The organism is Campylobacter sp. RM16190, from assembly GCF_012978835.1.
Lineage (GTDB): Bacteria > Campylobacterota > Campylobacteria > Campylobacterales > Campylobacteraceae > Campylobacter_A.
Map to the genome: position 1 here is coordinate 112,668 of NZ_LIWS01000002.1, position 55,771 is coordinate 168,438.

The 55,771-nt window shown below is 36.3% G+C and carries 60 protein-coding genes, 6 tRNA genes and 1 pseudogene (2 of these 67 only partly in view); 33 read left to right on the forward strand and 34 right to left on the reverse strand.

Annotated elements, in window-relative coordinates; genetic code table 11:
• The 3 genes from CDOM16190_RS02595 to CDOM16190_RS02605 form a co-directional block, all read left to right on the forward strand.
• Positions 1–798, forward strand: the 3' portion of a protein-coding gene (locus CDOM16190_RS02595; RefSeq protein WP_170018770.1) for a D-2-hydroxyacid dehydrogenase. It extends 135 nt beyond the left edge of the window; 798 of the gene's 933 nt are visible here — the last part of the coding sequence; its start codon lies beyond the left edge, outside the window; it ends in the stop codon at positions 796–798.
• Positions 799–1,296 carry a YajQ family cyclic di-GMP-binding protein gene (locus CDOM16190_RS02600; RefSeq protein ID WP_170018771.1) on the forward strand — a complete coding sequence of 166 codons (498 nt, stop codon included), beginning with the start codon at positions 799–801 and terminating at the stop codon, positions 1,294–1,296.
• Between the two features lie 69 nt (positions 1,297–1,365).
• A complete protein-coding gene (locus CDOM16190_RS02605) occupies positions 1,366–2,721 on the forward strand; it encodes a coproporphyrinogen III oxidase family protein (RefSeq protein WP_170018772.1) in 1,356 nt (451 codons plus the stop codon).
• Positions 2,722–2,779: 58 nt separating this feature from the next.
• On the opposite strand, the gene CDOM16190_RS02610 is transcribed toward CDOM16190_RS02605, so the two are convergent.
• Genes CDOM16190_RS02610 through CDOM16190_RS02630 form a run of 5 tightly spaced genes read right to left on the reverse strand, consistent with a single transcriptional unit; the run spans position 2,780 to position 8,631 of the window.
• Positions 2,780–4,504, reverse strand: a complete 1,725-nt coding sequence (locus tag CDOM16190_RS02610) for an ATP-binding protein (protein ID WP_170018773.1) — start codon at positions 4,502–4,504, stop codon at positions 2,780–2,782.
• Positions 4,488–6,050: a fatty acid--CoA ligase gene (locus CDOM16190_RS02615; protein WP_170018774.1), complete on the reverse strand. Its 1,563-nt coding sequence runs from the start codon at positions 6,048–6,050 to the stop codon at positions 4,488–4,490. Before CDOM16190_RS02615 ends, CDOM16190_RS02610 begins: the two co-directional genes overlap by 17 nt.
• Positions 6,051–6,058: 8 nt before the next feature.
• On the reverse strand, positions 6,059–7,309 hold the full coding sequence (locus CDOM16190_RS02620; protein WP_170018775.1) for an OmpP1/FadL family transporter: 1,251 nt from the start codon (positions 7,307–7,309) through the stop codon (positions 6,059–6,061).
• A 9-nt stretch (positions 7,310–7,318) separates the two neighbouring features.
• On the reverse strand, positions 7,319–8,155 hold the full coding sequence (gene nfo / locus CDOM16190_RS02625) for a deoxyribonuclease IV (protein WP_170018776.1): 837 nt from the start codon (positions 8,153–8,155) through the stop codon (positions 7,319–7,321).
• The gene (locus CDOM16190_RS02630; RefSeq protein WP_170018777.1) at positions 8,152–8,631 is read right to left on the reverse strand and encodes a hypothetical protein; all 480 of its coding nucleotides are present in this window, start codon (positions 8,629–8,631) and stop codon (positions 8,152–8,154) included. The genes nfo and CDOM16190_RS02630 overlap by 4 nt, the downstream gene beginning before the upstream one ends.
• A 67-nt stretch (positions 8,632–8,698) precedes the next feature.
• Between CDOM16190_RS02630 and CDOM16190_RS02635 the strand changes: the two genes are divergently transcribed.
• From CDOM16190_RS02635 to CDOM16190_RS02645, 3 genes are all read left to right on the forward strand, one after another.
• Positions 8,699–8,773, forward strand: a tRNA-Glu gene (locus tag CDOM16190_RS02635).
• Between the two features lie 157 nt (positions 8,774–8,930).
• Positions 8,931–9,965, forward strand: a complete 1,035-nt coding sequence (locus CDOM16190_RS02640; RefSeq protein WP_170018778.1) for a threonine aldolase family protein — start codon at positions 8,931–8,933, stop codon at positions 9,963–9,965.
• A 66-nt stretch (positions 9,966–10,031) separates the two neighbouring features.
• Positions 10,032–10,757: a TerC family protein gene (locus tag CDOM16190_RS02645; RefSeq protein WP_169976362.1), complete on the forward strand. Its 726-nt coding sequence runs from the start codon at positions 10,032–10,034 to the stop codon at positions 10,755–10,757.
• An 80-nt stretch (positions 10,758–10,837) separates the two neighbouring features.
• Here CDOM16190_RS02645 and CDOM16190_RS10815 read toward each other — a convergent pair whose 3' ends face one another.
• Positions 10,838–10,969, reverse strand: a complete 132-nt coding sequence (locus CDOM16190_RS10815) for a hypothetical protein (protein WP_283956936.1) — start codon at positions 10,967–10,969, stop codon at positions 10,838–10,840.
• Between CDOM16190_RS10815 and CDOM16190_RS02650 the strand changes: the two genes are divergently transcribed.
• The 7 genes from CDOM16190_RS02650 (at position 10,968) to CDOM16190_RS02680 (ending at position 13,534) form a co-directional block, all read left to right on the forward strand.
• A complete protein-coding gene (locus CDOM16190_RS02650) occupies positions 10,968–12,242 on the forward strand; it encodes an MATE family efflux transporter (protein ID WP_249934096.1) in 1,275 nt (424 codons plus the stop codon). The genes CDOM16190_RS10815 and CDOM16190_RS02650 overlap by 2 nt on opposite strands.
• Positions 12,232–12,900, forward strand: a complete 669-nt coding sequence (locus tag CDOM16190_RS02655) for a DNA alkylation repair protein (RefSeq protein WP_170018780.1) — start codon at positions 12,232–12,234, stop codon at positions 12,898–12,900. The genes CDOM16190_RS02650 and CDOM16190_RS02655 overlap by 11 nt, the downstream gene beginning before the upstream one ends.
• 166 nt (positions 12,901–13,066) lie before the next feature.
• Positions 13,067–13,144: transfer RNA gene (locus tag CDOM16190_RS02660), tRNA-Pro, on the forward strand.
• Positions 13,145–13,152: 8 nt separating this feature from the next.
• A tRNA-His gene (locus CDOM16190_RS02665) sits at positions 13,153–13,229 on the forward strand.
• Between the two features lie 5 nt (positions 13,230–13,234).
• Positions 13,235–13,311 (forward strand) — tRNA-Arg (locus CDOM16190_RS02670).
• Positions 13,312–13,323: 12 nt separating this feature from the next.
• Positions 13,324–13,400: transfer RNA gene (locus CDOM16190_RS02675), tRNA-Arg, on the forward strand.
• A 49-nt stretch (positions 13,401–13,449) separates the two neighbouring features.
• A tRNA-Leu gene (locus tag CDOM16190_RS02680) sits at positions 13,450–13,534 on the forward strand.
• Between the two features lie 977 nt (positions 13,535–14,511).
• On the opposite strand, the gene CDOM16190_RS02685 is transcribed toward CDOM16190_RS02680, so the two are convergent.
• Genes CDOM16190_RS02685 through CDOM16190_RS02700 form a run of 4 tightly spaced genes read right to left on the reverse strand, consistent with a single transcriptional unit; the run spans position 14,512 to position 16,418 of the window.
• Positions 14,512–15,477 carry a hypothetical protein gene (locus tag CDOM16190_RS02685; RefSeq protein WP_170018781.1) on the reverse strand — a complete coding sequence of 322 codons (966 nt, stop codon included), beginning with the start codon at positions 15,475–15,477 and terminating at the stop codon, positions 14,512–14,514.
• Between the two features lie 20 nt (positions 15,478–15,497).
• The gene (locus CDOM16190_RS02690) at positions 15,498–15,731 is read right to left on the reverse strand and encodes a hypothetical protein (RefSeq protein ID WP_170018782.1); all 234 of its coding nucleotides are present in this window, start codon (positions 15,729–15,731) and stop codon (positions 15,498–15,500) included.
• Positions 15,721–15,924 (reverse strand): hypothetical protein, encoded by a 204-nt coding sequence (locus CDOM16190_RS02695; RefSeq protein ID WP_170018783.1) that lies wholly within the window; start codon positions 15,922–15,924, stop codon positions 15,721–15,723. The genes CDOM16190_RS02690 and CDOM16190_RS02695 overlap by 11 nt, the downstream gene beginning before the upstream one ends.
• A gap of 2 nt (positions 15,925–15,926) precedes the next feature.
• Positions 15,927–16,418 (reverse strand): S24 family peptidase, encoded by a 492-nt coding sequence (locus tag CDOM16190_RS02700; protein WP_170018784.1) that lies wholly within the window; start codon positions 16,416–16,418, stop codon positions 15,927–15,929.
• Between the two features lie 141 nt (positions 16,419–16,559).
• Between CDOM16190_RS02700 and CDOM16190_RS02705 the strand changes: the two genes are divergently transcribed.
• Positions 16,560–16,787 carry a hypothetical protein gene (locus CDOM16190_RS02705; RefSeq protein ID WP_170018785.1) on the forward strand — a complete coding sequence of 76 codons (228 nt, stop codon included), beginning with the start codon at positions 16,560–16,562 and terminating at the stop codon, positions 16,785–16,787.
• Positions 16,788–16,808: 21 nt separating this feature from the next.
• Here CDOM16190_RS02705 and CDOM16190_RS02710 read toward each other — a convergent pair whose 3' ends face one another.
• The 3 genes from CDOM16190_RS02710 to CDOM16190_RS02720 are packed head-to-tail and all read right to left on the reverse strand — an operon-like array spanning position 16,809 to position 18,111.
• Positions 16,809–17,354: a hypothetical protein gene (locus CDOM16190_RS02710; RefSeq protein WP_170018786.1), complete on the reverse strand. Its 546-nt coding sequence runs from the start codon at positions 17,352–17,354 to the stop codon at positions 16,809–16,811.
• The gene (locus CDOM16190_RS02715) at positions 17,344–17,853 is read right to left on the reverse strand and encodes a nucleoside triphosphate pyrophosphohydrolase family protein (protein ID WP_170018787.1); all 510 of its coding nucleotides are present in this window, start codon (positions 17,851–17,853) and stop codon (positions 17,344–17,346) included. The genes CDOM16190_RS02710 and CDOM16190_RS02715 overlap by 11 nt, the downstream gene beginning before the upstream one ends.
• Positions 17,854–17,862: 9 nt before the next feature.
• A complete protein-coding gene (locus CDOM16190_RS02720; RefSeq protein ID WP_170018788.1) occupies positions 17,863–18,111 on the reverse strand; it encodes a hypothetical protein in 249 nt (82 codons plus the stop codon).
• A 180-nt stretch (positions 18,112–18,291) separates the two neighbouring features.
• Between CDOM16190_RS02720 and CDOM16190_RS02725 the strand changes: the two genes are divergently transcribed.
• Positions 18,292–19,059 carry a helix-turn-helix domain-containing protein gene (locus tag CDOM16190_RS02725; RefSeq protein WP_170018789.1) on the forward strand — a complete coding sequence of 256 codons (768 nt, stop codon included), beginning with the start codon at positions 18,292–18,294 and terminating at the stop codon, positions 19,057–19,059.
• 749 nt (positions 19,060–19,808) lie between these two features.
• Here the strand turns inward: CDOM16190_RS02725 and CDOM16190_RS02730 are convergent.
• The 3 genes from CDOM16190_RS02730 to CDOM16190_RS02740 all read right to left on the reverse strand — a co-directional run bounded on the left by CDOM16190_RS02730 (position 19,809) and on the right by CDOM16190_RS02740 (position 22,306).
• Positions 19,809–20,015, reverse strand: coding sequence for a hypothetical protein (locus tag CDOM16190_RS02730; protein ID WP_170018790.1), 207 nt, complete (start codon positions 20,013–20,015; stop codon positions 19,809–19,811).
• Between the two features lie 621 nt (positions 20,016–20,636).
• On the reverse strand, positions 20,637–21,173 hold the full coding sequence (locus CDOM16190_RS02735) for an ATPase (protein ID WP_170018791.1): 537 nt from the start codon (positions 21,171–21,173) through the stop codon (positions 20,637–20,639).
• Between the two features lie 2 nt (positions 21,174–21,175).
• Positions 21,176–22,306 (reverse strand): tyrosine-type recombinase/integrase, encoded by a 1,131-nt coding sequence (locus tag CDOM16190_RS02740; RefSeq protein ID WP_170018792.1) that lies wholly within the window; start codon positions 22,304–22,306, stop codon positions 21,176–21,178.
• Positions 22,307–22,708: 402 nt separating this feature from the next.
• Here CDOM16190_RS02740 and CDOM16190_RS02745 point away from each other — a divergent pair, with 402 nt between their 5' ends.
• The 7 genes from CDOM16190_RS02745 to CDOM16190_RS02775 all read left to right on the forward strand — a co-directional run bounded on the left by CDOM16190_RS02745 (position 22,709) and on the right by CDOM16190_RS02775 (position 27,826).
• Complete coding sequence (locus tag CDOM16190_RS02745) at positions 22,709–23,881, forward strand: HlyD family type I secretion periplasmic adaptor subunit (protein WP_170018952.1); 1,173 nt, start codon at positions 22,709–22,711, stop codon at positions 23,879–23,881.
• A gap of 148 nt (positions 23,882–24,029) precedes the next feature.
• A complete protein-coding gene (locus tag CDOM16190_RS02750) occupies positions 24,030–24,554 on the forward strand; it encodes a hypothetical protein (RefSeq protein WP_170018793.1) in 525 nt (174 codons plus the stop codon).
• Positions 24,555–24,767: 213 nt separating this feature from the next.
• Positions 24,768–25,814, forward strand: a complete 1,047-nt coding sequence (locus CDOM16190_RS02755; protein WP_170018794.1) for an SEL1-like repeat protein — start codon at positions 24,768–24,770, stop codon at positions 25,812–25,814.
• Between the two features lie 251 nt (positions 25,815–26,065).
• The gene (locus CDOM16190_RS02760; protein WP_170018795.1) at positions 26,066–26,323 is read left to right on the forward strand and encodes a hypothetical protein; all 258 of its coding nucleotides are present in this window, start codon (positions 26,066–26,068) and stop codon (positions 26,321–26,323) included.
• Positions 26,324–26,340: 17 nt separating this feature from the next.
• Positions 26,341–27,081: a Calx-beta domain-containing protein gene (locus CDOM16190_RS02765; RefSeq protein WP_170018796.1), complete on the forward strand. Its 741-nt coding sequence runs from the start codon at positions 26,341–26,343 to the stop codon at positions 27,079–27,081.
• A gap of 89 nt (positions 27,082–27,170) precedes the next feature.
• The gene (locus CDOM16190_RS02770) at positions 27,171–27,629 is read left to right on the forward strand and encodes a hypothetical protein (RefSeq protein ID WP_170018797.1); all 459 of its coding nucleotides are present in this window, start codon (positions 27,171–27,173) and stop codon (positions 27,627–27,629) included.
• 11 nt (positions 27,630–27,640) lie between these two features.
• The gene (locus CDOM16190_RS02775; RefSeq protein WP_170018798.1) at positions 27,641–27,826 is read left to right on the forward strand and encodes a hypothetical protein; all 186 of its coding nucleotides are present in this window, start codon (positions 27,641–27,643) and stop codon (positions 27,824–27,826) included.
• Between the two features lie 231 nt (positions 27,827–28,057).
• Here CDOM16190_RS02775 and CDOM16190_RS02780 read toward each other — a convergent pair whose 3' ends face one another.
• The 9 genes from CDOM16190_RS02780 to CDOM16190_RS02820 all read right to left on the reverse strand — a co-directional run bounded on the left by CDOM16190_RS02780 (position 28,058) and on the right by CDOM16190_RS02820 (position 35,412).
• Positions 28,058–28,213 (reverse strand): site-specific integrase, encoded by a 156-nt coding sequence (locus CDOM16190_RS02780; protein ID WP_170018799.1) that lies wholly within the window; start codon positions 28,211–28,213, stop codon positions 28,058–28,060.
• A 55-nt stretch (positions 28,214–28,268) separates the two neighbouring features.
• Positions 28,269–29,474, reverse strand: coding sequence for a [FeFe] hydrogenase H-cluster maturation GTPase HydF (hydF, locus tag CDOM16190_RS02785; RefSeq protein ID WP_170018800.1), 1,206 nt, complete (start codon positions 29,472–29,474; stop codon positions 28,269–28,271).
• Complete coding sequence (gene hydE / locus CDOM16190_RS02790) at positions 29,471–30,523, reverse strand: [FeFe] hydrogenase H-cluster radical SAM maturase HydE (protein ID WP_170018801.1); 1,053 nt, start codon at positions 30,521–30,523, stop codon at positions 29,471–29,473. The genes hydF and hydE overlap by 4 nt, the downstream gene beginning before the upstream one ends.
• The gene (gene hydG, locus CDOM16190_RS02795) at positions 30,511–31,980 is read right to left on the reverse strand and encodes a [FeFe] hydrogenase H-cluster radical SAM maturase HydG (RefSeq protein ID WP_170018802.1); all 1,470 of its coding nucleotides are present in this window, start codon (positions 31,978–31,980) and stop codon (positions 30,511–30,513) included. The genes hydE and hydG overlap by 13 nt, the downstream gene beginning before the upstream one ends.
• Before the next feature lie 9 nt (positions 31,981–31,989).
• The gene (locus CDOM16190_RS02800; RefSeq protein WP_169976350.1) at positions 31,990–32,667 is read right to left on the reverse strand and encodes a cytochrome b/b6 domain-containing protein; all 678 of its coding nucleotides are present in this window, start codon (positions 32,665–32,667) and stop codon (positions 31,990–31,992) included.
• Entirely contained in the window at positions 32,660–33,007 is a 348-nt protein-coding gene (locus CDOM16190_RS02805; RefSeq protein WP_169976347.1) for an iron hydrogenase small subunit, read from the reverse strand. Before CDOM16190_RS02805 ends, CDOM16190_RS02800 begins: the two co-directional genes overlap by 8 nt.
• A gap of 16 nt (positions 33,008–33,023) precedes the next feature.
• Complete coding sequence (locus tag CDOM16190_RS02810) at positions 33,024–34,376, reverse strand: [Fe-Fe] hydrogenase large subunit C-terminal domain-containing protein (RefSeq protein ID WP_169976345.1); 1,353 nt, start codon at positions 34,374–34,376, stop codon at positions 33,024–33,026.
• Between the two features lie 308 nt (positions 34,377–34,684).
• Positions 34,685–35,215, reverse strand: coding sequence for a thioredoxin-dependent thiol peroxidase (gene bcp, locus CDOM16190_RS02815; protein WP_170018803.1), 531 nt, complete (start codon positions 35,213–35,215; stop codon positions 34,685–34,687).
• Positions 35,212–35,412 (reverse strand): tautomerase family protein, encoded by a 201-nt coding sequence (locus CDOM16190_RS02820; protein WP_169976341.1) that lies wholly within the window; start codon positions 35,410–35,412, stop codon positions 35,212–35,214. The genes bcp and CDOM16190_RS02820 overlap by 4 nt, the downstream gene beginning before the upstream one ends.
• Positions 35,413–35,665: 253 nt before the next feature.
• On the opposite strand from CDOM16190_RS02820, the gene CDOM16190_RS02825 reads away from it, so the two are divergent.
• The 4 genes from CDOM16190_RS02825 (at position 35,666) to CDOM16190_RS02840 (ending at position 39,719) form a co-directional block, all read left to right on the forward strand.
• On the forward strand, positions 35,666–37,444 hold the full coding sequence (locus CDOM16190_RS02825) for an aryl-sulfate sulfotransferase (protein WP_170018804.1): 1,779 nt from the start codon (positions 35,666–35,668) through the stop codon (positions 37,442–37,444).
• Between the two features lie 85 nt (positions 37,445–37,529).
• The gene (locus CDOM16190_RS02830) at positions 37,530–38,468 is read left to right on the forward strand and encodes a DUF3137 domain-containing protein (RefSeq protein ID WP_170018805.1); all 939 of its coding nucleotides are present in this window, start codon (positions 37,530–37,532) and stop codon (positions 38,466–38,468) included.
• 102 nt (positions 38,469–38,570) lie between these two features.
• Complete coding sequence (locus CDOM16190_RS02835) at positions 38,571–39,215, forward strand: thioredoxin domain-containing protein (RefSeq protein WP_170018806.1); 645 nt, start codon at positions 38,571–38,573, stop codon at positions 39,213–39,215.
• Positions 39,216–39,218: 3 nt separating this feature from the next.
• Positions 39,219–39,719: a disulfide oxidoreductase gene (locus CDOM16190_RS02840; RefSeq protein WP_170000965.1), complete on the forward strand. Its 501-nt coding sequence runs from the start codon at positions 39,219–39,221 to the stop codon at positions 39,717–39,719.
• A gap of 116 nt (positions 39,720–39,835) precedes the next feature.
• On the opposite strand, the gene CDOM16190_RS02845 is transcribed toward CDOM16190_RS02840, so the two are convergent.
• The 4 genes from CDOM16190_RS02845 to CDOM16190_RS02860 all read right to left on the reverse strand — a co-directional run bounded on the left by CDOM16190_RS02845 (position 39,836) and on the right by CDOM16190_RS02860 (position 43,546).
• Positions 39,836–40,525 carry a response regulator transcription factor gene (locus CDOM16190_RS02845; protein WP_169943037.1) on the reverse strand — a complete coding sequence of 230 codons (690 nt, stop codon included), beginning with the start codon at positions 40,523–40,525 and terminating at the stop codon, positions 39,836–39,838.
• Positions 40,522–42,180: a sensor histidine kinase gene (locus CDOM16190_RS02850; RefSeq protein WP_170018807.1), complete on the reverse strand. Its 1,659-nt coding sequence runs from the start codon at positions 42,178–42,180 to the stop codon at positions 40,522–40,524. The genes CDOM16190_RS02845 and CDOM16190_RS02850 overlap by 4 nt, the downstream gene beginning before the upstream one ends.
• Before the next feature lie 67 nt (positions 42,181–42,247).
• Positions 42,248–42,877 carry a protein-disulfide oxidoreductase DsbI gene (gene dsbI, locus CDOM16190_RS02855; protein WP_170018808.1) on the reverse strand — a complete coding sequence of 210 codons (630 nt, stop codon included), beginning with the start codon at positions 42,875–42,877 and terminating at the stop codon, positions 42,248–42,250.
• A 9-nt stretch (positions 42,878–42,886) separates the two neighbouring features.
• Positions 42,887–43,546, reverse strand: coding sequence for a thiol:disulfide interchange protein DsbA/DsbL (locus tag CDOM16190_RS02860; RefSeq protein ID WP_170018809.1), 660 nt, complete (start codon positions 43,544–43,546; stop codon positions 42,887–42,889).
• Between the two features lie 803 nt (positions 43,547–44,349).
• Between CDOM16190_RS02860 and CDOM16190_RS02865 the strand changes: the two genes are divergently transcribed.
• From CDOM16190_RS02865 to CDOM16190_RS02895, 7 genes and pseudogenes are all read left to right on the forward strand, one after another.
• On the forward strand, positions 44,350–46,227 hold the full coding sequence (locus CDOM16190_RS02865; RefSeq protein ID WP_170018810.1) for an aryl-sulfate sulfotransferase: 1,878 nt from the start codon (positions 44,350–44,352) through the stop codon (positions 46,225–46,227).
• Between the two features lie 70 nt (positions 46,228–46,297).
• Positions 46,298–47,743, forward strand: a pseudogene (locus tag CDOM16190_RS02870) (aryl-sulfate sulfotransferase); the annotation flags it as partial.
• Positions 47,744–48,015: 272 nt separating this feature from the next.
• On the forward strand, positions 48,016–48,930 hold the full coding sequence (locus CDOM16190_RS02875) for a branched-chain amino acid transaminase (protein WP_170018811.1): 915 nt from the start codon (positions 48,016–48,018) through the stop codon (positions 48,928–48,930).
• 20 nt (positions 48,931–48,950) lie between these two features.
• Complete coding sequence (locus CDOM16190_RS02880; RefSeq protein WP_170018812.1) at positions 48,951–50,039, forward strand: prohibitin family protein; 1,089 nt, start codon at positions 48,951–48,953, stop codon at positions 50,037–50,039.
• 22 nt (positions 50,040–50,061) lie between these two features.
• A complete protein-coding gene (hisIE, locus tag CDOM16190_RS02885; RefSeq protein WP_170018813.1) occupies positions 50,062–50,775 on the forward strand; it encodes a bifunctional phosphoribosyl-AMP cyclohydrolase/phosphoribosyl-ATP diphosphatase HisIE in 714 nt (237 codons plus the stop codon).
• Entirely contained in the window at positions 50,765–51,292 is a 528-nt protein-coding gene (locus CDOM16190_RS02890) for a DUF2393 family protein (protein ID WP_170018814.1), read from the forward strand. The genes hisIE and CDOM16190_RS02890 overlap by 11 nt, the downstream gene beginning before the upstream one ends.
• Positions 51,292–51,840 (forward strand): DUF2393 family protein, encoded by a 549-nt coding sequence (locus CDOM16190_RS02895; RefSeq protein ID WP_170018815.1) that lies wholly within the window; start codon positions 51,292–51,294, stop codon positions 51,838–51,840. The genes CDOM16190_RS02890 and CDOM16190_RS02895 overlap by 1 nt, the downstream gene beginning before the upstream one ends.
• On the opposite strand, the gene purF is transcribed toward CDOM16190_RS02895, so the two are convergent.
• The 5 genes from purF to trxA all read right to left on the reverse strand — a co-directional run.
• Positions 51,841–53,178, reverse strand: a complete 1,338-nt coding sequence (gene purF, locus CDOM16190_RS02900) for an amidophosphoribosyltransferase (protein WP_169976313.1) — start codon at positions 53,176–53,178, stop codon at positions 51,841–51,843.
• Positions 53,179–53,284: 106 nt separating this feature from the next.
• Complete coding sequence (gene dapB / locus CDOM16190_RS02905) at positions 53,285–54,046, reverse strand: 4-hydroxy-tetrahydrodipicolinate reductase (RefSeq protein ID WP_170018816.1); 762 nt, start codon at positions 54,044–54,046, stop codon at positions 53,285–53,287.
• Positions 54,047–54,187: 141 nt separating this feature from the next.
• Positions 54,188–55,126: a thioredoxin-disulfide reductase gene (trxB, locus tag CDOM16190_RS02910; protein WP_170018817.1), complete on the reverse strand. Its 939-nt coding sequence runs from the start codon at positions 55,124–55,126 to the stop codon at positions 54,188–54,190.
• A gap of 12 nt (positions 55,127–55,138) precedes the next feature.
• The gene (locus CDOM16190_RS02915; RefSeq protein ID WP_170018818.1) at positions 55,139–55,588 is read right to left on the reverse strand and encodes a hypothetical protein; all 450 of its coding nucleotides are present in this window, start codon (positions 55,586–55,588) and stop codon (positions 55,139–55,141) included.
• On the reverse strand, positions 55,588–55,771 hold the 3' portion of the coding sequence (trxA, locus tag CDOM16190_RS02920) for a thioredoxin (RefSeq protein ID WP_169976305.1). It continues 131 nt past the right edge of the window; 184 of the gene's 315 nt are visible here — the last part of the coding sequence; its start codon lies off the right edge, out of view; it ends in the stop codon at positions 55,588–55,590. Before trxA ends, CDOM16190_RS02915 begins: the two co-directional genes overlap by 1 nt.

Sequence of the window (55,771 nt, forward strand, 5' to 3'; positions counted from 1 at the left end):
GTCGTGATAACTAACAAGGTTATTATTGACCGTGATGTTATGGACGCGACAAATTTAAAGCTGATTTGCATAAGCGCAACAGGTATGAACAATGTCGATCTAGACTATGCAAAAGCTAAAAATATAGCCGTTAAAAATGTCGCAGGCTACTCGACTAACAGCGTTGCACAGCATACTTTTGCATGTTTGTTAGCGTTAGTAAATCGCATTAAATTTTATGATGATTATGTGCAAAGCGGCGAGTGGGTCAAGAGCGAAATTTTTACGAATTTAGATAGATCTATTGGCGAGATAAGCGGTAAGAATTTCGGCATCATCGGACTTGGCGAGATAGGAAGAAGTGTGGCTAGGATAGCTATGGCTTTTGGCGCAAACGTGAGCTACTACTCAACAAGTGGAGCAAATGATAATGGCGAGTTTAAAAGGCAAAATTTAGATGAGCTTTTAAAGAGCTGCGATATCGTAAGCATACACGCTCCTCTTAATGAAAAAACACGAAATTTAATCTCTTCTAAAGAGCTAAATTTGATGAAAGAGGGCGCAGTGCTTATGAATTTCGGACGTGGCGGGATAGTCGATGAAAGCGCACTTGCTAAGGCGATAGACGAGCGAAATTTAAAAGCCTGCATAGATGTTCTTGAAAGCGAGCCGATGAGAAAAAATCATCCGCTTTTAAGTATCAAAAACAAAGAAAACTTAATAATCACACCACATGTCGCCTGGGCGAGCAAAGAGGCTCGCCAGAAACTCATAAATTTGATAGTAAAAAATATAGAAAATTTTATAAAGGAGAGTTAAATGGCTAGCGAACATAGCTTTGATATAAGTGCGCAAGTTGATCTGATGGAGGTTAAAAACGCTCTTGAAACAGCGAAAAAAGAGGTTGCCGCGAGGTATGACTTCAAGGGTATCGCTGCTGAAATAGAGCTAAACGAAAAGGATAAATTTATCACTCTTCTTAGCACAAGCGATAATAAAATCGACGCTTTAAAAGATATCGTTATCTCAAAGCTTATCAAGCGAAATATCCCGCCTGTAGCGGTTAGTGAAAGCAAGCGAGAAAGCGCAAGCGGAGGCAATATAAAAGCCACTCTTAAGCTAAACGATACGCTTGATAGTGAAAATTCAAAAAAGATCACAAAAGCTATAAAAGACGCAAAACTAAAGGTAAATGCAACAATTAGAGGCGAAGAGGTGAGGGTCGCAGGCAAATCGATCGATGATCTGCAAGAGTGCATAAGGATCGTTAAAGCTTTAAATCTTGAATTACCGCTTAGTTTTAGAAATTTAAAATAATTATAATACTTTTTTTGGTAAATTTACGACTATTATATATAAAGATTGTTTTATAAAAAGGAATTAATTATGGGTTTTAAGAATATTATAGAAAAATTTGCAGTTAATTACGCTCATAATTCTATGCAAAAGTCCCTTTATGATGGGCTAAATATAAATATTTTAGATAATAAATTTAACAAAATTCCAAAGCCTGACACCGAGTATATGCTGTATGCGCACGTGCCGTTTTGTCACACGTTTTGTCCTTATTGCTCATTTCACAAGTATCATTACGAACAAGAGCTTGCGGTGCATTATTTTGCGAATTTGCGCGAAGAGATGAGGCAGGTTAAGGAGGCCGGATTTAACTTCACGTCGATGTATGTCGGTGGCGGAACCACGCTTATAAACGAGCCTGAGCTTGAAAAGACGCTTGTGCTTGCAAAAGAGCTTTTTGATATCAAAGATATATCGTGTGAGAGCGATCCAAATCATATTGAACCTGAAAATTTAAAGAGATTTCAAGGGCTCATCGACCGCTTAAGCGTCGGTGTGCAAAGCTTTAGCGATGACATCTTAAAAAAAGTTGCCAGATATGATCGCTTCGGTTCAAGCCAGCAGCTTCAAGAAAAGCTAAGAAAAGCTATGGGCGTGCTGCCTACGATAAGTCTTGATCTTATTTTTAACCTGCCAAATCAGACTAGAGAGCAGCTTTTGCATGATGTAAAAATCGCAAAATCAATCGCTCCTGAGCAGATAACTTTCTATCCGCTTATGAAGTCTCCGCTTACGCGTGACGCGATAGCTCGCTCACTTGGGGTGGATGATAGTGATAACGAGCGCGAGTTTTATGAGCTCATTTGCGAAAATTTCAGCGACTATCACCAAAGTAATGCCTGGGCGTTTGGTCGCGATAACGCAAATTTGCGTGATGAATACGTAGGAAGCCACCACGAGTATCTTGGAATCGGAAGCGGTGCATTTAGCTTCTTAAACGGAGAGCTTCTCATAAACGCATTTAATTTGCTTGATTACGGAAGAATGGTGAAAAGTCACGAGAGCCCGGTCATCGCAAAATGCAGCTTTACTAAAAAAGATCGCCTGAAATACATCTTCTTAACCGAGCTTTTTGACGGCGGAGTTGATATAGCCAAATACAACGAATTTAACCGTGCAAACATCCACAAAGAGCTATTTGTCGAGCTAAATTTGCTTAAGCTTGTAAATGCGATCTACGAAGAAAACGGCATGATAAAGCCGACATTTTTTGGTAAATATATCTGCCTTGTTTTGATGCGTGATTTTTATGCAGGCATGGATAAGGTAAGGGCGATTTTTAAAGATGATGCAAAGATAAAACGAAGCAAAAAACTACGCATAATGGAAGAAAACACCGAGCCAAATTTCGATAATTCAGTCATCTCGCCAAAAGCTGCGGTTTGATAAAACTACATAAATTCAAGCGAGCTTGCTTGAATTTATCTTCTTGCTTACATTGCGATTAAAAGCCTACTTTTTTCTCTTCGTCAAAGGCGCTTGAAATTTCGCGTTTGATCTCATTTTCAAAGTCCTTGAGAGTAAAAATTCCATCGTCTCTAATGGCGACTTTAAGGGCTGTGTTTTTAAGCACGAGCATGATTTGCGCACCGCTTAGATCAAATTTCGCAAGCTCTTTGATGTCAAATCCATCTTCAAAACTCGCATTTTCAGGCATAACTTTACGCCAAATCGCAAGGCGTGCTGCAAAATCTGGCTTTTTAAATTCGATTTTATAATCAAATCTTCTTGAAAACGCACTATCAAGGCTTTGCAAGAAATTTGTCGTGGCTATCAAAACGCCTTCAAATTTCTCAATCTGCTCTAAGAAGATATTTTGCATTTGATTGTGCATCTTATCAGCCCCGCTTGAGCTCTCTGTCCTTGTGCTTAGGAACTGATCGGCCTCATTTAGCAGCAGCACGGGTTCACTTTTGCTTTTAGCGCAAATTTCTTTATACGTATCAAAAATTTTGCGCACGTTTTGTTCGCTTTCACCAACATATTTGCTTAAAATTTTAGAGCAGTCAAAGCTCAAAACCATCTTTTTAAGGCTCTTTGCAAGCCCTATGGCGCTCATTGTTTTGCCCGTTCCAGCAGCTCCGTAAAAGATGATCTTAACGTCTATAGCTCGGCGCGACTTGATACCCCAGCTTGAAAGGCGAGCTAAGACCTTTTTATCAACTTGCTTTAAGATGGCGTCTAAAAGCTCTTTTGTCTTATCGTTTAGCACCACATCATCGATACTTGTCGCAGGCTCGATCAGCTCGAAAATTTCTTGCTCTTTAACTATGCTTGCGAGCTCAAGCTTCTTGCTCTTTTTCTCGTTTTTTGGATGCATTATGCGCTGCAAAATGTCATCGTTTATAAAAAAGCTTCGTGTTATGTTGCCTAGCGTGCTTAGCACTTCATCGTAATCAATCAGTCCGCTTTCAATAAGCCTTGAGCCGTCATCTAAAAGCGAGCGGTTTTTGGCTCTTTGAAACTCATCGCCGCCCAAAATGCTAGTAAGCGCATTTAGATCGCGGGAGCTATCAAATTCGCCAGCGTACTCCTCTTTTAAAAGCGCTAAAAATATAATTTGCTCCTTTTCATCAAGCGAATTTTCTTTAAAAATTTGCTCAACCACAAGGATGATTTTAGTTAAATTCAGGCGTTTTTTTATAGTTTCGTTAAGAGTTTGTATCTCTTTTTCAAGTCTATTTTTAGCCTCATTTGAGCTGTTTGGATCAAAAAGAGCAAATCTAGCATAAAGTTCAATACGCAAAAACTGATCTTTAAGATACTCCAAATGATCCTCATACGCCGTAATCTCAGGCATTTTGATACTAACATCGCCGTTTTCTAAAATTTTTAAAAACGCCGCAGAGAGTGAAATTTCCGTGTGAAGTAAAGTAAGCAAATTTGATTGATTTGGCTTGGTTTCGGTAGTTTTAAATATGCTAAAACTTTGATTTATCCAACCGTTATCGATCAAAGATCTAATGTCGCTTAAGTGATCTAAAAATTTATACTCTTCATCGCCAAATATCGCTTTAAGCACGTCATAAACGCTACTTTGAGCATTGCCGTCTATGTAGGCTCTGCTTAGAAATTGAAGAATTTTAGCTTCATTTTCGTTGCAGTTTATGAGCACGCTTAAATTTGAGTCTTTAGCGCTTGAGCCTATAAATTCAAGAAGATATTGCACTTAATTCGCCCTTTGCGATCTGATCTTTTAGCACGCGTTTTAGCACCTTGCCTGTCGCGTTTTTAGGCAGCTCTTTAACCACATGGATATGTTTTGGAATTTTAAAATTCGCTAGATGCTTTTTAAGATGAGCTCTGATACTCTTTTCGTCTATACTCATTTCATCTTTAAACTGAATAAACGCGATAACCTCTTCATCAGCGTGTGCGTCGCGTATGCCCACAACTGCCGCAGCTTCGATAGCTTCGAGTTTAAAGAGCACCTCTTCGATCTCTCTAGGATAGATGTTTATGCCTTTTGAGATGATTAGATCTTTTTTGCGATCAACGATAAATAGATATCCTTCCTCATCAACCTTGCCAAGATCGCCCGTCCTTAGCCAGCCGTTCATTATCGTTTCGTCCGTTGCGTCAGGCATATTTAAGTATCCTTGCATGACACAATCGCCCTTTACGATGATCTCGCCAACTTCACCGGTAGCAACTTCCATCATCTCGTCATTTACGATCTTTATCTCATATCCCGGTAGAGGAAGCCCCACGCTTGCTATCTTTTGCTTGTTGCTTGGATTTATCGCGACTGCTGGCGAACACTCGCTAAGACCATATCCTTCAAGCAGCTTAGCGCGCGGAAATTTCTTTTTAAAGTCGATTATGGTTTGCTCTGCAAGTGGAGCTGCACCGCTGATAAAGAGCCTTACGCAGTTAAACCACTTGAAATACCATGGAATTTTTGCCTTACCTATAGCTGTATATATCGCAGGAACCCCTAAAAATACTGTAACTCTTTTTAAAAGAGCTTGTTTTAAAACATTCGAGAATGGAAAAACAGACTTTATGAGTACAAGCGAACTTGCCGTAAATACAGGTAAAAGAACCATAACGGTGAGAGTAAAACTATGAAACATAGGTAAAAAGACTATAAATCTATCTTTTTTGTTGATATCAAAGCACTTTGTAGCGCCGATTATATTTGAAAATACGTTTTTATAGCTTAGCATCGCACCTTTTGGCTTGCCCGTTGTGCCTGAAGTGTAGATGATATGCGCTAGATCGGTTAATACCGGTTGTTTTATCAGATCTAGCTCTATTTTGCAGCTAAGGGCTGCTATAAAGCTTATGTTTGATTCGTTGTATTTACCAAATTCACCTATCCATATGATTTTTTCTAAATTTGTCCTGCTTTCAAGCCCCTTAATCTCTTTTGATAAATTTGAGGAGGCGAATAAAATTTTCGCCCCGCAATCGTTTAAGATATACTCAAATTCCTCATGTTTTAAGAATGTATTTATTGGTACTGCGACAGCACCTATGGCAGATATTGCAAAGTAGCTTATTAGAAATTCTTCCGAATTTGAGACTATCATCGCTACCTTATCGCCAAATTTTACTCCGATACTTTGTAGATATGCTGCGACTCTGTCGATGCTAAATTTAAGCTGGCTATAGGTAGTTTTATACCCCTCGCCATAAATTATTACACCTTTTGGATTTTTCTTGCAAGATTCATTAAGCATCTCGTAAAAATTTTGATAAACATAACTCATTTTATACCTTAAAATTTATATTTTATACCTAAATTTATAGCTTGAGCATTTCCTCTTTCAAAGGTTCCGTTTGGATAGTTAGGATTGCCGCTATAGTATTTCACATCTCGTTTTTTTCTATCTTGATAGAAGTAGCTCATGCCAAGCTCTAAATCCTCGCTAAATTTGTAGTTAAAGCCTGTTCCATATGCAACGGCCTTTGTATCAGGTAAATCAAAGCTGGTTGTGCTACTTAAAGAGGCCGCCTCATCAAAGATGATAGAGCCCATGATTCTTAGTTTTTGGGTTGCATTATGAGCTATACCAAAGCGATATGTATTTGTATCTTTCCAATTTCTAGCTTTTGGCTCATCAAAGGCTTTAAAAAATGGATTTGAGTAATTTGATGCACCAGCATCAGGATAGTCGAAATTTAGCTCTTTCCAAGCTGACCAATAAGTTTTCTCATAAGCAAACATAAGTGTTGTATCTTTTATCTCATATGAGATTGCCAAATTTAAAGATGCCGGAAGAGGAACGTTTAGTTTAGCCTTGCCGCTATAAGAGCCGTTAGGAAATGCTCCTAGAGGATGAGCAGGCGCTTTGATATCGGTATCTCCCTTTAGTTTCATATCAACCTTTGAGCGATATGTGGCTGCTAGGCTTAAATTTTCGATAGGTTTATATGTCAAAGCTATGTTGTATCCGAAATTTACGCCATCACCTTTGATATCTTGGTCTGCTTTAAGAGGAGAGTTTATATCTTGAATGGCCTCTCCTTTTGTATATACCGCTCTTAATCCAAAACCTATAGCCAGATTATCTGTAATTCTATAAGCGGCGCTAGGATTTAGCTCCATTACCTTTAGATCAAATTTCTTTGAAGTTGCCTTAGGTAGATCCTCGTCCCATCTCATCGACATTCCTGCAGGTACAACTAAAGATATACCAAATTTCCAGTTCGCAATATATTCAGGCGATACGAAATGAAATGTCGGAAGAAGGGCTTTTGATTTTCTTGATTTGTATTTTTTGCCGTCGTAGTGAGTGTATTTGACGTTATCTAGCTGCAAATATGAAAACGAGCTTTCAAATTGATGTCTAGGATCATCTAAAAACAACATGTTCGCAGGGTTAAAATAGGCCGCATCAGGACCAAAGCTCGTCGCAATGTTCGAGTTTAAAAGTGCTACACTATCGCTACTTTGCTCAGGTAGTTTAAACCCGGCACCGTTTAAAAGGCTACAAGCCGCCAAAGAAAACAATAAATATTTTTTCATATAGCTCTCCTATTCTATAAAATTTCTTAAAATTTTTATCTCATCCGCCCAGATACTCTCGTCAATCGTCTCAAGTATGAGCGGGATATTGTCTGTACGTTTGTCTTTTATAATGTTTTCAAATGTTTTTAGCTCCAAAAAACCTTTTCCAAGACTCTCGTGCCTATCTTTTTTGGATGCTAGCCCAAATTTTGTGTCATTTAAATGCATAGCGCTTAGATATTTTACGCCTATTATTTGGTCAAATTCATTCATAACCTTTTCGTAGCTATCTTTTATATCATAACCAGCAGAAAAGGTATGGCAGGTATCAAGGCAGACCCCGATCCTATTCTTATCGAAGCATTTTTTAATTAGATATGCGATGTGTTCAAATTTAAAGCCCAGATTACTTCCTTGTCCTGCAGTATTTTCTATCACAAGCTTTACATTTTGGCTATTTTCAAGCAAAAAATTTATAGATTCGGCTATGTTGTCTAGACACTGTTCGGTTGAAATCTCTTTTAGATGTGAGCCAGGGTGAAAATTTATCATTTTTAGACCAAGTTCTTCTACTCTTGAAATTTCGTCTAAAAACGCATCTATTGAAATTTGACGTTTTTCATTATCAAAATGACCTAAATTTATCAAATAACTATTGTGAGGTAAGACATGATCTGGCGAGATTTGAGCTGATTTGAGATTTTCTTTAAATTTTGAGATATTTTCATCCGTCAAAGGCTTCGCACTCCATTGACGTTGATTTTTGACAAATAATGCAAAGGCGTTTGCACCTATTTGCATCGCATTTAACGGAGCATTCTCTACTCCACCACTCGCACTTACATGTGCACCGATATATTTCATTCAAGCTCTTTTATTATTATTTTTATTCTATTTTTTGCATCGTTAAAACTAATATTATTATTGCAAACTTCATATTGTATTGAATATTTACTTAGATTTTGGCTAAATCCGCACTCATTTGTTACTAAATTTTGCCCATTATATATAGGTTGTCTCTCTAAAATCTCTCTAAAAAACTCATCGTAATGCTCATTTAGGAAAAATATTTTATTAAAATCTTTTTTTTCATAGCAGACGGCGCTTATGCAAATTTGCTCGGAAATTTTTATATTTGCTAAATTTACTGCAGAGCTGTAAATTTGTAAATTTAGAGAATTTGAGCTTTTATGAAGAAAGCCTACGTCGTTGATTTTTATAATCGGAGATAGAATTGTAATAGCAAACGTGTTTGAAACCTTGCTGATTTGAAGGTTAGCGCAGCCTGAAAATATAAATAATATTAAAAATATATATGTGATTTTTAAAAATTTGTTCATCAAGTACTTTCTATTAAGCTAATTTTAAATATTTCTTAGATAAAATTGCACTTCCGCTTAATTTAGTGGCCCATTCGTCTAGCGGTTAGGACATCGCCCTTTCACGGCGGTAACACGAGTTCGAGTCTCGTATGGGTCACCACTTCTAATCTCTATCTTTAGAAAAACAAAATTGTATCTTTAAACTGCTTAATAGATAATTATTTCTATAAGCTGGATTGATAGTAATATTTATTATACAAATTTTAATTTAATTTTATTGTATAATCTTGTTTTTAAAAAATTATCAAAGAGAGTAAATGACATATTTTCAATGCGATTATGCAAGCGGGGCTCATCCTAAAATCATCCAAAATTTAGTTGATACAAATGATGATCAATGCCTTGGATACGGTAGTGATAAGTATTGCGAAAGTGCAATAAAAAAGATCAAAGACGCTTGTAAAAAACCTGATGCAGATGTACATTTTTTGGTTGGAGGTACTCAGACAAACTCTATAGTTATAGCCTCTATTTTACGTCCTCATCAGGGCGTAATTTCTGCAGATAGTGGTCATATAGCCGTCCATGAAGCTGGAGCCATAGAAGCTGGCGGACATAAGGTCTTGATTTTACCTTCAATTGATGGAAAAATAACGGCCGAGCAGGTTAAAGAGTGCTGTGAACTACATCAAAAAGATCCTGTAAGACATCATACGGTTCAGCCTGGAATGGTATATATCTCATTTCCTACCGAGATTGGCACGCTTTATTCAAAGCAAGAGCTTAAAGATCTTAGTAGCGTTTGCAAAAGCTTAAACTTACCACTTTTTATAGATGGCGCCAGGCTTGGATATGGGATAATGAGCGAATTTTGTGATCTAAATTTAGCGGATATTGCTGAGTTTTGCGACATTTTTTATATCGGAGGCACCAAGTGCGGAACTCTTTTTGGAGAAGCTGTGGTAATTACAAACAACACTCTTAAAAAAGATTTTAGGTATATAATGAAGCAGCGTGGTGCGCTTTTGGCCAAAGGTAGGATGCTTGGAATCCAGTTTGATACGCTATTTACGGATAATCTTTACTTTGAAATTTGTAAAAATGCCGTTTCTTACGCGCTTAAAATTAGAAAAGCCTTTGAGGATAAGGGCGTAGAGGTTATGTCAAATTCTCAAACTAATCAGCAGTTTTTCGCGCTTAGTGATGAATGGCTTGAAAAACTAAGCCAAAAGTATGTATTTCAGTTTATTTATAAAATGACTGACGGGCGAAATTTTATCAGGGTTTGTACTAGCTGGTCTAGCCAAGAGAGTGATATTAATAGCTTGATAGAAGATATTTCTGCTTTATGAAGCTAGAAATTTTATAAATTTTTATATAATCTTGTTTTTAAAATTTTATACAAAGGACTTAAAAATATGTTTGAATGGATGAGCTCTCCTGAGGCGTGGCTATCGCTTATTACCCTTACGTCACTTGAGATAGTCTTGGGAATTGACAACATCATTTTTATAGCGATTTTGGTCGGCAAGCTTCCACCTCATCAGCGAGACAAAGCCCGTATAATGGGACTTGCGTTTGCGATGATCACACGTATATTGCTGCTGCTTTCGCTATTTTGGATTATGAAGCTTACAAAGCCGCTATTTACCGTGTTTGATTTTACGATTACGGGGCGGGATTTGGTGCTAATTTTAGGAGGACTTTTCCTCATTGCAAAATCCACTCTTGAGATCCACTCAAACGTAACCGGCGAGCATCACGAGCAAAAGACGCCTAAAGCGGCGGGATTTTGGATCATCATCACCGAAATCGCCATCCTTGACATCGTATTTTCGCTTGATAGCGTTATCACAGCGGTTGGCATGGCCGATCACATCGAGATCATGATACTTGCGGTTATGATCGCAGTTGGCGTGATGATGTTTGCTTCCAAGGCGATATCAAATTTCGTGGACAACAACCCTACGATCAAAATTCTCGCCCTTGCCTTCCTTATCCTTATCGGATTTGCGCTTGTTGGCGAAGGTCTTGGCTTGCACGTGCCTAAGGCTTACATCTACTTTGCGATGGGCTTTTCTCTCTCTGTCGAGCTTCTTAATATCTACGCAAGAAAGAAAGCTCGCCAGATAGAAAATCACTGATAATCTTACTCTTTTGGCTGCTTTGCGGTCAAAAGAGTTTCTTAAATTTAAGCTAGTTTAGCACAAATTTTACTTTCTTTTTACGGAAGCGCCAAATTTATCGCTCGCTCAAATTTAAAGCCAAATTTGTGATAGAATTCAGCCATGAATTTAACCAAAGACCCCATTAGACCGCTTATCATCACCATAGCTACGCCTGCCGGGCTTGCCATGATGTTTAACACTCTTTATAACGTTACGGGAACTTACTTTGCTTCTACGATCTCAACGACTGCGGTTGCGGGCATGTCGATGAGCTTTTTGCTTTATCTTAGCGTCGTCGGTATCGGGCTTGGATTTGGCTCGGCTCTTACTGCGCTGATTGGGAATTCGCTTGGGCAAAGAAGGGAATTTTTAGCTAAAATTTACGCTCAAAAGGGCGTTGTTTTCGTGCTTCTTTTTGCTATTTCAATGGGAATTTTAGGCTATCTTATCACGCCTAGATTGCTTGTTTTGTTGGGTGCAAACGATGAGTTTTTAAGCGAAGCGCTTGAGTATATAAGAGTGATTTTTCTAGCTTCGCCGTTTTTCTTAGCTATTAAGGGATTAAACGGCGTTTTAGTCGCGCTTGGGGATACAAAAACGCTTAGAAATTGGCTGTTTATGGGGCTTTTTATCAACGCTCTTTTTTGCTATGTCTATGTATATATTTTTGATTTTGGGGTAGGCGGGATAGCCTTTGCGACGGCAAGCGTACAGTTTTTAGGCACTCTTTATCTGTCTAAAAAAGTTCGCGAAACGGGTATGATTGATTTTCAAAATCCGGCTATGTTTTTGCCCGACTGGCGAATTTACTCTAAGATTTTAAGGCAAGCCGTGCCCGCATGCTTAAACTATCTTTCTATGTCGCTTGGCGGACTGATACTGCTAAAATTTATAAGCCATTACGGCACAAACGCGGTTGCAGGATACGGTATCGCACTTAGGATCGAGCAGATCGTCGCCTTGCCTACTATCGGCATAGCCGCCGCCGTTCTTAGCATCATATCTCGAAATTTCGGCGCTAAAGAGTATGAGCGTGTGATAGAGTGCTATAAATGCGCGCTTAAAATTTTACTTTATTTTTGTTTGTTCGCCTGTGCTTTTTGTGTGTTTTGCGGCACTTATATCATCTCGCTTTTTGATACAAATGCCGAGGTTTTAAGTGCGGGACAAAGCTACCTTCTTATAAATTCTTTCGCATTTTTCGGATACGGAGTCATAAATATCTCAGGCAGCGCCCTGCAAGCGATAAAAAAACCTACAATGGCGTTTGTGCTAAACGCTATGCGACTGATCGTGCTTCAAATTTGTATATTTTCATTTGTGGTTTACGTGCTACAAGGGGTGCTTATAGATATTTGGGTCGGCATGTTTTTCAACGTCTATTTTACGGCGGGATGTTTTTTGATTTATATGTATTTTAAGCTTAAAAAATTACTCAAAAAGGATAGTAGTGGAGTTTAAAGATAGCTTGTTTGAAATTTTACAAACTCATAAGGAAGAAAAATTTAGGATTTTTTCACAAAAATTAATATCTCAGCCTGAAATTTTGGGTGTGAGAACGCCTATGCTTAAAAAGATAGCCAAAGATTTTTCGCTCAAGTTAGATGTAAAAGAAATTCGTCTTTTTAAGCCTGCTTTTCATGAGGAATTTGCGATAAAAGCGTTTTTAATCATCAATCTAAAAGATGACGAGAGTAAATTTGCTCTTGCAAGCGAATTTGTAAAAACTATGCCAAATTGGGCGATCTGCGATCAGTTTGACGCGATAAAATTTAAGGATAGTAGATTTGTAAATTTGCTTCTTTCGCAGTGTCTTAGCTCAAATTTGGAGTATGAAAAGCGCTTTTTCTATGTTTATTATATGAGAAATTTGGCGGCATTTGAGCTTAATAAATTTTTTGAAATTTGCATAAACGAAAAAGACGAGAGATACTATGTCAAAATGGCTATGGCATGGGCTATGGCTGAAATTTTTATCAAATTTAAAGAGCCTGTTTTAAATTTGCTTGAGAGTAAAAGGCTTAATAAATTTGTGCAAAACAAAACTATTTCAAAGATAAGAGATAGTTTTCGGGTGCAAAAGAGCGTCAAAGATGAGCTCGTAAAACTTAGAATTTGATATGTAAATTTTTAGATAAATTTTGCTAATTTAGTTAAATTTGGTTGTTTTTAAGTTTTAAATGAAGATATCTAGCTAAAAAATAAATTTTAATCTAAAATTTATTGACATTGAGCCGAATTTTGGTTAAAATGCGCTTTTTCAATGAAGTAGGGCACACATACTTCGGGGTGTAGCGCAGGCTGGTTAGCGCACTTGGTTTGGGACCAAGGGGCCGAAGGTTCGAATCCTTTCACCCCGACCATCTATGTGGTGAGTGTAGCTCAGTCGGTTAGAGCATCAGATTGTGGTCCTGAGGGTCGTGGGTTCAATTCCCATCACTCACCCCACTTTGGCGCTCGTAGCTCAATTGGATAGAGCGACAGACTTCGGATCTGTAGGTTATGGGTTCGACTCCTATCGGGCGCGCCACTTTGTTGTTATGCGCTCATAGCTCAGCTGGATAGAGCAACGGCCTTCTAAGCCGTAGGTCAGAGGTTCGAATCCTCTTGGGCGTACCATTTGGTTTATTTAATATTTTTTAGATAAACTTCCATTCTTTATACACGTGCGGATGTGGTGAAATTGGCAGACACGCCAGACTTAGGATCTGGTGCCTCACGGCGTGAAGGTTCAAGTCCTTTCATCCGCACCATTTTTAACTTTTTTCCCCTTTAAAATCCCCTAAAATACGAGCTTTCGACAACCAATTAAGGTTAGAAAAATATCAAAAGTGTAAGCTATGTGTAACAAAGTGCTTAAAAGTGCCTATTTTAGGGCATTTATGAGATACTATACGGACTAATTCATCTAACCCATTTTATAAAAAATCCCTAGAATACGGCATTTAATAAGCTAAAAGTGTAAAAAGTAAGTGTAACAAAAAAAGCCCTATATTTTTAAAGCTTACTTATAGCTATTTGGTATAAAAAATAATAATTAAACATTTTTTAAGCTTAGAAATTGATATAATAAATCGTTGATATTTAGTCCTACAAAATATTAATTAAAAAGTTTAAGAATACACCAAAAAACAAAAATAGTTATGAAAATTGCAGTTTTCAATACAACTTTTTTACAAAATATCGTTTTTGCGGGTTTTTGCGTGGTTTTCGCTCTTTGTGCTTTTCACTTTTCAAGCTTTTTAAGCTGTTTAAGGTTTGTGAAACTTAAAGCACGTTTCACAACTTCAAAAAATGCCAAATTTTTATAATTTTTCTTAAGGTTTCAATCAAAAAATGATTAATTTTTTAGTTTTCTTAATTTAAGGTTTAAAATGCTTTTGAGCTGAAAATATATTTTACTTTTTGATTGCTTTTCTGTTTTGTGTATAAAATTTGCTCTTTTTTGATACACAAATATTTTGAATATTAAAATTTATATACTATGAATTGAGTTAAATTTCTTTACTTTCCTGCTATCTGCCGGATTGTGTTAAATTTGCTTAATTTTATTCACCCCTGCACTGAATAAAATTTTATATATTTATATCTCGTTGAGGTTTTTAAAAATAGTTTAAAGCCCGTTTAAAGCGTGTTTAAAAGATATATTTTGAAATGATTTTTTTCAATTCCGACATTTTTTAAACCCTCTTTTAAATCTCAATTCCGACATTTTTAAATAGGGTTGCAGTTAAAATTTATCCGTTTTTTGGGTTCGTTTCTTTCGGCTTGTGTTGATAAAATTGTCTAATGCTTGTTTTGAGTTAAAGCGGTCTTGTAGCCCCTTGCGATTTAGTGTCCTGCCGTCTGTAAAGGCTTTGATTTGATATATCAGGTAGTTATCATTGGTAAGCCCTCTAGCGTGTAATCTGTGCGCTATTTTGTCGGCTGTTTCTATGCTCTGCGGTAGCTCATTTTTGATAAAGCTTATAAAGTCCGTTCTGCCTTTTGGCTTTATTGTGATTTCTAATCGCTTCCAAGCCGTAAGGCTGTGATTTAAGCTTTGTTTTTGGTGTATGGTCTGCTTTTTGTATTTGTCGTATAGTAGTATTTTATCGATATTGTTAAGCGTTGTTTTGTTGCAATATAAGCTATTATGCTTTACTATGTAGCTATCGTTATTTACGCCCTCTAATGAGCTTTTAAACTCGTCTTTACGCCTATAATCAATATCCCGATTGTCTTTAAAATCACTTGCTACATCACAATTTAAAAGTATAAAAGTTTTGCGCCTTAAAAGCTTTGAAATAAATTTTATAGCCTCGTTGTTTATCTGCTTTGTTGGCTGATGTAGTCCCGTGTATATGAGTAAGCAAAATGTATCTTTCGCTTTCTTGTGGGCTAATGCGTGTTCGAATAGTAAAGGTATGTTTTTAACTATGATTATATAATTGCTTAGCCCGTTACCTTGTGAGATTTTGGCGTATTCGATAACGGGCTTAAAAGCTTCTTTCTTGTATCTGTTTTTAGGGTCGTTTTTAAGGCTTTGATATATTTGCGCTATGTATGGGTTAATGGGTAAATTTTTAATATCTGTTTGCACTTCAAAGCCGTTTTTAACGATAATGTTTTTAAAAGTATTATAGTGTGCGATTTGTCTTATCGTATCGATACCACGCTCGCCAAAAATAATATTTTTATCGTTAAAAACTTGCATTTTATCCCTAATATCTGCGCTTATAAGCTACTCGCCTCGTATTCTTTAAGCTCTGTTTTAAAGGCTTCCCTTAGCTTATGTATGCTTGTAAAAACTGCGTTATCAAGTAAAAATATGCTATTTGAAATCTCGCTATCAAGCTCACGTGAAAATTTGCCGAGTGCCATTAATAACTTTTGCGCTCCGTCTAAGACTTCCAAAGACTGATTAAGCGTTTCTATCTGTAAAGCTTTGTTTTGTCTACTATCGCTCATTATTTAGCCCCTTGTATGATGTTTTTGCGGTTATCCTAGCTCTTATATTTGCTATGTGGTTTAAAGCTCCTATTCGCTCCTGCTCCTGCCTCTCTCGCTTCATTTCCTGCCTGCTGTCGTGTAGCTCTTTTTGATATTCTTGCTCGTCTTTGTCAAGCCTATAATAAAAAAAGCTTTTGTTAAAATTTGCCATTTTTAGCCCCTTTGCTGATTTGCTTCAAGCATAAATCCGTGATGTAATTCTTTGATTTTGCCTGCTACTATGCCTATCACTTCCACTTCATCGGCGTTATAAATTTCCTCGTGCGGTAGCCCTACGGCTCTATAGGCTTTATAATCTCTGCCTATTTTTGGCAAAATTTGTAACTCTCTTACTAAGATATTGCCCTTATAAACAAATGCAAATATACATCCCTCTAATACTCTGTTTTGGTTTGGATTGATGACTAATACATCGCCTTTTTGTAAATACTTTACCTTACTTTCATCGCTATAAACCGCATATAATAAGCCCTCTTTGATTGATTGCTTAAAGGGCTGTAAATCTATGTTTTTAAAGCGGTCGTAAGGCTCATTATTTAGCCTTTTGGCTTTCTCTTTTGGCTCTGGATTGCCTCTGTATTCTCTGTTTTGCTGTAGGCTTGTATGGCTTAATTCTATTGCCTGCGCCTTGCTAATTACTTGCATATTTTACTCCTTATTATTTACTTTTTTGATGAAAATTAAGCAGAATTATATACCCTTTTGATAATCTTGTCAATAGTTTATTTACTTCTTTGATGAAAAATAGTATAATATTTATATCAAAAGAATAAAAAAAGGTATAAAATGTTAAAAAAAGATTTTGATAAAAAGCTTGACGATTTAGGCTTAAGCCGTAAAGATTTTGCCGATTTAACGGGTCTTGCTTATAGCTCTGTTTCAAATTGGCACGATGAAAAAAAGCCCGTTCCGTCTTGGGTTGGCTCGTGGCTTGAAAATTATTCAAAAGCCCGTGATTTAGATAGCGCAGTCGCAATTTTTGAGCCTTATATAAATAAAAAATCACTAAGCTAAGCGGTGTTTTATCCGCTCTTTTTACCCGTGCCACGATATTAAATCCCTTGCCATTTCTCTTAATAAACTTGCCGTTATTCTGCTAAGTTGTGATTTATCATCACATCCGCTAAAGTCCTTTATCTCGTCATCTACAAAGCTTTCTAAATCCTTGCTTTTGCACTCTATGCCTATTAAATATCTGTTCTTTTTGCGTTCTGATTTTTGTATGAGGTAAAACATTTTCAATACTTCAAAATCTACGCAAAATAAAACGCTTTTAACCCTTGATAGAGCCGATTTGAAATCAGTCGTTAATTCATCCTCGCCTTGCACTTTAGGACAAATCAAAAAGACAAATTTATTCTGTAGCCTGCTAATCTGCTTTGCCATTTGCTGGCTTTTAAGCGTTTCAATGCCTTTTAAAACTATGTAATTAAGCCTGAGTGTGTGAATAAAGCCCACACACTCAAAACCTATAAAGATAAAAATATGGCTTGACTTATCGTAGAAATGTGTTATAATTTGGTCGCAATTCGCTTTGTTAAGCGTTTTGCCCCTCATTATTTTTTCATCCCTAAAACTCATTTAAAATCGCCTCTATTTTTTCGTTAGGCTCTTTAAAATTTGTCCTATCTTTGATAATTTTGCCCTCTTTGTCGGTCGCTTTGCCTTTTTGGTCGTTTGCGTCTAGCACCGCTTCAAAACATCGCTTAACCTTGTCGGGGTCTTTTAAAATCTTGCTTAATGCACCTATTTGAAACACGATACTATCGATATAAGCGTCTATATCCTCGCTTAATTTCTCGCTCTCTAAAAGCTTGTTTAATTCCTCTGATATAAATGAGGCTTCACGGCTCTTGTTGTAGCCCTTATTGATTAATCCTCGCTCTTTATTCCAAGAGTAAATACGCCCTACAATGTCAATATCCGATACAAGCTCGATAGCTTCTAAACCTACGTAAAAATCTCTATCGCCTAAGCTGTCGTATAGTCTTGCTTCCCCGTTTGCTATATCAAGACAAAGCACATCATAAATAAGCCCGTCCTCTTTAAAAACGGCGATTAAATTTATACCTTTTGACATATCAAGCCCTTATAAGACTTGCTCTGTGTTAGCTAGAAATTTCGCTACATCGTGAAGTGCGAAAATAACCTTTTTTCGCTTCTCGCCACTGCCTAAAATCTTATAATTCGGCATATTTTTACCCATTTTTAAACTTAAGCGCAACGTATGAACACTTACGCCCAGCTCGTCCGCAAGTTCGCACATATTTAAAGCCTGTTTTTTGTATTTGGCTCTAAGATTTTTTACAATCTCGTTGTAGGTGTCATTTTGTAGCATATTAGCTCCTTTAATGTGATTTAGTCGTATTTAGTTGTAATTTAGCTATAATGTAAGTATCTAAATACATTTTGTATTTATTTGTAAGCAATGTATCTAAAGACTTACGTAACGTAAGTAGAATTATAAAAAATTAAAAATAAATTTTTGCTTACGTAGCGTATATTAAAAAGGACTGTTATGAAAGTATTACCAAATGCAAAGTTAGAACAGATAAGGCGAAAAAATAAGATAACTCGCAAAGGTTTAGAGAATATAAGCGGTTTTAAAGAGCGGACAATAGGAAGTTATGAACGTGCTGAAAATTTTCCGTCTGATGAGTATTTGGATTTTATTAGCCTATATTTTGGCTATACAAAAGATTATATTATAAAGGACACTTACGAATATGAATTAAATAAATTTGTGCGTGTTGTGCTTATGTATCAAAGCATTTTTAATTATACAGATGAAAAAATGGCAGAAATTTTAAAAATTGCACCTAATGAATATAAAAAAATTTATAATTTTAATAACTACTCTAAAGGGCTAATTTATAAATATAATGATTTATCTTTATTAGGTATAAAGCCGTCTTGTGTCGGCTTGGATGTTGAGGGTATTTCTATTGATAGGCTAATGCTGTATTATTATTCTACTTCGCACAGTATAGATGAAGTGAGAAAGGCAGAGTTGATTAAAAAAGAGGAAAACAGAATAAAAGAGGCTGAAAAAGAAAAAAAGATATTATCTGACCTTGAAAAAAACGGTTTAAATTTAACCCCTGAATACTACGCAAGCATTATTAAAAAGCGCAATACGCCCGAAAAAATCACGCCGTTAAATACCCTTAGCGATATACCGCCAAAACATCAGGAATTATTAGAGCTTTTAAAATTTGCCCCTGATAGCTTTACGGATGAAATCATCAAAAAGCTAAAAGAGATAAAAAAATTGCAAGAATTTTAAAGTTTTTGCACTTTTTCCATTTTGGCAAAATTGCCATTTTTAGCCCTCTTGCTCCTTTGGTTTTTTCAATTCCGACATTTTTAAAACTTACCAATTCCGACATTTTTTAACCCTCTTAAAAATCTCAATTCCGACATTTTTAACATTTTATTTTCTAACTTTTTATCATCTGTTTTTAGCCCGTCTTTTATCTCGTTTATTCTAAAAGCCCTAAAATAGGCTACTTGTTACGATTACGAATTATCGCTCATATCAATTCCGACATTTTTAACGCTTATTTTTGCCCTTGCACCAGCTTAAAATTTAGCCCTCGATTTACTCGTTTTATTCCAAGCTTTAAACCTCATCGCCCTAATAGTAACTATTTTTATATCTTTATTCTGTGAAAATTTATACAAGATGAGTTTTTAAAATTTATATGAGATGAAGTAAAAATTTATATTTTGATGAATAAAAAAAGATAAGTTAAAAAATATATAAAAGTGTAAAGTTTTGTAAAGTCTTTTTTGAAACTAAACTTAAAAGCAAATATTGTTTAAAAGGCTATTTGAGTTAAAATTTAAAAGCTTTTGAACTGTCAAAATTTCTTTTACACTTGTTTACATTTTTTTTACAAAATTTTACAGATTGCTTTACACTTTTTAGCTTTTTGTAAATCTTATGCCCTTTTGGCTCGTTTCCTTGCTCGCTGTGAGCCGTTTAGCTTCTCGCCTGATGTGTCTATATCCTTTTGAGCCTTTGAGCCAAAATTAAGCTTCTTTTTGGTTTTTGCTGTCTTTTAAAATTTGCTTTAGCACTACTTTTTGATATTCGATAAGCTCCCTATCTACTTTTATAATTTCGCACGTTTGAAAATTATGTTTACAGGCTTTACACTTTTTGTAACGCTCTACCCATAAGCCATTAATGCTTGCGACTGTTGCTATCTGCTCGCTCCCACATTTAGGGCATATCATTTTAAGCCTTTTTTTGTTTTGGATTATATCTAAGCTCTTTAAAGCTTAGTTGTGTTTTTGTGCTGTCTTTAACTCTCTTTTTGCCTGATGTGTTAAAGTTTTGCCGTATTTTTAACGTATAAGCTGGATTGAGTTAAATTTCTTTGATTTCCTGCTATCTGCTTGCTTTTCCTGCTGATGTCCTGATTTGCTTCTGTTGAGCTTATTTCTTGTTATCTGCTTGATTGTGTTGTGCTTGTCCGGGCTGGTTTAAAGCTTCTTGAGTAGGTTAAATTTGCTTGATTTCTTACTCGAGCTTGAGCTATGTTATCCCGGCTTGATTTCTTGCTGTTGAGCTTATCTCTTGCTATTTCTCGAGCTGGATTAAAGCTTATGAATTGACATCTAAAAGCCCGTTTTGCTATAATTCGCTTACATTCGAGAGGCTCCTAGTGCCTCATTTCACGGCGGTGCTTTACCGCCTCTTTAGCTCCCCTTTTTTGGCTCTTAGATTTGCACTTTTTTAAAGCTTGTGAGCTGTTTATATATCTCTAATAATCACCATTATTCACTAATTGACACTTATTAAATTATTTGATATAATGAGCTTGTTTTCACGGCGGTGCTTTACCGCCACCACTCTTATAAATATCCTCTCACATCATCGCCAAAACAAGCTAACAAATCATTAATAAAAGTTTCTATCATATTTGGATTTATGCCTATAATAACTCTAGTTTTTCCAAATTCTTTACACGCTGATACTCTAGGCGTTCCACTATCATTTAGCTTATATAAATTTTCAAAGTGAAACGCCCGATTTCTGATAAGCCTTAGCAGTATATAAGCAACTGATACCTTTTGATAGTTTCTTAGCTTTGTATTGATATTAAACTCTGAATACCGCCTAAAATCAATATCATTTAAGTCCATAATTTGATTATGTATTCTCGCCTCGTCCATTGTCTTAACCCAATATCCTAAGCTTTGTTTTGAGATAAAATCATCATCTTTAATATTTAAAATTTTTGCTATTTTGTTGCGTGTGATAATCTCTAAAATGCCAAGCTTTGGCGATAATATCTGCATAAGTATAAAATTATCCCTATGCTCTCCCTCGCTCTTGTAACTGCTTAATCTTTTGGCTGAAAATAGCTCTATTAGTCTTTCCTGCTCCATTTTTACCCTTTTAAAATTTGCTTATCAAATAGCCTTTTAACCTCATCTGCTCCACTCTTTGGCGATAGCTTAGCGTAGCGTGTAGTTTGCTTAATGTCCTTATGGTTTAGTAGTCTTTGTATGGTATAAATCGGCGTGCCTTGTATGGCTAAAAGGCTTGCGAATGTATGGCGTAAAGTATGAATTACTACCCGATTACCCCTATCACTTCGCACTAATCCGCTATTAAAAAGCTTGTCTAATATAGGCTTTAATCTGCGTTGTATTCGCTTTTTTTCGGTTTTTTCGCCGTTTTCGTAACTGATGATATAATCATTTTCTTTTAGCTTGTCTTTGCTCTCTAAAATGCTTCTAACCTCATCCGTCAAAAAGCCCGCGTATCTATCCCCACTCTTAAAGTCGTAAATGTTGATAATTCCTGCATTAAAATCAATATCTTTTAACCTGATATTTAATACTCCCTCTAGCCTTGCGCCTGTCGTGATTGAAATCAATACAAAAAGATATAAAATTTCATCATTTTTAACGCTGTCTTTGAGCTTTTGCACCTCATCAAGACTTAAATATCTTATACGGGCATTTGGCGTTTTTTTATGCTCTACGCTTATAAACGGGTTTGCGAAATTATATAGCCCCTGCTTGATAGCGTAATAAAATATCGTTGCGCCAAGCTGTAATATATTGCCGATAGTTGCGTTTGCATATCCTGCGCTTATAAGCTCCTTTTGTAGCCCTATAACATCATCTTTTTTAATCGATACTAAAGGCTTATAGCCTATTGTGTCCCTTAGATGTCTGTTAAATTTACTCCTGCGCTCTTTTAGGCTTATTGTTTCGCCTGCTATTGCTCTACTATCAAAATACTTATCGGCAATATCGTTTAGCGTTGTCTTGTGCTGTTTTTTAGCGACAATAGGTATTTTTAAATCATCGCCTAGCCTAAGTTTGGCTAGTATTTCGGCTCGCTTGTTGTAGCAATATACTTCGTTAAATCCGTCCTTGTCGCTTCCTATTTTAAGCCGTATATTTTTATTTTCTGTTGGATGTCGATAAATGATGTAGTATGTTTTGCTTCCATTATCTAAAATGCGGTAATAAACTCCCGTGTAACGTTTCGATTTAACATCTGCCATTTTTAACCCTCTTAAGCTTGCGATTTTCAAAAGTGTAACAAAAGTGTAAATCAAATTTACTATTATTTGTTTTAAAAAACTATTATTTGTTATTAGGGCTAAAAAATCTCGCTATAAGATAAGCTCGTATTTAACGCTATTATAAAGCTATTTGTAATTAATTATTTTTAATTTAAGAAAATGGCATTAAATGGCTTTTTCAAGTCCTTTCATCCGCACCATCTAAAATACCCTAAAATACGATGTTTTAAGACTTAAGATTTTAAAAGGTAACCTTTTAGGTAACCTCAAACTACTTATTATTTTATTAGCGATTAAAAATATCAACTTGACATTATTTAAGTTTTTGTTTGTAGTATGTCTAAAATAAATTTAAATACTCTGTTAAAGTAAAGTTTTAATATTTTAACACTTGCTAAGGTAGATGTAGTAGTAAGCGCGCAAGGTAAAGTCATACCAAGCGGAGAGATAAAGATACTAAAGCCTCTTGAAAGCGGAGTGGTCTCAAAGATATTCGTTAAAGACGGAAACAAAGTTAAAAAAGGCGATATCCTTATACAGATAGACCCAACCGTAACGGATGCCTCACTAAGCAATAAACAAGATGATCTAAAAGTAATTAATTCGGACATCTTGCTATTTAACGCCTTAATAAACGAACAAGAGTTAAGCAAAGAAGAGCTTGCCAACTTAAACATATCTCAACTGAAATTATACACCAGTCAAAAAGAGATACTTAAAAATACTTATGAGAGTAATGAAGCCAAGATTGAAGCTGCAAATTTGGATATAAAAACTCAAAAAGCAGAACTAAGCAGAGTAAAACTTCTACTTAGCAAAGAAGAGGCTACAAAGAAAAGACTTCAAAGCGTTTTAGACATAATAGCTAAAAAAGAGTATGACGAAGTAAATAAAAATATCATAAATTTAACCGAACAAAACAGCATGGCTAAATTTAAACTAGATGAAGCGGATAAAAAGCTAAAAGAGATAAAAGAGCAGAGTAAAACCCTTATAAAAGAGCTAAAGTCCAAATGGATAGAAACATCATTATTAAAAGAGAGAGAAAGAAGAGAGCTAAGCGCTCAAATAGATGCAATACTATTTTCAAACAAAACTCAACAGATCAAATCTCCAACCGACGGCTACGTAGGAAAGCTGCTTATCCATACCGAAGGAGGAGTAGTAAATCCAAACGATAATCTTATATCTATAATACCTTCCGATGTCCCATTAGTTATCAAATCAAGCGTCTTAAATAAAGACATAGGCTTTTTAAAAGTAGGTCAAGAAGTGGCTATCAAGATAGATACCTTTAGCTTTCAAAAGTATGGTCTACTTCAAGGAGTGATAACCCATGTAAGCAATGACGCCATAGAAGATGAAAAGCTAGGGCTTATATACGAGATACAAGTAAAGCCAAAAAGCTTAGAGATAAAAGTAGACGGAGAGATGAAAAAACTAGACATTGGAATGAGTGTAATAACAGAGGTAAAAGTAGGCAAAAGAAGAGTGATAGAACTATTCATCTACCCTATCATCAAATACCTAGATGAAGGGCTTAGCCTAAGGTGAGAGAGTGTATAAAATATTATAAAATAATATGATAATAGTTTCCAAATTTTATATAGATGCTTAAAGTTAGAGTAGGTAAAATTAATAATTCTAAAAATTTTAATATGTAGTATAATTTACAAAATAAATTTATCAACAAGCGACATAAATGGAAAATTTCAAAGATAAAATTTCTTATGTGCTTAATAGAATGTTTTTTAAAAGACAGAAAGTGCCGACTTTAGGTATGATTTTACTGCAGTCTTTGTTTTGGTTTTCATTTGCTTTTTTTGCTACTTTTTTAATTCAATATGTTGAAGCAACAAGCAGAACAGATATAATAAAAGGTCAATTATTTGATTATGAGGAATATAGAGGCTATAGGTATTCTTATTGCAAATTAAAATTAAAAATGAGAGATAATTCTTTTAAGCAAATTGAATCTAGCGTATGTACATGGTCGATGTATGAGAATAAATCAGCCGATGTAACTATATGGAGTAAGCCTGATTTAATGCGGATCGGCAAAGTTGCAATATATAAAATGATAAGAGATGATGGTTTTGAAATATATAAGTTTGACGATGAGAATATCTTACGATATAAAAAATTGATATTATACTCTTTGATAGTATCAATTATGTTTTTGATTTTATTTTATAAATTTAATACCAGTGAAGATGTAAAAAAATAAGGAGCCAAACGTGACATGTGATGTAGAAAGAATGGTGAATGTGTCGTTCTTATCATCAAATACCTAGATGAAGGAGTGAAAGTAAGGTAAGGCGGGATGGTATGTAAAATGTCATAAAGAGTAATATGATAATATATCGCAAATTTTATGATAGATGTTTAAGGTTAGAGTATATAAAATAAAAAATATAATATTTTTTGCAAGGATTGGATATTGAAAAGAATATTGTTTATTGTGTTGCTTATAGTGTTTGCTAGCACAGTGGTTTTTATTAATACAAAAAATATTATTGACTCAAGCCCTAGATATTTTGCCAGATGCCTATTGAATTATAGTGACGATTGCCTAAAATTAGGTATTTTTTACTTAGAAAAAGCAAAATTTAAAAGAGCATACAGATCGTTTGATAAAGCTTGCAAACTAGGCAATATGCAAGGATGTTATAATCTCGGACTTATGCATTCCAGAGATGATATGGGACTAAATGCAAACTATTTGACGGCAATTAAATTTTACGATATAGCTTGTAAACAAAACTACAGTAACGCTTGCATAAATTTAAGTTCTATCTATACTACACACTTTCCTACATTAGAAAACAATAAAACAGCATTTGAAATAACCAACATATCTTGCAATAATGGTAGTGAGGTTGCTTGTTTTAACGCTGGTATTTTTTATGAGCATGGTATTGGAGTGCAAGCGAATTTCGAACAGGCATCTAATTTTTATAAACTTGCTTGTGAGAAAAAACACGATGAGGCTTGTATAAATTTAAGTTCTATCTATACTACACACTTTCCTACATTTGAAAACAATAAAACAGCATTTAATCTTCTACGTGATGTTTGCAATAATGGTAATGTAATGTCTTGTTATAATGCTGGAATTTTTTATACAAATGGTGTTGGCACAAAGCCAAATCTCGATGAGGCTGTCAAAGCTTTTTTATATGCATGCGACAGGAACTATCCGGACGCTTGTAGGAAGTTAGCGAATTTTTACTACGGTGGTATTTATTTTGAAGAGGATTATACTAAAGCTTATGAGCTATATAAAAAATCTTGCGATATGGGTGATAATCAAAGCTGTAGCTTTGTTGGAGTTATGCTTTTTTATGGATATGGAGTGGATAAGAATGAAATTTTGGGATTAGAGATACTAAAAGATAGTTGTAGTAAAAATGAATTATTAAGCTGTCAAATTCTTCAAAATATTGATAAATATGATGTTAATGCAACTATTAAATCCATAATGTAGAAAATGTTACATAATAAAGAAAGAGAGTAAAATGACAAGAGACGATCTTAGTAAAGTTATCAATGCTCACTTTTGGCTATGATATTGCATTTTATATTAACAGTTTTTTAAAAATATACAGCAAAATTAAGGAGTGGCAATGAGTAGTGTAGATAAAGATGATAACAATATTAATAAGATTTCAGCTTTTATATCAAAGATTATTCGATAAGAAATACTTATGGTAAATAAATTTTTGAAAGAGGTTCAAAATGCTTGAATTTTTAGCTAAACATTGGTTTTGGTTTTTGTTTTTTGGTGCCACTCTTCTTATTATGTCGCATTATAGACAAAATTTTATTAGGCACTATTTTAGTTTTGATGAATTTTTTAGCTTACTAAAAGAGACAAGATCTGGCTCAGGTTTTGTTCATAAATTTGTTGGATATTCTCTTTGTTTTGCTTCTTTATTTATGCGCATTTGTGTTTGTCTTGGAATAATCGGTTTTATATTAAATTTATTCATATAATTAATGAAAGGTACAAAATGAGTAAAGCAGAAAATGTTGAATTTATAACAAATCTTATTCAGCTTGGTGCAATTGCTCCAGGTCCACAAAAACCGTATATGCAAATTCTACTAGGGCAAGCCGGTGCGGTCGGAAGCTTGGCTGATTTAGTTGAGAAAGTAAAAAATAAAAAAGCTACAAAAAATGACTATATTGATGTTTTAGCTGATTTTATGAGTATAGCCACAGGTATAGCTGTTGGTCTTGGCTTGGCACATCCTATTAACCTTGCTGCTGGTGGCATCATAGGGCTCATAAACTTTCTAGATAGAAATGATTGGGATTTGGATAAAGCTTTGGAATCAATCCCTAAAATATCTAACTTTTTTAATAATTCAAATTTTCCTCTTATATCCATCTCAAATCCTACTGTAAACGAGTCTGATCAAGAAGTAGTATTTGATATAACTCTGTCTAAACCTCTTAAAGAGGATCTTGAGCTAAGTTTGCATACATCAAACGGTACTGCCGTAGCAAGCGAAGACTATACCCCAAACAATACTACTATAACTATAAAAGCAGGAGAGACATCTTATAAACATACTGTAGCTATAACGGACGATATGCAAAAAGAAGGTAGCGAGTATTTTACTCTTACGGCCCAAAGTATAAACATAACCGACCCAAATGATTTTGGGTATTATGTTATAAGTAGTGCTATTATTAACAATAAACAGGGTATAAACTCTAATATTAATTTTTATTGCAAAGTAAGTTAAATGCAAAAACTTTATCTCATGCTGATTTGGCAACCTATTTTCGGAAAGACGAAGAGAAGCCAATGGAGTAAAGCATTTTATATATATATATGATCATAGCTCTTATTGTTTCATTTAACCTTTATCTTTCGTCGTTAAATTCTGTTTTGGAAATTCAAGACATGACGGTTAGAAGCGGAGAAATTAGTGGTATTAATAAGCGTCTATTTAATAGCTCTACTATGCTTACTCTCAAATCAAATAATGAATATTTTCGATATGTAGTTCATTCTATAGACCTTAAAAATATAAAACTAGGAAATACGGTTAAAATTTATAGCGTTAATAAAAATAGTACTATTTTTGGCATCAAAGAGAATTATATTGAAGAGATAAGAGATTTAAACGGAACATTGTTAAGCACAAAATATAATATGAATAATTCAAAAAAAGCCAATAATATAGCTTATATGTGGTCTAAACTATCCTGCAAATTATCTTTTATATTTTTTATATTAATAGTTTTAATAAATTTAAGAAATAATGAAAAACCAAATAACATTGTGTAAAAGGATTGAATATGGGTATTAAAGTCGATTCTAATTTTTGTACAAACTTGTCCCTTGCCACACATCCAGAAAAAGTATTTGGAGTTGGTAAATCTATGATAGAAGGTGATTATGCTACAGCAGCAGCGGGAGCTTTGGGGTTGTTGGATATGTTTTTGAGTATTGCAAATAAAGTAAATCAAATAATTACTGGTTAGGCTTTTGCGGCATCGCTTATGGTTCTCATTGATCAGTAGTGGTAAAGACAGCTTAGAACTTAAGAGTATCGATAAATACGAAGTTAAATTTATAAAAAAAGTAGCTTTTTAAAAGTTTTTATGAATGATAACAATCATATAACATTGCCTCAAGATACTTCGTTTTCATATATCAAAGCACTACTAAAAGCCATATCAAAAAACTACTCATAAAATTACTTCTAAAACTAATTATAGTAACTTATTGTTGATAATTCCTGCATTAAAATCAATGTCTTTTAACCTGATATTTAATACTCCCTCTAGCCTTGCGCCTGTCGTGATTGAAATCAATACAAAAAGATATAAAATTTCATCATTTTTAACGCTGTCTTTGAGCTTTTGCACCTCATCAAGGCTTAAATATCTTATACGGGCATTTGGTACTTTTTATGCTCTACGCTTATAAACGGGTTTGCTGTAGATTGTTCTGAAATATTTTAGTCACTCTATCAAGCACACCCTGGCAAAGCGAGATGATAATGCCGTAGTTTGTTATAGGCACTATGGCGTGTGAAGCTTTTTGCATGCGGTTTTTCATCATGGTTTTGTTTATCATGCAGCCTCCGCAGTGGATAATGAGTGCAAATTCGTCTAAATTCGCAGGACAGTCCTTGCCGTTTGTGTAGCTAAACTCAAGCTTTTTACCGCTAAATTTGCTAAGCATTTTTGGGATCTTAACCCTTGCTATGTCACCGTCTTTTGCGTTGTGAGTGCAGGCTTCGGCTATTAAAATTTTATCGTTATCCTTTAGGCTTTTGGCTCTCTCAGAGCCTTTTATGAATTCGCTCAAATCACCCTTTAGTCTTGACATCAAGATAGAAAAAGTAGTGATTTTTGCCTCTTTTGGAGCCGTTTTTACGACTTCTAAGACGCATTGTGAGTCGCACACTATCAAATTTGGCTTAAACATCTGCGCGGTTTTTGATACGTCCGGACTGCTTGAGACGCAAACGTAAGCCTTGCCGTCTAAAATTTGCCTTATGGCTTGCACTTGAGGCAGTATGAGCCTGCCTTTAGGAGCTTCATCGTCAATCGGCGTTATAAGTAAGACTATGTCGTCAGGATTTAAAATTCCGCTAAAAAGATCGTCAGTATCTTTTGAAATTTGCTTTGAAATTTCGGCTAAATTTTCATAAATTAGCTCTAAATTCAGACTCGTTTTGGCAGAAGTTTTGACAAATTTAAATGGCTTTATCAAATTTAAAAACTCGTCCTTTGACTCTTTGAGATCGCACTTATTTACAAGCACTAAAAAAGGCTTGCTTAGGCTTTTAAATTTAGCAATAAGCTCACTTTCAAATTTGCCAAATTCGTTATTTTCCACGACCAAAACGGCTATATCGATATTTTCTATCGTCTCGTTTGTCTTTAAAACTCTTTGCTTGCCAAGCTCACCCACATCATCAACGCCCGCCGTATCAAATAGCGTAGCGGCGCCAAGTCCGTGTATCTCGATACTTTTTTGCACCGTGTCGGTCGTAGTTCCTGCCACATCGGATACTATAGAGGCGCTTTGATTGCTTAGCATGTTCATGATGCTTGATTTGCCGACGTTTCGCCTGCCGAAAATCCCTATGGCCGTGCGCATCGATTTTGGAGTGTTCACAGCCCTTGCCTTTGGTTAAAATGCACGCTGTTGCCGTTTGTAAGCGAAATTTTATCTCCTATTAAAGTAAGCATTTCATCAAATCTACTATAAATTTCCGCCACGCTTTCTTTTAGACAAAATTTATTCGGATAGAGCCTGTATAGATCGTGATATCTGCCTTGTGTGATTGATGGCATGATGACGTTTGCACCGCTTCTTAAAGCCATTTTGCGCCCTTCGTTTGGATCAAGCGTCTCGATAGCAGTTGTTACAGGGATATTTATCTTAGGTAAGAGCAGTCTTGTTAGAGCGTTTGCTTTTAGGGCTAGCTTTATCTCGCCTGCTTTTGAGTACTCAAGCGGCGTGTTTGTAGCGGGTATAAAAGGACCTATGCCTATCATATCAAAGTCGTGTTTCTTTAAAAACATCAGGTCTTTTGCCAGGATTTTAGCACTACTTCCCGGCAAGCCCACAAGCAAGCCGCTTCCTGTCTCGTAGCCTAAAATTCGCAAATTTTCTAAACACTTAATGCGGTTTTTTAGGCTCATGTTGGGATGAAGGGCTTTATAAAGAGCTTGATTGGTAGTCTCTATGCGAAGCAGGTATCTATCAGCGCCCGCTTCTTTGTAGGCTTTATATTGCTCAAAGCTCTTTTCACCAAAGCTAAGCGTGATCTGAACGCCAAATTTCTTTATCTCGCGTATGATCTCGCAAATTTCATCATCTTTAAAGGCGCTGCTTTCGCCTGATTGCATGACGATAGTTTTATATCCGCTTATGGCGGCTTCTTTAGCACAGGATACTACCTCATCTGCGCTCATCTTGTAGCGTTTTAGACTTTTGTTTTTGCTTCTAAGACCGCAGTAAAAGCACTCTTTGGCGCAGATATTTGAGATCTCTATAAGAGCTTTTAGATGTACCTCTTGTTTTACAAATTTTTGTCTAACTCTATTTGCCGCTTCAAAGAGATACTCGCAGTTGTCATTGTCAGCAATGATCTTTTCAAGCCCGTAAAGCGAAGTGGTATGGGTTGCTTCAAGCTCGTTTATAAATTTTATAGATGACAATCTCTTGCGCCTTTTTCCATATCGCTTATCAAATTTCTAACTTTTTGCGCAACGCTAGGCAAATTTTCCTCAAGCTCGCTAAGATACTTTGGAATGATCACGTTCTCGCCAAGCTCTCTTGCTTCGGTTGAACCGTAGTCTAGCAAATACTCCTTAAGCGTCAAGATTGCATTTGGCAAGCAAAGATACTTGATCTTGGCGTTTTTGGCATAAGGCATGAAGTGATCACCCGTGCGACCCTCGCGGTAGCAGGATGTGCAAAAGCTTGGAATTTTATCTTTTTTCATCACGTTTAGCACGAATTCATCGATACAGCGGTGATCTCCGATTTTAAATTGCTGATTGTCAAGCTCGTCTTTGATATTTTTCTTAGAATACCCGCCTATGCCTATGTTTGTGCCTGCGTCCATTTGAGAAATCCCGCATTTTCTTATCGCCTCATCTCTTACGGACGGCTCTTCTCTAGCCGTTAGGATAGTGCCTGTAAACGGACACATCAGGCGAATGATCGCAATAGCTCTTAAAAACTCATCATCACTTAGCGCATAAGGCATGTCGTTTGCGCCGGCTGAGGTCTTTTTGATACGAGGGAAAGATATAGTATGCGGACCTATGCCGAAGTATTTTTCTAGACTCATAGCATGATAAAGCAGCCCCAAAATCTCAAATTTATAGTCATAAAGTCCCAAAAGTGCGCCTATAGCCACATCATCAAGCCCTGCTTTAAGAGCTCTATGAAGCGCAAAAACGCGCCAGTCGTAAATGCCTTTTAACGTATTTTGCGGGTGGTATTTGGCGTAAGTTTTTCTGTGATAAGTCTCTTGAAATACCTGAAATGTGCCTATGCCTTCAGCCTTAACCACCTTATACTCGTCTTCAAAAAGAGGAGCGGCGTTTATGTTTACCCTGCGAATGCTGAGGTTGTTTTTTCTAACACCGTAAATTTCTCTTACCGTCTTTGCGATATAGTTATAATCACTCTTTGGATGCTCGCCGTAAACCGCTATAAGACGCTTTTGTCCCATATCAAGTAGGCTTTCTATCTCGCCTTTTAGTTCGTCGTCTTTTAAAATTTTCTTTTTCGTAGCGGTGTTTGAAGCGGCAAATCCGCAGTATTTGCAGTTATTCACGCACGGACTTGAGATATAAAGAGGCGAGAAAAGCACCATTCTGTTGCCGTAAACTTCCTCTTTGACCTCCGTTGCGGCTTCAAAAATTTCATCCCAAATTTCATCGTGAGAGTTATTTAAAAGCACCGCCGTTTCGTAAGGAGTTAGCATGGTGCCTTTTATGGCGTTTTCTTTAGCCTTTTTGATAACGGCTCTAACTTCATCTTTGCTTGCATTTTTGGTTTGAGATAGAATTTCTTCTATCTCGTTTTCATTGATGAAATCTTCGTATTCGTGTTTGCTAACCCATTTTAGAATTTGTTCGTATCGTTCATCTGTCCACGACATAAATCGCCTTTAATGAGCGGGTTTTGCAGCATCAACCGCCATAAGATCGTTTTCTACCCATTTTGGGGCGTGATGATGAGCGTCATCAAGCGGCACGTCGCCCGCGCCTATTCTAAACATAGCCTTTAGATCCTCTACGTTTATAATCGCTAGCGGCATATGCACGCAAAATGCAAGTAAGCTTGTTAGTATCGAGCCCCAAACGTGGAAGTAAAACATCCATTTAACGAAAATTTTGCCCATTGCGGCAGGATATGCATAAAGCAACCAGCCTGAAACTATAAGTCCAAATATCATAAACATAAATATAAGATAAGCGGCTTTTTGACCGGCGTTAAATCTGCCTTGAGGAGCTACCTCTTCAGGACCGAATTTGATGCCAAACAGTCTTCTTGGATATCCGCCGAAATTCTTAAACCAAGCGAAAGTATCGCGATCCCAGATGAGTAAATTTCTCATCATCAAAGCAAAACGATCAAAATTTAAGAATACAAATCCGAAGAAATTTATCGTAAATACTATGCCGATACCGATATGCCAATCCATCATAAGCTCTGAAGTAGGCTCATCTACAAGCTGAAAGTAGATCAAAACACCCGTTACGATAAGAGCTATCCAGGTGATTAAGTTTACGTTATGAAAGACCTTTTCTGATAGAGGAAATTTTAAAACTCTTTTTTCATGCATGATTAGCTCCTTGTAGGATCAAATTTTTGCGATCGAAATAAGCATTGGTATGCAGAAGTTTTTCTGCTATCTCGCCCATCGGTTCGGTCTTTAGATCCTCGTAGGATTTCGCACAGCTTGGGTTTTGATGAGAGCTTGTAAGCTTTAAATTTTGACAGCGCTTGTCATCTTTATATAAGCCTTCTTGGCGCATTGCGATATAGGATTTGCGTCTTTTGATGATATCTGTGATGGCATATCCTGTCATTGCAACGACCGCCGTCATCACTCCGCCAACTTTTAAGAAATCTCTTCTTGAGAAGATTTTGCCTACCGGTTTTTCTATGTATTGAAATTTCATCTTTTGTCCTTTAAATTTATGCTTTTAGAGGTAGAGGAAGCAATGGATGAAGCCACGACGTTCCCATAGCGTGAACCGGCTGACCGCCGCCGTTTACGCAGCCTCCAGGGCAGTTCATAACCTCGATAAAGTGATATCTGTTAGAATCTTTCGTGATATGTTTTAGTATCGTGCCGAGGTTTCTTGAAGCGCCGTTTACTACCGCTACTTTAAGCTCGAGCGTCTTGCCGCCGTAGTCTTTTAAAGGGATAGGTATAACGGCTTCGGTTAAGTCTTTATCATATCCTCTTACAGGGGTTAGCTCAGGATCTCTTAACTCTTGTCCCGATAGTAAGAAATAAGCCGTTCTAAGTGCAGCCTCCATAACACCTCCGCTATTGCCGAATATCGTTCCTGCGCCTGTATATACGTTCATTGTTTTTTCAGGATACTCATCGCTCATTTCAAGCGGATTTATGCCCTTTTTACGGAAAATTTCAGCTATATCGCGAGCCGTAAGAGTTGCGTCTATATCAGGGAAGCTCTTTGTGTCCGCAGGAATTTCGCCTGTTTCTTTTAAGTACTCGTAAGCCGAGTTAAACTCAGGTCTGCTTGCTTCATAAATTTTAGCAGTACATGGCGTAACGGTCGCTACATAGATATCGCGCGGATCTTTGTTCCAGACAAATTTAGCCGCCCAGGTCTTAGCAAGCGGCCCTCCCATTTGGATAGGCGATTTTGCACCTGAGATGTGAGGTATGAGCTCGGGATGGAAAATTTCAGCATTTCTAACCCAAGCTGGACAACAGCTCGTAAAGTGCGGGAATGGATGGTGCGAAACGTGCTCTAAATCAGCGCTTCGCTCGCCAAGTAGCCAGTATTTGATCTTTTTGATTAGCTCGGTTCCTTCTTCAAGGATAGTGTGATCGGCGGCGAAATTTACGTCGTACATATTAAAGCCCGCCATCTCAAGAGCGTTATACATCTTATTTATCGTTAGTTCGCCCGGTTTTCCGCCAAATTCTTCAGCCAAAGAGACACGAACGGCAGGAGAAGGGTGCGCTACGACAAAGGTCTTTTTGTCCTCAAGTTTAGCCATAACCTCATCGACAAAGCTCATCTGCTCGATAACGGCAAACGGACAGTTGATAAGGCACTGCCCACAGGCTACGCATAAATTTTGATCTATCCTGTGTGCGATGCCTAACGAGCCTTCTATTGCATCCGTCGGACAGAAAGAGCGACAGGTGTCGCATCCGACGCAATTATCTTGATTTATCGTTATGATACCCCTAAGTTCGCCTTTGCGATAAGTGCCTTCAAATTCAGCCTCACCGCCTCTTGAATTTGCAGACGGCGGGAAGGTATTTATCTTATAAACACTCAGCATAAAACCTCCTGATATTTATTAGTACTATTATTAAATTAGTATTACTATAATAATATTAATTTAACTTTCGTGATATTGTATAGGTAGTTTCATTAAAAATAGATAAAATATAAGGATTAATATATAAAATGTATTTTACTATAAAAATACTTTTATGAAATTTAAATTTATCGTAAAATTTTTTATACTTAAATAAAATATTTTAAATTTTTACAATAAATTATATTTTATATATTAATTTAATTTTAAGATACTATAAAATATTTTTTAAAAAGGAGTCAATAAATTTGACTCCTTATAAATTTATCTTATTTGGTTAGGTCGGCAAGCACTTTTGCAGCGTGATCTTTAGCCTTTACGCTTTTATAAACTTTAGAAATTTTACCTTTTTTATCTATCACAAAAGTTGTGCGAACTATACCAAGATACTCTTTGCCGTAGTTTTTACGCACCTGCCAAACTCCATAAATTTTCGCTACCTCTTTATTTGCGTCACTTAGTAAAATGTGCCTTAAATTTTGCTTTTCTATAAAGCCCGCATGACTTTTTACACTATCTGGACTTATGCCGATTATAACTGTATCGCTTGCGATAAAATCATCATAGATCGCGCTAAATTCGCAAGCCTCGGTAGTGCATCCTGGAGTGTTGTCTTTAGGGTAAAAATAAAGCACGACATTTTTACCGATGAAATCTTTTAAATTTACACTCACACCGTCTTGATTTTCAAGGCTAAATTCAGGCGCCTTATCGCCGGCCGCGAGAGTTACCTTGCGCTCGATATCCTCTTTGCTAAATTCGCTTTTTACTTCACAAGCTTCTTTTTTCTTGCAACTCATTTTTTACTCCTTAAATCTTCTAAACTAAGTCCGTTTTTGCCGATACTTTCAGCCTCAAGTGTTTCTATCATCACAAGAACCGCGGCGGGATCTTTGCCAAGTACTCTTACTAGAGTATCGGTAACTTCGGCGATGATCTGCTTTTTTTGCTCTTTTGAGGGTTCGGGGGCTGAAACTTTGATATTTACAAATGGCATTTTTTCTCCTTTAAAATTTCAGTGATTATAGCTAAAATTAATAATAAATTTAGCTTAAATAATTTTGCATATAATATAAGTAAATTTAATCTTGTAAACATAAAATACTTACCAACTCTTTGTTTTTGCAAATAATATTAAATTCAGTGTAAAATACTTAAAATATGCTATTAGATAGTAAAATATATAAAATTTAAATTTATCTATAAATTAAACTATATTTTGCTTTGAATTTATTGCAGAAAGGATGAATATGAAAATAATTTCATTAGTTTCCGCAGCTCTTGCGGTAGGCTTGTCTTCAGCCATGTTGTTTATTGTTGCTACGCCTGCAAACTCAGGAGTTCTTGCTCATCAGATCAAAAAGCAAGGCGAGCTGGGACAAGTTTTCATAAACCCTTATGACATAGCGCCGCTTACTGCTATAGTAGATCGTGCCGGCAAAGATATAACCGATATCCACGTGCGCGTACTTGGCAAGCCAAACGGAGGAGTTGATATTAACTACAACGTTTCGCAAAACGCTCTTTTAAACCACGACGGCGTACCTATATGGGGGCTATATCCCGACTATCTGAACCAAGTTGAAGTAAGCTATGTATTTAAGAGTGAAAAGAAAAAAGAAGTGTATAAAATTTACGCTCAACCGATCGTAACCTTAAGCCGAGATTTTAGATTTGAGCATATGCAAAAGAGAGTTCCAAAGAAAGTAGATCCTGAATTTAAAGATAGACTATATCTTATCAATAATACAATTACGGGAATTTATAAGCCGTTTGACTGGCGAAGCGGATACGGCGGTGCGGCTAGCTGGAATGACTACACAGAAAACTATATCGTCGATACCACAGGCGAGGTTAGATGGTATCTTGACTATGCTAAATTTTACGATCGCCGCGAGAGAAATGTCGAAAATACAGGTATGATGATGGGCTTTCATCAGCTGCCAAACGGCGACTTAAGCTTTGGAATGTCGCAAAAATATATGCGATATGACCTCATGGGCAAGCAAGTCTATGAGAGAATTTTACCGCGCGGATATATTGATTTAAGCCATGAAGTTTTGCCGATTAAGGGTGATCATTTATTACTTCGTGTAGGCAAATACAACTATTACCACAAAGGTGGACAAATTTCACACACAGTTCGCGATCATATCATCGAGCTTGACGGCACAGGCAAGGTAGTAAACGAGTGGGATCTAAACGAAATTTTTGGCAACAACATCTATAGAAGCAATCTTATCAAAGCGCTTGATCCGCGCGCTGTTTGCCTAAACATCGACATGAACGCAAAGGAGATCGACGCTAGCTCGGACGCTCCGTTTGGCGATAAGATCGGCACCGGCACAGGGCACAACTGGGCTCACGTAAATTCTATCTCTTATGATCCAACCGATGAAGGTATCATCCTTTCGCTTCGCCATCAAGGTATCGTAAAAATCGGCAAAGATAAAAAAGTTAAATGGATACTGGCAAGCCCTGAAGGCTGGAGTGATGACTTTAAGGCTAAAGTTTTGGTTCCTGTTGATAAAAACGGCAAAAAGATAAAATGCGAAAATTCTAAATGTGAAGGTGATTTTGACTGGTCTTGGACACAGCACACCGCTTGGCTAACGGACAGATACGAAAACAAAGGCAATATCAAGCATTTAAGCGTGTTTGATAACGGCGACGGGCGAGGTATGCAGCAGCCTGCATTCAAAGAGGATAAATACTCCCGCGCAGTTGAATACAAAATAGATGAGAAAAATTTGACCGTTGAGCAAACTTGGGAATTTGGCAAAGAGCGCGGATTTGAGTTTTATAGCGCGGTTACTAGCAACACCGAGTGGCAAAAAGATAAAAAGACTTACTATATCTCAAGCTCAAACGTAAATTTACTTCGCCCTGATAAGACTATCAAAATGGTTCTAATCGAGATCGATCCAAAGACAAATGAGATCAAATTTGAAATGGATGTAGAGTCTGCCTCAAGAGATGACGTGGCTTATCGCTCGCTTGTTATAAATCCAAATATATTTGAATACTAACTTTTTTAACGCGGCTAAATTTGGCCGCGTTAATCCTCTTTGAGAGCTTAAATTTGATATAATTACTCAAATTTAAAGGTTGCGTTTGAAGACACTACTTGAGCTTGAAAAAGAGCGAAAACTAATACTTTCTAAATTTTTCTCATATCGCATATTTGTTACTTTCATAATATTTGTATTTATTTTTTACTTTTTGTATCAAATCTTTACCGAGGCTCCATTAAATACGCAATTTGGTTTCATAAAAGGCAAAAATTTAGGTCAAATTTTAGCCTTGATACTCTCTTTGGTTATTACTTATATCTTTTATAATAATCTTTTCTTTTATTTTGCAAAAAAGGAAAAAAGTGAATTTGCGAAAAAATATAAAAAATTTTACCTTGAGAGCTACTTTAACTCGCTTGGGTTTAAATATGAGATGAATAATCATATAAATTTATTTTATATAATGCAAAGCAGATTGTTCTTTAGTATAACCGAACAGTTTGGAAATGATCTGGTAAGCGGAGAGATAGATGGAGTCAAATTTAGCTTTAGCGACTTAAAATTAATCGGTAAAGATAGTTTCTTTAATCCAGTAACTATGGAACAAGAGAGTGTTGAAGTAAGTTTTTTTAAAGGGATATTTTTTATGGCTGATTTTAATAAAAAGATAGAATCAAAAATCTTTGTGCTAGCAAAAGGCAAGCCGCATGATCCTCTAGCTAAACGATTTATCGTTGATAATGCTGAATTTAACGAACTTTTTAGAGTTTATACAACCGATATCCAAAATGCAATGTATATACTAAGTCCGGCTTTAATGGAGGCTATTGTAAAGCTTGCTAAGTATATGAGAGTTCCTATTGGATTAAGCTTTGTTGACGGGCGAATTTATATAAGGATTGATAGAGGCATTGATAGCTTTGAGCCTGATATTCATAAGAACATTGTAAGTAAAAAATTAGACAAAAAGATAAAAGCCGATTTAGATGGCATGTTTGACATTATTAGGATATTAAAATTAACTAAAATTTATAGTTGATTTATACGGATTATTTGCGAATTTGGCAGATAATGTTTTAACCTCAAATTTATCATTTCTTTTATAGTATTTCATAAAATATCAGGACTAATAAGGAGTTGTATGAAAATTTTTACTAAATTTATAAAGGCTTTGGCTACACTTGGGCTTTTTAGCTCCTGCGCTTTTGCTCTAACCGAAGGGATAGAATATAAGGTGCTCGAAAGACCGCTTTCGGTAGGCGATAATACTCTTACTAAAGTATTTAGCTATGCTTGCTCGCACTGCTATAAATTTGATAAAGGCGTAACTCAAAAAGTAATGTCTAAACTTGATGGAGTTAAATTTATACCTTATCATCTAAAGTCAAAAGGTGAATTTGGCGAGACTGTGAGCGGAATTTTAGCCTCTATGATCTCACTTGATGAGGAGAAAAATATAGGCTATTTTGATGATAAATCTCTATTTAAAAGAGCAAAATTTGCTATTTATAGATCATATCACGACAAAAATGATCAATTTAATGATAAAAACGAGTATATAAATAAAATTTTAAAAGATACCAAAGTAAACAGAAGCGACTATGAAAAGGCTTTAAGCACAACAAGAGCGCAAGAAATTTTATCTAGTTGGGACGATAGCTATTCGGTTGCTGTTTTAAGTGGAGTACCCGCCTTTGTCGTAAATGGAAAATATCTAATTAATCTAGATGCGGCTTATTCGATAGATAAATTAATTGAAATTATAAAAGAACTTTTAGGAAAGTAGATTATGGATTATAATAAAGATAATAAAGGTTTTGTCTGCTGGATATATAACTTTCAGCGCACAAGGAAGCCTTGGATGGCTCTGTTTTTAGTATGTATCGGTTTGCTTGTCGGATCATTTTTTTGTGGCGCCTCAGATCCTCTTAGTATGATTATTAGATCTATTTTGGCGATTATTTTACTTGGTGCTATTATTGCCATGATAGAGCCTAAATCTTTTGCGGTAAAATTAATAGCCTATATTTTTATATTTTTAGGTGTTATTTTCGGACTTAGTTATACAAATGAGAGCGAGACACTCTCTTTGGAAAATTTCTCATTCCCATTTGGACTACCTCTTAATGAGTGGATGCCAGCTATTTTTTTGCCTAAAAGTGCCGAGATTAGTAGTTCTTTGTCAGTAATAGGCTTTATCGGTTTTGCATTTATTGGAGCGGTGTTTTTGGTCATGATCTTAAGTTGGTTCGTTTATAACGCAAGAAGTAGCGAGATAAATCCCATCTAGCATCAAAATTTGATATTTGATAGCCCGCTAAATTTAATTAGCCAATGTTTTTGCCCGTTTTGTTTATGAATCGGGCAAATTTCTTTTAAATTTCCAATCAAATTTTGCAAGCCCTTTTACTCTTTTTGGCTTGCTACTAGGATGTAACCCGCTTCTGAGATATTTTTAAATTTTATCCCAAGCTCTCGCTTTAGACGCAAGATGATATTTTGTATAGCACCCTTGCTCACAACCTCGTTTTCATAGACGAATTCTTCTATCATCTCGTAGCTAACGAGCTTGTTTAAGTTATACGCAAAGAGCCAGAAAAATTTATTTTGCAAATATGTCAGATAAATTTCCTCTCCGTTTTTATAAATTTTCTCCTCTTTTAAATTTATGCTTATTTCGTCGCTTATTTTTATTAATTTTTCGTCTTTTTCGTAGGTTAACGCAATTATCATTGAGCGAAGATCTTTGATGTCGATAGGTTTTTTTAAAAATAGAGCAGCGCCTTGTTCTATGCTTTTTATCAAGTTCATATCCGTATCGTAAGAGGTAAAGACGATGAATTTTTGATGAGGTTTAAGCCTTGAAATCTCTTTCATCATCTCAAATCCGTTCATTATAGGCATATGGATATCTGTTATGACGATGTCTGATTTTTGTTTTTTAAAGCATTCAAGCCCCTCGCATCCGTCCGCGGCGACTCTAACGCTAGCGCAATACGGCTTTAGCCCGCTTGCTATGAGCTCTCTTGACATATCGTCGTCTTCAACGATCAAAATCGATAGCTTTTTTAGTAATTTTAAAGATTCGTTATTCATTTATCGCCCTTTAAATCAACATCGAAATTTAACTCAAATACCGTAGGAAGCGCTCTGTTTACGAGTTTAATATCTCCGTTTATCTTTCTGTTGGCAAGCTTTTTAGCAAAGTACAGTCCTATGCCGCTGCCTTGTTTTTTGGTGGTTTTTGGCTCGTCAAATATCTTGTGGCTCATCGCTTCGCTCACCCCGCTTCCAAATTCGATGACCTCTATATAGCACCTGTTTTCATCGAATTTTACATCTATTTGCACTCTTCTTGACTTGATATCGTCTTTAAATTTATCCACCAAAGCGTCTTTTGCATTGTGGATTAAGATAAGTAAAATTTGCTGGATTATATTTTCTATCTGATTTACTTTTTTATCTTCAAATTCGCTTAAAACCACATGCACATTGGCTCTTGTAAGCTCGGTGTGCATAAGAGTTAAGAGATTTTTAATGCTCTGCTTGACGCTAAATTCTCTTATGTTTTCGCTTGTTTTGTAAAAATTTCTAAAGATATCTATGGTATTGCTTAGTAGCAATATGGACTTTTGCCCTTTTTCAAGTATGTTTTGCAGCATCTGCTCGTCAAGATTGCCTTCTCGCTTTAGCATAAGTAGCGTTGATATGGCTAAATTTAGCGAATTTACCGGCTGGATGAACTGATGATTTATCCCGCTTATGAGCTCGCCCGCTTCGCTCATCTTGGCTTTGTGCGCAAGAATGGCTTCGTATTCATCCTGACGCTTTTTGATTTTGGCATACATAAAGTTATGAAGCGAGTTTGCAATAAAGGCAAGAGCGATAAACGCAAAAAGTAACGTAAGTGCGTTTTTGGTCGTTGCTCCAAGCAGCTCTTTTGTCTCTTTTGCGTTGTCCGTGCCTGCGCCTATGAACCAATTAAGCGAGGGAATTTCCGCTATGGATATGAAATTTGAATCCACAACTATGCTGCTTATGTCCTCGTCTTTTAAAAACAGCTCTTGAAATTTATCCTCAATTTGCGTTTTGAACTTTTCATCTTTCATCTTAGTTAAAATTTCGCCGCTGTGCGTTACGATAAAGGAATATGAGTTGGGAGGAAGCTTGAAGTTGCTTATGTTGTCAAATATGCTTTTTACTTTGACTACTCCGCATAAAACCGCTGCAAATTTACCGTTTTTGTAGTTTGGTACGCATAAATTTAAAGTCTCTTGCTCTAAAATCGTATGCTCGGGCATGAAATTTACCGTAGGTTTGTTGCTATTTTTTGTCTCCAGATACCAGATCAGACTAAGTCTGGAATTTATCTCTTTGGGGCTTTTTGGAAATTTCTCGCCGTTTATGTAGATCTCTCCGTCTTCTTTTAAAAGCTGAACCAGATCAAATTCACCCAAATCGCCCAAAAAGGCTTGCGTAAATTTCTTAATACGCTCTTCATCGTCTAATATATCGGCATTTTGTATAAGCTTAGAGGCTTTAACAAGAGAATTTATCCTCTCGTCAAGCCAAATTTGAAATATCTGCACGATGTTTTCGCTGGTGGCTATTTTGTTTGTATTTGAAAGGGTCGCGATGTGGTGTTTGGCGTTTTTATATACGTTTGCGCCAAGAAGTATCACAAACAGGCTGGACAGGATTATGATGATATAAATTTTGAAGTTGTATTTGTTGAATATATCAATACCCACCGGACTACTCCTTGTTTAGGCAAGCAGTATATCTAAAAAGGTCTGAAAATTCAGACCTTTTATTAGATTATTTAGGGTTTTTAACTAAGGTTATGACTTTAGATACCGCCATTGCAAGCAGGATTATAAAGCATAGACCAAAGCCAAGAAGCGTGCAGTCCGCCATTGACATGAAGTGTTTTGAAGGGATTAGATACCAGCCGTCTTGATATAAGTCTACAAGGTATTTTTGTAATCCGCTTAAAGCCACTCCGTCGGGAACTATAGGGTTATCATATCCGCAATCTCCCGTAGGCAAAAACCAGTCAGGCGCCCATTTGTGAAGCGGTAGGTTAAACGGATATACTGGATCCGTTGAACATCCTTGAACTCCAAAAGGATCGTCGCTATGAACCGCAGTGTGAATTTTGGCTAGCTTAACGCTATACATTATCCCTTGGATCGCTCCCCAAAACGCAAACACATATCCTATAAACGCAAGAACTAAATTTTTAGGATTGATAGCCGCTATCAAACCGCCAAATGCCATACATAAAAAAGCAAATCTTATATATACGCACTGTTCGCAAGGCGGCATATAGACGTACTTTTGAAAGAGCGAGTGCGCCAGTAAAACCAGCGCAATGCTCGCAAAAGCCATCAGTAGCCAAGGAAATCTAGTATCCTGCCAAGCTGAAATTTTATTTACTATATTCATCTTGAAAGCCTATTTTTTAAGCAACTCTTCTATAAGCTTGGCAAAGCCGTCTACCGAAGTGATAGTGCTTGTGTAGATAAGGTATTTGCCGTCTACTACAAACGCTGGAACGCCTTGAATTTTAGCCACTTCGTAAGACTCGTCCCATTTTTTAAGAAGTTCGATTACTTTTGGATTTTCAAGCTCTTTGTTGTATTCATCCATGCTCATTCCGGCAGCATCAAGCCCTGTTTTTATGAAGGCTTCGGGATTTTTGCCGTCGTTCCATCTCTCTTTTTTATCGTGGTATGCTTTGTAGTAGGCAAATTTCGCTTTTTTGAACATTGAGTTATCATCAAGTAAATTTACCCCTTTTTCTTGGTCTTTAACCACTAAAACAGCAAGAACTTTGCTCGCGGCCTCTCCGTATTCGGCCTTGGTTTTTAAGTGATACGGCACGTATTTTAGGCCGGATACTTTTTCAACCACTTTTGGAGTTACGCTTTTATCGTATTTGTAGCAAAACGGGCAAGCGTAGCTAAAAACTTTAGTTAGAGTTCCTTTCTCTACGCTTAGAGGTTTTTCAAGAACCATATAATCCTTACCTTCTGTAAAAGCGTTAGCACTTACGGCGCCCAAAAGCGCAACTGCAGCTAAAATTTTAGTTGTTTTTGTAAGTAGAGATTTCATCTAAACTCCTTTGGAATAAATTTGATATTGTAATTTTATACAACCGAACTTCCACAAAAATAACACGAAAATAAATTTAAGATAAATTTAGTAGTTAATATTAATATATAAAATTAGATTATACACTTAAAATCTATTTAAATTTTTATCGGTTTTTTTAATGAATTCCATAGACTAGAGGTTGCTTTTTATTAATATTAAAAAAAGTTTTTATGGAATGTGTAAAATTTTTAATCAACACTTTTTCTCATAACTGAAATTTTATAATCTTTAATATATATAAAATTTATTTTTTAATTTAATTTTATGCCTATATATCTAAAATTTATATAATCTATCGGTAGTTATAATTATATAAACAAAAGTTTTTTAAGGAAAAAATAATATAAATTTGTTCTCAAATTTAAGATCCGTATCTGCTGATAAAGCCACAACCATTATTTAATAGCATTTAAATTTATATAAATTTATTGGTCTGATTGTTTTTATATATTTTGTTGTATTAATTTATAATTAGGTATTTTAGTGATATTTTAATGATAAAATTCAGTTCAAATTTTAATAACTATTCGCAAATTTAAATTTTTATAAGAAGTTTATATTATGTAAAATTATTTAAAGATATTTTAATATTTGTGTGATTTTTATGTTAGTAAATTTTTTTAAAATTACACTAATAAAATTTTATAAGAAATAGTATTAAAAAAGTAAAAAAGCTATCTTGTATTCTATCCTAATAAGTAGGTTTGATAAATTTTACTTTTAAAGTAAAATTTACAAAATCTATAATTAAAGGAGTCCGTATGAAGGCTAGAAATTTACTTTCATCAATTGTTGTGGCAGGGCTACTAGTCGGAGGCTTAACTACTTCTTCTCTTGCTATAGGCGGTCCAAGCGGTCCAAAGAATGATTATCAACAACAAGGCAAGCTTGGAGTTGTTAAGATGAATCCTTACGGATACGCACCTTTGACAGCTATCATCACTAACGGCGGCTATGTTTTATCAGGCGTTAAAGTAACTATCGTTCCAAAACCAGGGGGTCAAACTATCAGCTATAAGGTAGATAACCAAACGGTAAAAACTTACGGCGGTATCCCGGTTTTTGGGCTATATCCGTCTTATAAGAATACGGTTGAAGTTACTTATACTAAATCAGCCATGGGCTTTAAGGATGAAACTATTACCGAAAAGTATCAAGTAACGACAGGCGGTATAGGACTTACTCCGTCAGGACTTACTATGCAAACGGGAGTTCCTTTTGAAAAAGTAACCGTTGTAAAAGCAGACAAGGAATTTGCAGATAGGCTATATCTTATAAACAACGTTCCAGGAAAAGCTCCGGGCAGAAGCTCTCAAGCCGTTTGGAATAACCCTTCGGGCGGCGCTTTGGAGTGGAATGACGCTTCAAATTCATTTATAGTAGATACAAAAGGCGAGGTTAGATGGTATTTTGACTCAGACAAGCTTTTGGATTTTGGCAATATCTATAAAACCGGTATTCAAATGGGGTTTAGGCAAGATAATGACGGAGCTCTTGCTTGGGGCTTTGGACAAAGATATGTTAAATACGATTTGATGGGAAGACAAATTTTTGATCGCCAGCTTCCGCTTGCTTATAACGACTTCTCTCACTCTTTAAATAACGCACAAAACGGCAACTATCTACTAAGAGTCGGCTCATCTAACACAAAACGCCCTGACGGCAAAAACGTTAGAACCGTTAGAGATACGATAGTAGAGGTTGATAAAGACGGATATGTCGTAGACGATTGGAGACTTTATGAGATCATGGATCCTTATAGAGCCGATGCTATCATGGTTCTTGACCAAGGAGCCGTTTGCTTAAACGTCGATGCTTCTCAAGCCGGACATACTATAGGGGCTGACGAGCTAGCTAAGCTTGATGAAAATAATCAATTTGGCGATATAGCGGGAACCGGAATAGGCAGAAACTGGGCTCACGTAAACAGCGTTGATTATGATCCAAATGATGATTCTATAGTAGTTTCCAGCCGCCACCAAAATGCGATGGTAAAAATCGGACGCGATAAGAAAATCAAATGGATAGTCGGTCCTCACAAAGGTTGGGGTGAGAAATTTAAAAAATACCTATTGCAGCCTGTCGATAGCAAAGGAAACAAAATCGTTTGCGAGGACGAGTATAGCAAATGCCCTGGATACACAAACGAAAAAGGCGGATTTGACTGGACTTGGACACAACATACGGCGTTTATTATAGATTCAAAAACAAATAAAGATATCCTTTATCTAGCCGCTTTTGATAACGGAGATAGCCGCGGTATGGAGCAGCCTGCGCTTTCTAGTATGAAATACTCACGCGGTGTTGTTTATAAGATAGATCAAAACAAAATGACTATAGAGCAAGTTTGGGAATACGGCAAACAAAGAGGCGGAGATTGGTTTAGTGCGGTTACGAGCCTTACTGAATACCATGACGATAAAGACTCATTGCTAGTTTATTCTGCAACGGCGGGCATGCAGTTTGACTTGTCAAAAGGCGTTCCTGTAGGAGAGCCTGCTCCTGAGTTGCTTGAGTTTAAGTGGGGATCTACCGAGCCTGGTCTTCAAATGAAATTTGAAGGAACCGGAATAGGATATCAAGCCATACCTATACATCTTGATAAAGCATTTGACCGCAAAGTTAAAAGCAAAAAATAATAACTACTAAAATTCCCTCCCCCAAGATCTTCTTGGGGGATATACTAAAATTTATAATTTAAAACATAGCATAGATTACGCTGTTACGGAAAAACTGGGAGAAGTTGTAGTAAATCCTTATGATAGCGCACTTTTAACTGCTGTTATTAAAAACGGCGGATACAACATAAAAGACGCCAAAGTAACTATCGTCCCAAAGCCTGGTGGACAATTAATAAGCTATGCGTAGCCAACAAGCACCTTCGCACTCACGGTGGAATTCCCGTATTTGGTATGTATGCCGACTATCAAAATACGGTTGAAGTAGAATATACAAAAACTTATAAAGGCAAAGAAGAGATAATAAAAGAGACGTATAAAATTTACGCTCCGGCTATCTATCTTGAGGCTACGGGACATCCAAGCCAAAAGGGAGCTTTATTTGATAAGATCGAAGTTATAAAAGCTCCAAGCAAGAAATTTGAAAATAGACTTTACTATGTAAATAACTTCTATAATAAAACGGGCAAAGGCACTAAGGTAGTTTGGAACAATCCTGCAGGCGGAGCTCTTGAGTGGAACTATACGCCTAGCAACTTTATCCTTGATACCAAAGGCGAAGTTAGATGGTATCTTGAGCCTAGCAAAATTTACGACCTTAAAAAGCCTTTTAACGCAGGCGTTATGATGGGCTTTAAACAAAACAAAGACGGAGCTATCACTTGGGGATATGGACAAAGATACGTTAAATACGATATCTTAGGACGCGAAATTTTTAACCGTGAACTTCCTGAAATGGGGCGATATCGTAGGAAGTGGGCCGGGACGTAACTGGGCTCACGTAAATAGTGTGGATCACGACCCAAGCGACGATAGTATCATCATAAGCTCACGCCATCAAAATGCGGTTATTAAAATCGGACGTGACAAGAAAGTTAAGTGGATAATCGGCGGGCATAAAGGCTGGAGCGAGAAATTTAAAGGCGCTCTTCTTCAGCCTGTAGATAAAAACGGCAAAAAGATCGTTTGTGAAGATGACTACACAAAATGCCCGGGATATGAAAGCGACACAGGCGGGTTTGACTGGCAATACACTCAGCACACTGCATTTAGAATCGATAGCAAATCCAAAAAAGGCTTAGTGTATCTAACCGTATTTGATAACGGCGACAGTAGAGGATTTGAGCAGCCTGCAATAGCGGGCATGAAATACTCTCGCGCGGTAGTTTATAAGGTAGACGAGAAGGCTAAAACCGTAGAGCAAGTTTGGGAATACGGCAAACAAAGAGGAGCTGATTGGTATAGCTCGGTAACTAGCCTTGCTGAGTACCAAGACGACCTTGATAGCGTATTTGCTTATTCGGCAGTTGCCGGAATGCAGTTTGACATCGCAGCAGGCAAACCTGTAGGCGTACCAAGCCCGCATATTAATGAATTTGAATGTGGCGCAAAAGAGCCTTCAATCGAGATTAAAATGACAAACGCTATGGGTTATCAAGCGTTTCCGTTTAGTATAGAAAAGGCATTTTCTAAATAATACTCCCGACTTGAGCTAAGCGATACTGCTTAGCTCTTTAATTTTCTTTTAAATTTATCTTGAATTTAATGTCCTTATTTAGATTTTTATCTTTGGAATTTTTCTTTTTTATATTCTTAAATTTGTAAATTTTATTTGTAGGTGTCGCTATATGATTTACTTTTGTATTTACAAGGTTTTAATGGAGCTTTTTCGTGTTTATTTACAAAACAATTAAATTTTAAAGATTATTTTGCTAAACTCCGTAAATTTTACAAGATGAAAGGCGTAAGATGAATGCTTCGGAATTTATCTGGATGGATGGAAAATTAATAAAATGGGATGAGGCTAAAGTTCATGTTTTAACCCACTCGCTTCACTATGCAAATGCCGTATTTGAAGGCACAAGGGCTTATAAAACCGATAAAGGTTTAGCGATTTTTCGTTTACAAGATCACACAAACAGGCTTTTAAAGTCTGCAAAAATGACAATTTTAAATTGCCCTTATACTCAAAAAGAGCTTGAAAATGCTCAAATAGAGCTCTTAAGAGCAAATAAATTTAACGGCAACGTATATATTCGCCCGATTATATTTTTAGGTTACGGCATAATGGGGCTAGCTCACACAAAAGCCCCTGTTCAAACCGCAATCGCAGCTTGGGAGTGGGGTGCTTATCTTGGTGATGAAGGGCTTGAAAAGGGCATTAGAGTTAAAATTTCAAGCTTTGCCAAGCTAAATCCGTCAGGGCAAATGAATAGAGCAAAGGCAAGCTCAAACTACCTAAGCTCGCAAATGGCAAATTACGAAGCAAAAGATGCCGGATACGATGAGGCGCTTCTTTTAGACGGTGAAGGCTTCGTGGCTGAGGGCCCTGGCGAATGTTTTTTCATAGTTGAAAACGGTACTATCGTAACACCTCCAAATGACAATAGCCTAGCAAGCATTACTCAAGACACCGTTATCAAGATCGCAAAAGATTTAGGTTATGAAGTTCGCCGTGAGCGCATCACTAGAGATCAGGCTTATACGGCTGATGAGGCTTTCTTCACGGGCACGGCAGCTGAGGTAACTCCGATAAGTAGCATCGATGCTAGGGTTATCGGAAGCGGAAAACGCGGAGAGATCACTAAAAAGCTGCAAGATGCTTATTTTGACGTAGTTTACGGACGAAACCCAAAATATGCTTCAATGCTAACTTATATTTAAAATTCTAAACAAGGATATGAATGCCAGCAGATTTAAATGATTATTTTCATAAAAAGAACAATAATAGTGGCGGAAGCAATAACGGTCCAAAGCTGAATTTCAAGGCACCAAATTTACCAAAGAATTTTGGAAAAATGTCAGGACTTGCTTACGCTATCATAGTTATCATAGCTATTTTAGCTATTACTCAACCTTTCGTAGTTATAAACTCGGGTGAAGTAGGCATCAAGGCTACTGCAGGTAAATATGATCCAAACCCTATGCAGCCGGGTTTTCACTTCTTTATACCAGGAATTCAAAGGGTTATAATCGTAGATACTAGAGTTCGCCTTATAAACTATACTTCAGGCGAGGATATGGGTGAGACACAAAAATTTTCAACCCAATCTCAAGCGGGAATTATTCGCAAAAACTCAATTTCAGTTTTAGACGCTAGAAACCTTCCTGTAAGTATAGATATTACGGTTCAATATCGCTTAAATCCGGAAAATGCACCTCAAACAATTGCTGCTTGGGGACTTAGCTGGGAAAGCAAAATAGTAGATCCGGTAGTGCGAGATGTGGTAAGAAGCGTAACTGGTAAATATACCGCAGAAGAACTTCCTACCAAGAGAAATGAGATAGCCGCTCAAATCGATGAAGGAATTCGCAAAGATATCGACTCTCAGCCAAATAGACCAGTGGAGCTACTCACTGTTCAACTTAGAGAGATAATCTTACCTGAAAAGGTAAAAGAGCAAATTGAGCGTGTTCAAATCGCTAAACAAGAGGCTGAGAGAACCAAATACGAAGTAGAGCGTGCAAACCAAGAAGCGCTTAAAAAGGCCGCTCTTGCAGAAGGTACGGCAAAGGCAGCCATCATCGAGGCTAAAGGTAAGGCTGATGCGGTTAAGATAGAAGCCGATGCTCAAGCGTATGCAAATAAAGAGGTTGCCAAGAGTTTGGATCAAAATTTGCTAGAGTTAAAACAAATAGAGATTCAGGGTAAATTTAACGAAGCTTTGCGTGAAAATAGCGATGCTAAAATTTTCTTAACACCTGGAGGATCAGTGCCAAATATTTGGGTTGATACTAAGGACAAGGCAAGACAATCGGCTATTGAGCGTTAGAAATAAATTTTAAGAGAGTGCGATGAAGATAGATTGGGATAAAGTCGGAGGGATGATACCTGTGGTAGTGCAAGAAAGCACTACAAATGATGTTTTAATGCTTGCTTTTATGAATGAAGAGGCTTTAAATTTGAGCGTTCAAACCGGCTTTGTCCACTATTTTTCACGCACAAAAAATAGAATTTGGAAAAAAGGCGAAGAGAGTGGCAATGTCCAAAAAATTGATGAGATATTTTTAGACTGTGATAACGACACTATCTTAATAAAAGTAGAGCAGATTGGTGGCGCGGCTTGTCATACCGGTAAGAAATCTTGCTTTTTTAGGAAATTTGAGCTTAATTCAAGTAACAAGAACTTAAATTTAGATAGTAAATTGCCGGATATAAAGACAAATTACCAGATAATTGACAAAGTATATCACGAAATTTTAGATAGAAAACTAAACGCAGACCCCCAAAAGTCGTATGTGGCAAGCCTGTTTAAAAAGGGTGAAAACGCAATACTTAAAAAGGTCGGCGAAGAAGCGACCGAGTTTGTAATAGCTTGCAAAGATGCTTCCAATACCAAAGATGAAAAAAGTAAAAACGATTTGGTGTATGAGGCGGCTGATTTGTGCTTCCACTCTATGGTAGCACTTGCGGCTCATAATATTCACCCTGATCGTATCAAAGATGAGCTTGCTAGAAGGTTTGGAGTAAGCGGAATCGAGGAGAAAAAATCAAGAGATGTTAAATAAGCTAAAAGAGGGACTAAGCTTCTATCTCGAGCATTTAAGCTGGATAGATATAGCCGCTTATATATGGCTTATCTTGATGTTTTTTATCTTGTTTGTAGCCTGTATCTATTTGATAACAAGATTTCACGTTTTGGGTTTTTTGCTTATGCTATTAAATTTAGTAGCTTTTAGTTTCGGACTTTTTTATATAAATCGTTTTTTGGATGAGAATTTGAGAACTAGAAATTTAGAACTAATATCACAAAAACAACTTTCATACTCAAATACTCTTTTGGTCGATTTAAAGCTTACAAATTTATCAAAAAATCCATTTAAGTATTGCAGGATTGATCTTAAATTTTATAAGCCTTCCGGAAATGAGTTGAGAAATCAAATAAATATGCTAAGACCGATCATGAAAGATAAGATATTTCTTAAAGAAATAGTGGATATCAACGAGACAAGGCGCGTTCAAGGTGTGATAAACAATTTTAGATTGAGTGATTATAACATAACAGTTAGTTCGGAGTGTTTTTAATGCTAGAGTATTTTAATATTTTTCATATTCTGATAATTGTTATATTATTGCTTCTTTCAGGACTCTTGGCGTATCTGTCAAAATATGAAGAAAACAAAAAAATATTTACTTCTTTAATAATTATAAATTTTAGCGTTACTCTTCTGATAGGGATATTTTTAATGTTTGTTGTAGATAAATATACTAAAAAGGCTGTTTTAGAAGGCATTACGAAAAGTAGAGTTTTAATGAATGAAACCGTAGTAATTAAAGGTATTATAAGGAATGTAGGCTCATTTGATATATCTAATTGCAATATTATAGTAAAGCTGATAAATGACCCTATAAGTAAGGAAGGCTTAAAAGGCGATGCGATATTTAAACCAAGCGGATTATCTATATTTTCATGGCTTAAGAATGATAAAGATGCTCGTCCGAACACAATCGAGCAAAAGGTAAGTATTGCTAAAAATTTAAAGATAAGAGAGGCTAGAAATTTTAGTGTCTCTATGCCATATCCTCCATATTTTAAAAATACTATGTTTATAACTAAGCTGGATTGCTATTAATTATTTTATAAAATAATCCCCATTAAAACTTACAAGCGAGTATTTTCGCTCATTGCCTATACTGCTTACAAGATCTTTGAGGTTTAAAAACTCAAGAGTATCGGCTCCTATAAATTTACATACCTCATCTTTATTCATCTTATAACTGATAAGCTCTTCAAAGCTTGGAGTGTCGATACCGTAGCGTTCAGGAAATTTAAGCTCTGGGCAAGCGACTCTAAAGTGTATCTCTTTAGCTCCCGCAGAGCGAAGTAGCTCTACTATCTTTTTACTCGTAGTGCCTCTAACTATACTATCATCCACTACCACTATGCTCTTGCCTTTTAGTATGCTTGACATAGGATTTAGCTTGAGCTTGACCTTAAGATTTCTCATCGCTTGAGTAGGCTCAATGAAAGTGCGTCCTACATAGTGGTTTCTTACTATAGCAAGTTCAAAAGGTATCTTGCTCTCATTTGCATATCCAAGAGCCGCAGGAACTCCGCTGTCAGGCACAGGCACTACGAAATCAGCCTTTATGCCGCTTTGTTTGGCTAGGGCAGCACCCATATTTTTACGCACGTCATATACGCTTTTTCCCTCTATGACGCTATCCGGGCGTGCGAAGTAGATGTATTCAAACGCACAAATTCTAGGATCTGGCTTAAATAGTTCTATGCTTTGAAACTCGTCTTTGCCGTTTTCAAATATTATCATCTCTCCTGGTTTTACATCTCTTATAAATTTAGCTCCTACGAGATCAAAGGCACAAGTTTCGCTGGCTATTATGTATCCTCCGTCTTTTAGTTTGCCTATAGATAGAGGTCTTACGCCATATTTATCACGCACGGCAAAAATTTTATGTCTGGATTGAATTATGAGGCAATATGCACCTATAATCTTTTTTAAAGCCTCTGTAATACGATCTTTTAGATGTTTTTTCTTGCTTCTTGCTATTAGATGGATAATGTTTTCTGTATCCATATTTGACTGAAAGATCGCTCCTTCATCTATGAGAGCTTGGCGAATTTCATCTTTATTTATTAAATTTCCGTTATGAACCAGTGAGATTGAGCCTAGATTGTAGTTGGCGGATATCGGTTGTGCATCGTCTATAGAGCCGCTTCCTGCAGTCGAGTAGCGGTTGTGTCCTATTGCCATATCACCCTTTAATATTTCAAAGCTTTTCTCGTCAAAAACATCGGTAACAAGTCCTGTGGCCTTTATAGTTCTAATATATCCGTTATCACTAGCGCTTATTCCGCTTGCCTCTTGACCTCTGTGCTGCATTGCAAACAGGGCATAATAAGCTGTTTTTGCCGCATTTTTTGAATTAACCACTCCTACTACAGCGCACATTTTTAGACCTTTTTTGTTTTATTTTGAAATTTATTTTAGCTAAACTTATCTAAAATTTTTAAAAATTTTAGATATAAAATAATATAAAATTTATAAAAATAGCTCCTTAAAACCCTAGACAATCATCAATACCGTATAGTCCGTTTTTTTGAGAGGCTAGCCAGATAGCGGCTTTAATCGCGCCTTTGGCGAATGTTGCACGACTCGTTGCAGTATGATTTAACTCTATAAATTCTCCATCGTTATAAAATCCAACAGTATGTCGCCCCACAACATCTCCTCCGCGCACCGCTAAAACTGCTATTTCATCTTTACTTCTTGCTCCTATTAGACCCTCTCTGCCTGTTACCATAACTTCTTTTATATTCAAATCTCGTGCATTTGCCACACGCTCTGCAAGAGTTAGCGCAGTACCGCTTGGGGAGTCTTTTTTATGTCTATGGTGCTGCTCTACTATCTCTATGTCAAATTCTTTTAGCGTCTTTGAGGCTATTGCTGCAAGGCGGTTTAGCACAGCCACACCAAGACTCATATTGGTAGCTTGCAGTATAGGCATCGTATTTGAGGCTTGAGCTATTAGCTGAGCTCCATCCTCTCCAAGTCCTGTTGTGCCTATTACTAGTGGTTTTGGATTGGTTCTTGCATAATTTATTAGATTTATTGCCCCATCTTTTATAGTAAAATCAATTACTACATCACAATTTTCAAATAGCTCCTCAAAACTATCCGTTACCACTGTATTAAGGGCAAAATCAAGAGGCTCTATCGTATAAGCGGCAGTTAAAACAGCTTCTTTGCTATATTTTAAGCACTCTATTATCATTCTTCCCATTTTTCCACTTGCGCCGTGAATTCCGATTTTTATCATGACTAATCCTTTTTAATTTAAGATTTGTAATTTAGCATATTTTTGATAAAAATAGCGATAAATAGATAGGGTTAGTATGAAACGAGGATTGATAAATTTTACTAGAAGTTAAATTTAGCCGAAATTTCGGCTAAATTTGAGTTAGTTTAGGCTTTCTACGTAGCTTAACGCAGAAAGAGCAGCTACTGCGCCATCTCCTGCAGCTACTACGACTTGTTTTGGAGCATCTTTTCTGATGTCTCCAGCGGCAAAGAGTCCCGGTATATTTGTTTGCATTTTTAGATTTACATCTACCTGACCTTCGTTTGTCATTTTACATAAAAATTCACCATTTTCTTGCTTTAAAATTTCATTGTTTACATTTAGTCCCACGAATGTGAAAATTCCAGGAACTTTTAGATCGCGCTCTCCATCTTTTGTATTTAATATAAGTCCGTTAAGACCCATTTTATCGCCATAAGCCTCTTTTATGGTAGCGCTTGTGATAAATTCTATCTTCTCGTTTTTGCGAGCCTTTTCCAAAGTCGTTGGAGCTGCGCGAAAACCTTCTCGTCTATGTATGATATAGACTTTAGAGCAGATATTGGCAAGATAAATCGCCTCTTCTATAGCAGTATCGCCACCACCAAGAACGGCAACTTCTTTATTTTTATAAAAAAATCCGTCGCATGTAGCGCATGTACTTACTCCTCTTCCGAAGAATTCATCTTCACCCTTAAAACCTGCACGACGAGGTGTTGAGCCTGTGGCTATTATTACGGATTTTGCACTTTCCTCTTTTCCTCCATCAAATACGATTTTAAAGGTTTTATCTGCATTTTGGCTAACTCTTATTATGTTTACCATTTCGTGTTTTAGCCCAAATTTCATACATTGAGGAGCCCAAGTGCTCATGAAATCCATTCCGCTCTCACCTGGATTTTTTTGACCAGGATAGTTTTCTATCTCGGAGCTTCCCGTGATTTGTCCGCCAGGTTCGCCTTTTTCAAACATAACAACATTTTTAAGTCCGCCGCGAGTCGCATAAAGTCCCGCGCTTAGTCCTGCAGGACCACCACCTATGATAGCTAAATCCAACATATTGTATTCCTTTTAAATTTTATTTATTTTTGAATCTTGTTTATAAATTTTTTCGTCCTGATGGATCATCTCAACACTACTTGGCAATGTAGTAATATTCAGAAGATTCATAAGTTTTAAAATTGTATTTATATCTGATGTAATATAAGTTATATTTTCCTTTGGTTCAAATCTTTTTTGGAATAGATCAATTGCTACAATAGGCAAATTTTTATTTGAAATTTCTAAAATTTTGTCTAAATTATTCATATTCGAGCTAAAAACAACTAGTAAAAATTTACTATTTTTCGGCATAAAAATTTCATTTTTCTCATAAAAAGTTAAAGAGCTAAAGTCTATAAATTTGTATTTTGAGAATCTATAATTATTGTAAGCAAAAACCGAAGCAATTAAAGCGGCGCCAATAAATGAAGCAAAAACTGAAGTCAGGGGGAGTAAAGTCCCCCGTCTTTTTATGCTCATTAAAGAAGCGAATTTATCTTATCTGCTATTGCTTGTTTTGATTGAGCTCCTACCATTTGTTCAACAACTTCGCCATTTTTAAAGAATAGCAATGTAGGAATTGATCTTATGCCAAACTCAACCGCCAGATCTTGAACCTCATCTGTATTTACCTTGCAAATTTTGGCTTTGCCGTCAAATTCT

What these genes read in the sequence shown, in the direction of transcription:
- hydG (WP_170018802.1), bottom strand. Translation starts at nt 31,980, where the DNA reads ATGTCGTGGACAGATGAACGATACGAACAAATTCTAAAATGGGTTAGC.
- bcp (WP_170018803.1), bottom strand. Translation starts at nt 35,215, where the DNA reads ATGAGTTGCAAGAAAAAAGAAGCTTGTGAAGTAAAAAGCGAATTTAGC.
- CDOM16190_RS02750 (WP_170018793.1), top strand. Translation starts at nt 24,030, where the DNA reads ATGGAAAATTTCAAAGATAAAATTTCTTATGTGCTTAATAGAATGTTT.
- CDOM16190_RS02875 (WP_170018811.1), top strand. Translation starts at nt 48,016, where the DNA reads ATGAATGCTTCGGAATTTATCTGGATGGATGGAAAATTAATAAAATGG.
- CDOM16190_RS02775 (WP_170018798.1), top strand. Translation starts at nt 27,641, where the DNA reads ATGGGTATTAAAGTCGATTCTAATTTTTGTACAAACTTGTCCCTTGCC.
- hisIE (WP_170018813.1), top strand. Translation starts at nt 50,062, where the DNA reads ATGAAGATAGATTGGGATAAAGTCGGAGGGATGATACCTGTGGTAGTG.
- CDOM16190_RS02605 (WP_170018772.1), top strand. Translation starts at nt 1,366, where the DNA reads ATGGGTTTTAAGAATATTATAGAAAAATTTGCAGTTAATTACGCTCAT.
- CDOM16190_RS02840 (WP_170000965.1), top strand. Translation starts at nt 39,219, where the DNA reads ATGGATTATAATAAAGATAATAAAGGTTTTGTCTGCTGGATATATAAC.
- CDOM16190_RS02895 (WP_170018815.1), top strand. Translation starts at nt 51,292, where the DNA reads ATGCTAGAGTATTTTAATATTTTTCATATTCTGATAATTGTTATATTA.
- CDOM16190_RS02710 (WP_170018786.1), bottom strand. Translation starts at nt 17,354, where the DNA reads ATGAGTTTTAGGGATGAAAAAATAATGAGGGGCAAAACGCTTAACAAA.
- dsbI (WP_170018808.1), bottom strand. Translation starts at nt 42,877, where the DNA reads ATGAATATAGTAAATAAAATTTCAGCTTGGCAGGATACTAGATTTCCT.
- CDOM16190_RS02645 (WP_169976362.1), top strand. Translation starts at nt 10,032, where the DNA reads ATGTTTGAATGGATGAGCTCTCCTGAGGCGTGGCTATCGCTTATTACC.
- CDOM16190_RS02890 (WP_170018814.1), top strand. Translation starts at nt 50,765, where the DNA reads ATGTTAAATAAGCTAAAAGAGGGACTAAGCTTCTATCTCGAGCATTTA.
- CDOM16190_RS02700 (WP_170018784.1), bottom strand. Translation starts at nt 16,418, where the DNA reads ATGCAAGTAATTAGCAAGGCGCAGGCAATAGAATTAAGCCATACAAGC.
- CDOM16190_RS02650 (WP_249934096.1), top strand. Translation starts at nt 10,968, where the DNA reads ATGATGTTTAACACTCTTTATAACGTTACGGGAACTTACTTTGCTTCT.
- CDOM16190_RS02760 (WP_170018795.1), top strand. Translation starts at nt 26,066, where the DNA reads ATGCTTGAATTTTTAGCTAAACATTGGTTTTGGTTTTTGTTTTTTGGT.
- CDOM16190_RS02915 (WP_170018818.1), bottom strand. Translation starts at nt 55,588, where the DNA reads ATGAGCATAAAAAGACGGGGGACTTTACTCCCCCTGACTTCAGTTTTT.
- CDOM16190_RS02820 (WP_169976341.1), bottom strand. Translation starts at nt 35,412, where the DNA reads ATGCCATTTGTAAATATCAAAGTTTCAGCCCCCGAACCCTCAAAAGAG.
- purF (WP_169976313.1), bottom strand. Translation starts at nt 53,178, where the DNA reads ATGTGCGCTGTAGTAGGAGTGGTTAATTCAAAAAATGCGGCAAAAACA.
- CDOM16190_RS02845 (WP_169943037.1), bottom strand. Translation starts at nt 40,525, where the DNA reads ATGAATAACGAATCTTTAAAATTACTAAAAAAGCTATCGATTTTGATC.
- CDOM16190_RS02705 (WP_170018785.1), top strand. Translation starts at nt 16,560, where the DNA reads ATGTTAAAAAAAGATTTTGATAAAAAGCTTGACGATTTAGGCTTAAGC.
- trxB (WP_170018817.1), bottom strand. Translation starts at nt 55,126, where the DNA reads ATGTTGGATTTAGCTATCATAGGTGGTGGTCCTGCAGGACTAAGCGCG.
- dapB (WP_170018816.1), bottom strand. Translation starts at nt 54,046, where the DNA reads ATGATAAAAATCGGAATTCACGGCGCAAGTGGAAAAATGGGAAGAATG.
- CDOM16190_RS02640 (WP_170018778.1), top strand. Translation starts at nt 8,931, where the DNA reads ATGACATATTTTCAATGCGATTATGCAAGCGGGGCTCATCCTAAAATC.
- CDOM16190_RS02865 (WP_170018810.1), top strand. Translation starts at nt 44,350, where the DNA reads ATGAAGGCTAGAAATTTACTTTCATCAATTGTTGTGGCAGGGCTACTA.
- CDOM16190_RS02715 (WP_170018787.1), bottom strand. Translation starts at nt 17,853, where the DNA reads ATGTCAAAAGGTATAAATTTAATCGCCGTTTTTAAAGAGGACGGGCTT.
- CDOM16190_RS02615 (WP_170018774.1), bottom strand. Translation starts at nt 6,050, where the DNA reads ATGAGTTATGTTTATCAAAATTTTTACGAGATGCTTAATGAATCTTGC.
- CDOM16190_RS02740 (WP_170018792.1), bottom strand. Translation starts at nt 22,306, where the DNA reads ATGGCAGATGTTAAATCGAAACGTTACACGGGAGTTTATTACCGCATT.
- CDOM16190_RS02880 (WP_170018812.1), top strand. Translation starts at nt 48,951, where the DNA reads ATGCCAGCAGATTTAAATGATTATTTTCATAAAAAGAACAATAATAGT.
- CDOM16190_RS02690 (WP_170018782.1), bottom strand. Translation starts at nt 15,731, where the DNA reads ATGAGCGATAGTAGACAAAACAAAGCTTTACAGATAGAAACGCTTAAT.
- CDOM16190_RS02720 (WP_170018788.1), bottom strand. Translation starts at nt 18,111, where the DNA reads ATGCTACAAAATGACACCTACAACGAGATTGTAAAAAATCTTAGAGCC.
- CDOM16190_RS02825 (WP_170018804.1), top strand. Translation starts at nt 35,666, where the DNA reads ATGAAAATAATTTCATTAGTTTCCGCAGCTCTTGCGGTAGGCTTGTCT.
- CDOM16190_RS02735 (WP_170018791.1), bottom strand. Translation starts at nt 21,173, where the DNA reads ATGGAGCAGGAAAGACTAATAGAGCTATTTTCAGCCAAAAGATTAAGC.
- CDOM16190_RS02800 (WP_169976350.1), bottom strand. Translation starts at nt 32,667, where the DNA reads ATGCATGAAAAAAGAGTTTTAAAATTTCCTCTATCAGAAAAGGTCTTT.
- CDOM16190_RS02810 (WP_169976345.1), bottom strand. Translation starts at nt 34,376, where the DNA reads ATGCTGAGTGTTTATAAGATAAATACCTTCCCGCCGTCTGCAAATTCA.
- CDOM16190_RS02860 (WP_170018809.1), bottom strand. Translation starts at nt 43,546, where the DNA reads ATGAAATCTCTACTTACAAAAACAACTAAAATTTTAGCTGCAGTTGCG.
- CDOM16190_RS02770 (WP_170018797.1), top strand. Translation starts at nt 27,171, where the DNA reads ATGATCATAGCTCTTATTGTTTCATTTAACCTTTATCTTTCGTCGTTA.
- CDOM16190_RS02730 (WP_170018790.1), bottom strand. Translation starts at nt 20,015, where the DNA reads ATGATATGCCCTAAATGTGGGAGCGAGCAGATAGCAACAGTCGCAAGC.
- CDOM16190_RS10815 (WP_283956936.1), bottom strand. Translation starts at nt 10,969, where the DNA reads ATGGCAAGCCCGGCAGGCGTAGCTATGGTGATGATAAGCGGTCTAATG.
- CDOM16190_RS02725 (WP_170018789.1), top strand. Translation starts at nt 18,292, where the DNA reads ATGAAAGTATTACCAAATGCAAAGTTAGAACAGATAAGGCGAAAAAAT.
- CDOM16190_RS02630 (WP_170018777.1), bottom strand. Translation starts at nt 8,631, where the DNA reads ATGAACAAATTTTTAAAAATCACATATATATTTTTAATATTATTTATA.
- CDOM16190_RS02685 (WP_170018781.1), bottom strand. Translation starts at nt 15,477, where the DNA reads ATGCAAGTTTTTAACGATAAAAATATTATTTTTGGCGAGCGTGGTATC.
- CDOM16190_RS02620 (WP_170018775.1), bottom strand. Translation starts at nt 7,309, where the DNA reads ATGAAAAAATATTTATTGTTTTCTTTGGCGGCTTGTAGCCTTTTAAAC.
- CDOM16190_RS02695 (WP_170018783.1), bottom strand. Translation starts at nt 15,924, where the DNA reads ATGGCAAATTTTAACAAAAGCTTTTTTTATTATAGGCTTGACAAAGAC.
- nfo (WP_170018776.1), bottom strand. Translation starts at nt 8,155, where the DNA reads ATGAAATATATCGGTGCACATGTAAGTGCGAGTGGTGGAGTAGAGAAT.
- CDOM16190_RS02600 (WP_170018771.1), top strand. Translation starts at nt 799, where the DNA reads ATGGCTAGCGAACATAGCTTTGATATAAGTGCGCAAGTTGATCTGATG.
- CDOM16190_RS02835 (WP_170018806.1), top strand. Translation starts at nt 38,571, where the DNA reads ATGAAAATTTTTACTAAATTTATAAAGGCTTTGGCTACACTTGGGCTT.
- CDOM16190_RS02805 (WP_169976347.1), bottom strand. Translation starts at nt 33,007, where the DNA reads ATGAAATTTCAATACATAGAAAAACCGGTAGGCAAAATCTTCTCAAGA.
- CDOM16190_RS02765 (WP_170018796.1), top strand. Translation starts at nt 26,341, where the DNA reads ATGAGTAAAGCAGAAAATGTTGAATTTATAACAAATCTTATTCAGCTT.